The 55481-nt window shown below is 65.4% G+C and carries 55 protein-coding genes and 1 tRNA gene (2 of these 56 only partly in view); 27 read left to right on the plus strand and 29 right to left on the minus strand.

The features are described from left to right. The 8 genes from ACP153_RS01570 to ACP153_RS01605 form a co-directional block, all read right to left on the minus strand. Window positions 1-426 carry the start of a ribokinase gene (locus ACP153_RS01570; protein ID WP_424969215.1) on the minus strand. It extends 498 nt beyond the left edge of the window, so 426 of the gene's 924 nt are visible here — the first part of the coding sequence; it begins with the start codon at window positions 424-426; the stop codon falls past the left edge of the window. A gap of 128 nt (window positions 427-554) precedes the next feature. Next, the gene (locus tag ACP153_RS01575; RefSeq protein ID WP_424969216.1) at window positions 555-1826 is read right to left on the minus strand and encodes an ABC transporter substrate-binding protein; all 1272 of its coding nucleotides are present in this window, start codon (window positions 1824-1826) and stop codon (window positions 555-557) included. A 17-nt stretch (window positions 1827-1843) separates the two neighbouring features. Then, window positions 1844-2797, minus strand: coding sequence for a branched-chain amino acid ABC transporter permease (locus tag ACP153_RS01580; RefSeq protein WP_424969217.1), 954 nt, complete (start codon window positions 2795-2797; stop codon window positions 1844-1846). Further along, a complete protein-coding gene (locus tag ACP153_RS01585) occupies window positions 2794-3711 on the minus strand; it encodes a branched-chain amino acid ABC transporter permease (RefSeq protein ID WP_424969218.1) in 918 nt (305 codons plus the stop codon). Before ACP153_RS01585 ends, ACP153_RS01580 begins: the two co-directional genes overlap by 4 nt. Beyond that, window positions 3708-4436, minus strand: a complete 729-nt coding sequence (locus ACP153_RS01590; RefSeq protein WP_424969219.1) for an ABC transporter ATP-binding protein — start codon at window positions 4434-4436, stop codon at window positions 3708-3710. The genes ACP153_RS01585 and ACP153_RS01590 overlap by 4 nt, the downstream gene beginning before the upstream one ends. Then, window positions 4429-5202 (minus strand): ABC transporter ATP-binding protein, encoded by a 774-nt coding sequence (locus ACP153_RS01595; protein WP_424969220.1) that lies wholly within the window; start codon window positions 5200-5202, stop codon window positions 4429-4431. The genes ACP153_RS01590 and ACP153_RS01595 overlap by 8 nt, the downstream gene beginning before the upstream one ends. Further along, window positions 5199-6281: an aldo/keto reductase gene (locus ACP153_RS01600; protein ID WP_424969221.1), complete on the minus strand. Its 1083-nt coding sequence runs from the start codon at window positions 6279-6281 to the stop codon at window positions 5199-5201. Before ACP153_RS01600 ends, ACP153_RS01595 begins: the two co-directional genes overlap by 4 nt. Next, on the minus strand, window positions 6278-6658 hold the full coding sequence (locus ACP153_RS01605; protein ID WP_424969222.1) for a TIGR04076 family protein: 381 nt from the start codon (window positions 6656-6658) through the stop codon (window positions 6278-6280). The genes ACP153_RS01600 and ACP153_RS01605 overlap by 4 nt, the downstream gene beginning before the upstream one ends. Before the next feature lie 113 nt (window positions 6659-6771). On the opposite strand from ACP153_RS01605, the gene ACP153_RS01610 reads away from it, so the two are divergent. The 3 genes from ACP153_RS01610 (at window position 6772) to ACP153_RS01620 (ending at window position 11257) form a co-directional block, all read left to right on the plus strand. After that, window positions 6772-7422: a GntR family transcriptional regulator gene (locus ACP153_RS01610; RefSeq protein WP_424969224.1), complete on the plus strand. Its 651-nt coding sequence runs from the start codon at window positions 6772-6774 to the stop codon at window positions 7420-7422. Continuing rightward, window positions 7419-8867, plus strand: coding sequence for an aldo/keto reductase (locus ACP153_RS01615; protein ID WP_424969225.1), 1449 nt, complete (start codon window positions 7419-7421; stop codon window positions 8865-8867). Before ACP153_RS01610 ends, ACP153_RS01615 begins: the two co-directional genes overlap by 4 nt. Before the next feature lie 221 nt (window positions 8868-9088). Further along, a complete protein-coding gene (locus tag ACP153_RS01620) occupies window positions 9089-11257 on the plus strand; it encodes an NADP-dependent isocitrate dehydrogenase (RefSeq protein WP_424969227.1) in 2169 nt (722 codons plus the stop codon). A gap of 80 nt (window positions 11258-11337) precedes the next feature. Here the strand turns inward: ACP153_RS01620 and ACP153_RS01625 are convergent, their stop codons facing one another. Together ACP153_RS01625 and ACP153_RS01630 are read right to left on the minus strand one after the other, a co-directional pair. Then, window positions 11338-12018 carry a Crp/Fnr family transcriptional regulator gene (locus ACP153_RS01625; RefSeq protein WP_424969228.1) on the minus strand — a complete coding sequence of 227 codons (681 nt, stop codon included), beginning with the start codon at window positions 12016-12018 and terminating at the stop codon, window positions 11338-11340. Between the two features lie 67 nt (window positions 12019-12085). Then, complete coding sequence (locus ACP153_RS01630) at window positions 12086-12859, minus strand: response regulator transcription factor (protein ID WP_424969229.1); 774 nt, start codon at window positions 12857-12859, stop codon at window positions 12086-12088. 81 nt (window positions 12860-12940) lie between these two features. Here ACP153_RS01630 and ACP153_RS01635 point away from each other — a divergent pair, with 81 nt between their 5' ends. The 11 genes from ACP153_RS01635 (at window position 12941) to ACP153_RS01685 (ending at window position 27211) form a co-directional block, all read left to right on the plus strand. Continuing rightward, window positions 12941-15163 (plus strand): hybrid sensor histidine kinase/response regulator, encoded by a 2223-nt coding sequence (locus ACP153_RS01635; protein WP_424969230.1) that lies wholly within the window; start codon window positions 12941-12943, stop codon window positions 15161-15163. A gap of 464 nt (window positions 15164-15627) precedes the next feature. Then, window positions 15628-16704, plus strand: a complete 1077-nt coding sequence (locus ACP153_RS01640) for a cytochrome-c peroxidase (protein ID WP_424969231.1) — start codon at window positions 15628-15630, stop codon at window positions 16702-16704. An 11-nt stretch (window positions 16705-16715) separates the two neighbouring features. Next, the gene (locus ACP153_RS01645) at window positions 16716-17846 is read left to right on the plus strand and encodes a cytochrome-c peroxidase (RefSeq protein WP_424969232.1); all 1131 of its coding nucleotides are present in this window, start codon (window positions 16716-16718) and stop codon (window positions 17844-17846) included. Window positions 17847-17859: 13 nt separating this feature from the next. Beyond that, on the plus strand, window positions 17860-18447 hold the full coding sequence (locus ACP153_RS01650) for an arsenate reductase (azurin) small subunit (RefSeq protein WP_424969233.1): 588 nt from the start codon (window positions 17860-17862) through the stop codon (window positions 18445-18447). Between the two features lie 12 nt (window positions 18448-18459). Further along, window positions 18460-21135 carry an arsenate reductase (azurin) large subunit gene (locus ACP153_RS01655; RefSeq protein ID WP_424969234.1) on the plus strand — a complete coding sequence of 892 codons (2676 nt, stop codon included), beginning with the start codon at window positions 18460-18462 and terminating at the stop codon, window positions 21133-21135. A gap of 65 nt (window positions 21136-21200) precedes the next feature. Further along, window positions 21201-23333 carry a HEAT repeat domain-containing protein gene (locus ACP153_RS01660; protein ID WP_424969235.1) on the plus strand — a complete coding sequence of 711 codons (2133 nt, stop codon included), beginning with the start codon at window positions 21201-21203 and terminating at the stop codon, window positions 23331-23333. A gap of 16 nt (window positions 23334-23349) precedes the next feature. Continuing rightward, entirely contained in the window at window positions 23350-24618 is a 1269-nt protein-coding gene (gene glp / locus ACP153_RS01665) for a gephyrin-like molybdotransferase Glp (RefSeq protein WP_424969236.1), read from the plus strand. A 15-nt stretch (window positions 24619-24633) separates the two neighbouring features. Further along, window positions 24634-25176, plus strand: coding sequence for a DUF2478 domain-containing protein (locus tag ACP153_RS01670; protein WP_424969237.1), 543 nt, complete (start codon window positions 24634-24636; stop codon window positions 25174-25176). Between the two features lie 122 nt (window positions 25177-25298). Further along, window positions 25299-25754, plus strand: a complete 456-nt coding sequence (locus tag ACP153_RS01675; protein WP_424969238.1) for a hypothetical protein — start codon at window positions 25299-25301, stop codon at window positions 25752-25754. Then, window positions 25754-26986, plus strand: a complete 1233-nt coding sequence (locus tag ACP153_RS01680) for an HlyD family secretion protein (protein ID WP_424969239.1) — start codon at window positions 25754-25756, stop codon at window positions 26984-26986. The genes ACP153_RS01675 and ACP153_RS01680 overlap by 1 nt, the downstream gene beginning before the upstream one ends. A gap of 148 nt (window positions 26987-27134) precedes the next feature. Then, window positions 27135-27211 (plus strand) — tRNA-Arg (locus ACP153_RS01685). A 223-nt stretch (window positions 27212-27434) separates the two neighbouring features. Here the strand turns inward: ACP153_RS01685 and ACP153_RS01690 are convergent. Then, window positions 27435-27833, minus strand: coding sequence for a MerR family transcriptional regulator (locus ACP153_RS01690; protein ID WP_424969240.1), 399 nt, complete (start codon window positions 27831-27833; stop codon window positions 27435-27437). 76 nt (window positions 27834-27909) lie between these two features. Here ACP153_RS01690 and ACP153_RS01695 point away from each other — a divergent pair, with 76 nt between their 5' ends. Then, window positions 27910-29316, plus strand: coding sequence for an MFS transporter (locus tag ACP153_RS01695; protein ID WP_424969241.1), 1407 nt, complete (start codon window positions 27910-27912; stop codon window positions 29314-29316). Between the two features lie 123 nt (window positions 29317-29439). On the opposite strand, the gene ACP153_RS01700 is transcribed toward ACP153_RS01695, so the two are convergent. Together ACP153_RS01700 and ACP153_RS01705 are read right to left on the minus strand one after the other, a co-directional pair. Further along, complete coding sequence (locus ACP153_RS01700; RefSeq protein WP_424969242.1) at window positions 29440-30597, minus strand: VPLPA-CTERM sorting domain-containing protein; 1158 nt, start codon at window positions 30595-30597, stop codon at window positions 29440-29442. A gap of 161 nt (window positions 30598-30758) precedes the next feature. After that, window positions 30759-31790 carry a LacI family DNA-binding transcriptional regulator gene (locus tag ACP153_RS01705; RefSeq protein ID WP_424969243.1) on the minus strand — a complete coding sequence of 344 codons (1032 nt, stop codon included), beginning with the start codon at window positions 31788-31790 and terminating at the stop codon, window positions 30759-30761. A 362-nt stretch (window positions 31791-32152) separates the two neighbouring features. On the opposite strand from ACP153_RS01705, the gene ACP153_RS01710 reads away from it, so the two are divergent. From ACP153_RS01710 to ACP153_RS01735, 6 genes are all read left to right on the plus strand, one after another. Continuing rightward, window positions 32153-33418 (plus strand): ABC transporter substrate-binding protein, encoded by a 1266-nt coding sequence (locus ACP153_RS01710; RefSeq protein WP_424969244.1) that lies wholly within the window; start codon window positions 32153-32155, stop codon window positions 33416-33418. A gap of 121 nt (window positions 33419-33539) precedes the next feature. Next, entirely contained in the window at window positions 33540-34385 is an 846-nt protein-coding gene (locus ACP153_RS01715; RefSeq protein ID WP_424969245.1) for a carbohydrate ABC transporter permease, read from the plus strand. Continuing rightward, window positions 34382-35227, plus strand: a complete 846-nt coding sequence (locus tag ACP153_RS01720) for a carbohydrate ABC transporter permease (protein ID WP_424964780.1) — start codon at window positions 34382-34384, stop codon at window positions 35225-35227. Before ACP153_RS01715 ends, ACP153_RS01720 begins: the two co-directional genes overlap by 4 nt. Window positions 35228-35259: 32 nt before the next feature. Beyond that, on the plus strand, window positions 35260-36303 hold the full coding sequence (locus tag ACP153_RS01725) for an ABC transporter ATP-binding protein (protein ID WP_424969246.1): 1044 nt from the start codon (window positions 35260-35262) through the stop codon (window positions 36301-36303). A gap of 20 nt (window positions 36304-36323) precedes the next feature. Further along, window positions 36324-37604, plus strand: a complete 1281-nt coding sequence (locus ACP153_RS01730; RefSeq protein WP_424969247.1) for an amylo-alpha-1,6-glucosidase — start codon at window positions 36324-36326, stop codon at window positions 37602-37604. Beyond that, the gene (locus ACP153_RS01735; RefSeq protein ID WP_424969248.1) at window positions 37601-38284 is read left to right on the plus strand and encodes a D-lyxose/D-mannose family sugar isomerase; all 684 of its coding nucleotides are present in this window, start codon (window positions 37601-37603) and stop codon (window positions 38282-38284) included. Before ACP153_RS01730 ends, ACP153_RS01735 begins: the two co-directional genes overlap by 4 nt. On the opposite strand, the gene ACP153_RS01740 is transcribed toward ACP153_RS01735, so the two are convergent. Further along, the gene (locus tag ACP153_RS01740) at window positions 38263-39171 is read right to left on the minus strand and encodes a LysR substrate-binding domain-containing protein (protein WP_424969249.1); all 909 of its coding nucleotides are present in this window, start codon (window positions 39169-39171) and stop codon (window positions 38263-38265) included. The two genes, ACP153_RS01735 and ACP153_RS01740, sit on opposite strands and share 22 nt — an antisense overlap. 153 nt (window positions 39172-39324) lie before the next feature. On the opposite strand from ACP153_RS01740, the gene ACP153_RS01745 reads away from it, so the two are divergent. The 4 genes from ACP153_RS01745 to ACP153_RS01760 all read left to right on the plus strand — a co-directional run bounded on the left by ACP153_RS01745 (window position 39325) and on the right by ACP153_RS01760 (window position 42400). Beyond that, entirely contained in the window at window positions 39325-40218 is an 894-nt protein-coding gene (locus tag ACP153_RS01745) for an MBL fold metallo-hydrolase (RefSeq protein ID WP_424969250.1), read from the plus strand. A gap of 69 nt (window positions 40219-40287) precedes the next feature. After that, window positions 40288-40782 (plus strand): nuclear transport factor 2 family protein, encoded by a 495-nt coding sequence (locus ACP153_RS01750; RefSeq protein ID WP_424969251.1) that lies wholly within the window; start codon window positions 40288-40290, stop codon window positions 40780-40782. A 12-nt stretch (window positions 40783-40794) separates the two neighbouring features. Then, entirely contained in the window at window positions 40795-41562 is a 768-nt protein-coding gene (locus tag ACP153_RS01755; protein WP_424969252.1) for a nuclear transport factor 2 family protein, read from the plus strand. Window positions 41563-41593: 31 nt separating this feature from the next. Continuing rightward, on the plus strand, window positions 41594-42400 hold the full coding sequence (locus tag ACP153_RS01760) for a siderophore-interacting protein (protein ID WP_424969253.1): 807 nt from the start codon (window positions 41594-41596) through the stop codon (window positions 42398-42400). A gap of 9 nt (window positions 42401-42409) precedes the next feature. Here ACP153_RS01760 and ACP153_RS01765 read toward each other — a convergent pair whose 3' ends face one another. Then, window positions 42410-42916: a GNAT family N-acetyltransferase gene (locus ACP153_RS01765; RefSeq protein WP_424969254.1), complete on the minus strand. Its 507-nt coding sequence runs from the start codon at window positions 42914-42916 to the stop codon at window positions 42410-42412. Window positions 42917-42928: 12 nt separating this feature from the next. After that, window positions 42929-44071 (minus strand): alpha-D-ribose 1-methylphosphonate 5-triphosphate diphosphatase, encoded by a 1143-nt coding sequence (locus ACP153_RS01770; protein ID WP_424969255.1) that lies wholly within the window; start codon window positions 44069-44071, stop codon window positions 42929-42931. Here ACP153_RS01770 and ACP153_RS01775 point away from each other — a divergent pair. Continuing rightward, entirely contained in the window at window positions 44070-44792 is a 723-nt protein-coding gene (locus ACP153_RS01775; RefSeq protein WP_424969256.1) for a DUF1045 domain-containing protein, read from the plus strand. The genes ACP153_RS01770 and ACP153_RS01775 overlap by 2 nt on opposite strands. Here the strand turns inward: ACP153_RS01775 and phnN are convergent. The 8 genes from phnN to phnG are packed head-to-tail and all read right to left on the minus strand — an operon-like array spanning window position 44774 to window position 50350. After that, the gene (phnN, locus tag ACP153_RS01780) at window positions 44774-45319 is read right to left on the minus strand and encodes a phosphonate metabolism protein/1,5-bisphosphokinase (PRPP-forming) PhnN (RefSeq protein WP_424969257.1); all 546 of its coding nucleotides are present in this window, start codon (window positions 45317-45319) and stop codon (window positions 44774-44776) included. The genes ACP153_RS01775 and phnN overlap by 19 nt on opposite strands. Continuing rightward, window positions 45316-45999: a phosphonate C-P lyase system protein PhnL gene (phnL, locus tag ACP153_RS01785; protein ID WP_424969258.1), complete on the minus strand. Its 684-nt coding sequence runs from the start codon at window positions 45997-45999 to the stop codon at window positions 45316-45318. The genes phnN and phnL overlap by 4 nt, the downstream gene beginning before the upstream one ends. Window positions 46000-46008: 9 nt before the next feature. Further along, window positions 46009-46785: a phosphonate C-P lyase system protein PhnK gene (gene phnK / locus ACP153_RS01790; protein ID WP_424969259.1), complete on the minus strand. Its 777-nt coding sequence runs from the start codon at window positions 46783-46785 to the stop codon at window positions 46009-46011. Continuing rightward, the gene (locus ACP153_RS01795; protein WP_424969260.1) at window positions 46782-47636 is read right to left on the minus strand and encodes an alpha-D-ribose 1-methylphosphonate 5-phosphate C-P-lyase PhnJ; all 855 of its coding nucleotides are present in this window, start codon (window positions 47634-47636) and stop codon (window positions 46782-46784) included. Before ACP153_RS01795 ends, phnK begins: the two co-directional genes overlap by 4 nt. Further along, a complete protein-coding gene (locus ACP153_RS01800; protein WP_424969261.1) occupies window positions 47636-48238 on the minus strand; it encodes an HAD family hydrolase in 603 nt (200 codons plus the stop codon). Before ACP153_RS01800 ends, ACP153_RS01795 begins: the two co-directional genes overlap by 1 nt. Beyond that, window positions 48235-49332, minus strand: a complete 1098-nt coding sequence (locus ACP153_RS01805; protein WP_424969262.1) for a carbon-phosphorus lyase complex subunit PhnI — start codon at window positions 49330-49332, stop codon at window positions 48235-48237. The genes ACP153_RS01800 and ACP153_RS01805 overlap by 4 nt, the downstream gene beginning before the upstream one ends. Then, window positions 49332-49895, minus strand: a complete 564-nt coding sequence (gene phnH / locus ACP153_RS01810; protein ID WP_424969263.1) for a phosphonate C-P lyase system protein PhnH — start codon at window positions 49893-49895, stop codon at window positions 49332-49334. The genes ACP153_RS01805 and phnH overlap by 1 nt, the downstream gene beginning before the upstream one ends. After that, on the minus strand, window positions 49895-50350 hold the full coding sequence (gene phnG, locus ACP153_RS01815) for a phosphonate C-P lyase system protein PhnG (RefSeq protein ID WP_424969264.1): 456 nt from the start codon (window positions 50348-50350) through the stop codon (window positions 49895-49897). The genes phnH and phnG overlap by 1 nt, the downstream gene beginning before the upstream one ends. Before the next feature lie 81 nt (window positions 50351-50431). Here phnG and phnF point away from each other — a divergent pair, with 81 nt between their 5' ends. Next, the gene (gene phnF / locus ACP153_RS01820; RefSeq protein ID WP_424969265.1) at window positions 50432-51160 is read left to right on the plus strand and encodes a phosphonate metabolism transcriptional regulator PhnF; all 729 of its coding nucleotides are present in this window, start codon (window positions 50432-50434) and stop codon (window positions 51158-51160) included. On the opposite strand, the gene ACP153_RS01825 is transcribed toward phnF, so the two are convergent. The 5 genes from ACP153_RS01825 to phnD form a co-directional block, all read right to left on the minus strand. Then, on the minus strand, window positions 51157-51774 hold the full coding sequence (locus ACP153_RS01825; protein ID WP_424969266.1) for a chloramphenicol acetyltransferase: 618 nt from the start codon (window positions 51772-51774) through the stop codon (window positions 51157-51159). The genes phnF and ACP153_RS01825 overlap by 4 nt on opposite strands. 2 nt (window positions 51775-51776) lie before the next feature. After that, entirely contained in the window at window positions 51777-52424 is a 648-nt protein-coding gene (locus ACP153_RS01830; protein ID WP_424969267.1) for an SDR family NAD(P)-dependent oxidoreductase, read from the minus strand. Between the two features lie 4 nt (window positions 52425-52428). Next, the gene (gene phnE, locus ACP153_RS01835; protein WP_424969268.1) at window positions 52429-53742 is read right to left on the minus strand and encodes a phosphonate ABC transporter, permease protein PhnE; all 1314 of its coding nucleotides are present in this window, start codon (window positions 53740-53742) and stop codon (window positions 52429-52431) included. Continuing rightward, the gene (gene phnE / locus ACP153_RS01840; protein ID WP_424969269.1) at window positions 53739-54611 is read right to left on the minus strand and encodes a phosphonate ABC transporter, permease protein PhnE; all 873 of its coding nucleotides are present in this window, start codon (window positions 54609-54611) and stop codon (window positions 53739-53741) included. Before phnE (ACP153_RS01840) ends, phnE (ACP153_RS01835) begins: the two co-directional genes overlap by 4 nt. Window positions 54612-54677: 66 nt before the next feature. Then, window positions 54678-55481, minus strand: the 3' portion of a protein-coding gene (phnD, locus tag ACP153_RS01845) for a phosphonate ABC transporter substrate-binding protein (RefSeq protein ID WP_424969270.1). It continues 111 nt past the right edge of the window; the window shows 804 of its 915 coding nt (coding positions 112-915); the start codon falls outside the window, past its right edge; its stop codon occupies window positions 54678-54680.

The following is a 55481-nucleotide window of genomic DNA, read 5'->3' on the forward strand; positions in this document are numbered from 1 at the left end:
CTGCTCGAGCTGGGTCATGAAGACCCCTGCCCCCTCGATCAACGACGCCTCCGCCTCCAGATCGCTGCCATCCATATGGCCTGCCGCGCCCGGGGCCACGATGATCGCATTGTCGCCCGTGGCCTCCTCGATGAAGATATGGGCCGCGCCCGTATAGCTCTCAGGCATGGGATGGACATGGGGGGTGACGCCCGCCTCCTGCCAGATCCCGTCCGCCATTTCGGCAAAGGCATCCGCCCCGAGCCGTGTGATCATATGCGCATCACCCCCGGCCCGCGCGCAGGCGATCGCCTGGTTCGAGCCCTTGCCCCCGGGGTTCAGCGCGAAGCTGTTGCCAAGTAGGGTCTCGCCCATCTTCGGCATCCGTCCGGCGCGAAACGTGCAATCGGCGACGAAGATGCCCAGAATGACAATCGGTTTTCCCATGATGCAGTGCCCTCCCCGGCTTGGCGATCACTCTAGCGCAGCGCGGGCCGGGTTCAATCATTCCGGCACCGCGCAACGCAAAGGGCCGCCCGGCACGGACGGCCCCTCGAACACGCGTGCGCGCTGGCTCAGTTCAGCCCGGCCATGAAGGCGTTCACATCGTCGAGGGAGACATACTCCTCTTCGGTGATGCCCGCCTCCGAGAAGCTCCAGATCACCGCCGGGGCGGAGACATCGCCATTGGCGTCGAATTGCACATTGCCCGTAGCGCCCTGGTAAAAGACGTCGCCGCCCCCGGCCAGAACCTCGACCGCTTTGGTAAAGCCCGCGCCATCGGCGGTGATCGGCATGCCCTCGGGGTTGGTCACGCGCCCGATCTGGGCCGCGATCTCGGCCCCGGACGCGCCTTCGCCCGCCGCCTGCATCGCGAGAAGCGCGATCATCGCCGCATCATAGCTGTTGGCGAGGCCGGGCCCTGTGGGCGCGCTGCCGAACTTCTCGGTGTAGCTCGCCACGAAGGCATCCGCCGAGGCGGCGCGGGGCGAGGCCGTGTCCGTGCCCAGCGTGTTGCCGAGGAATTGCAGGCCGACATTCTCGACGAACTCTTCGGATTTCAGAGAGTTCGCGACAATCATGTTCTGGGTCCCGCCGAGCGAGATCCACTCGCGCACCGCCGCGATCCCTTCCTTGGGGTAAAGCGCGAGATAGATCGCCTCGGGCTTGCCGCGCAGGGCCTCGGTCACTTCGGCGCGATACGACGGCTGGCCGTCATTCAGCGCGACGGAGCCGGTCACCTCGATCCCCAGCGACGCAAGATCCGCGGCCACGAGCTTGCCGATATCCTGGCCCCAATCGTCGTTCTTGTAGAGCACGGCCACGGATTTATAGCCCTGATCGGCGGCCACCTTGGCCCCCATGGCCGCCTGCACGCCCGAAGTGGCGAAGGTCCGGAACCAGAGGCCCTCGGTCTTGCCCTCTTCGGCGAGCCCGGTGAACACGGTCGAGGACGAACAGCACGACATCTGCATCACGCCCGAGGGCACCGTGACCGAGGTAAGGATCGGCATGGACACCCCGGAGGAGACCGCGCCCAGCAGCACATCGATCCCGTCGAGATCCACCAGCGCCTTGGCCGCGTCCACACCGACCTTGGGGTCGACCTGACTGTCGCGCAGTACCATCTCGATCTGGCAGCCATTCACGCCGCCCGCCTCATTCACTTGATCCACGGCGAACTGCGCCGTAGCCGCGATGGGCTTGCCCCAATCAACCGAGGTCGGCAGCACCGCCCCGATCTTGGTGGTGCAGGATTGCGCAGCCGCCGCCCCGCCGAGGCTCGCGGCCACGAAGGTCACGCCGAGCATCAGGCCTGCGCGCGAGAAAGTCTTGGATCTGGTCATGAAAGTCTCCCTGGTTTTTATCTGTCGGGTTGTCCCGATTGTGACACGACAAGCCGCTCTGGGAAGAGGCCCTGAGGCCTCCAGAGCAGCATGCCAACGATGACGAGGCCGATCAGCACGAACTGGATCGACCCGGTATAAAGCTGCACATCCACGGGGGCGAAGCGCGACAGGGCCCAGCCGCTCGCGGTCCAGGCGCCCCAGATCAGGAAGGCGCCCGCGATGGCCCCGCGATTGTTGCCGGCCCCGCCCACGATGAGCATCGCCCAGATCTGAAAGGTCAGGATCGGCAGGACATCCTGAGGGCTGATGAAGGCGTAGAACGTCGCATAGAGCCCTCCGGCCAGCCCCATGATCACCGAACCTGCGATGAACGCGACGAGACGCACGCGCTCCGGCGTCTTGCCCAGCGCGCGGGCTGCGGTTTCATCCTCTCGGATCGCCCGGAGGAGCCGCCCGAAGGGACCACGGATCAACCGCTCCAGCCCGAGATAGGTCAGGATCAGCGCCGTCAGCACGAAGGCGAGAAAGGCGATGTTGTAGCTGAGCCCAGCACCGAGCAGGTCGCTCAGGGGTCGCTCAAACCCGCGCACGCCCGAGGCGCCTCCGGCAAGGGCTTCGGCATTGCGCATGAGGTTCTCGAAGGCGACGGCAACGCCGAAGGTCGCAATGGCGAGGTAGTCGTGGCGTAGGCGCAGGGTGAGCAACCCGACACCCCAGGCCAACAGCCCCGCGATGAACAGCGCGCCCGCCAGGGCGATCCCGTAGGGCAAGTCAAACCCACCGAGATGGGCCGCTTGCGGCGTGCCCCCAAGGATCAGCGTCGCGTAGCCGCCCGCGCCGAAAAACGCGACCACGCCTCCATTGAAGAGCCCCGTATTCCCCCATTGCAGGTTCAGCCCCAGCACCGCAATAGCGAGAATGCCCGCCAGCGTGCTGAAGAACACGAGATAGGAGAGCAGACCGATCATGCCTCCCGCGCCTCCCCAAACAGGCCATGGGGCCGCAGGACCAGCACCAGCACAAGGATGAGGAAGGGCACCGACGGGCTGTAGCCCGAGGGCAGGATCACCAGCGCGAGATTGGCGGCGACCCCGACAAGGAACCCGCCCAGCACCGCGCCATAAATCGAGCCGATCCCCCCGACGATGGTCGCCGCAAAGATCGGCAGGACCAGATCCCGCCCGATCACCGGCGTGATCTGATTGGTCAGCCCGTAGAAGATCCCCGCCACGGCCGCGAGGCTACCCCCGATGATCCAGATCAGCGCCACCATGCGCTGCAGATTGATGCCCGAGACCTGCGCGAGGCTCGGGTTCTCAGCCACCGCACGCAGGGAAAACCCGAAGGTTGTGCGCGACAGCACCAGATGGAGCACGAACATCAACACCAGCGCCGCAATCAGCGCGAAGACCTGATCGGGTTTCACCAGCACCAGCGGCTCATAGCTCAACACCTGCGCGAAGACGATTTCGTCCGAATAGAGCTGCGTGTTCAGCCCGAAGCCGAGGCCCAGCAGGTTGCGGATGACCATCGCCACCCCGAAGGAGGCAAAGACCATCGACAGCTCCCCGCCCTTCTCGCGCACCCGGCGAAAGACCAGCCGGTCGATGGCAATTGCCGATAGACCCGTGAGCCCCATGCTCAGCACCGTGGCAAGGCTCAGTGTCCAGGTCAGGCTCAGCATGGGCAGCGCCGCGTCCAGCTGCGGCAGCAGGACCGCGAAGAGCCCGTCAAAAACCAGCGCCGCATAGGCGCCGATGGACAGAAGCTCCGCATGGGCGAAATTGGCAAAGCGCAGCATATGCATGGTCATGGTCAGACCGATCGCGCCGAGGGACAGGATCGCGCCCACGAGGATGCCATCGAGCAGATGCTGGATCATGAGGCCGCCACCCGCTTGCCACCGAGATAGATCTGGCCAACCACCGGATCGGTCAGCAGATCCGCCGCCGCCCCGTCGAGCTGATTGCGGCCATCGGCGAGGATGTAGCAGTGATCCGAGAGGCGCAGCGCCTGTTTCACATTCTGCTCCACCAGCAGGATCGTCACCCCATGCTCGGTCAAGCTGCGCGCATGCTCCAGCACCTCTTGCGCCGCCTTGGGCGCGAGACCCGCCGAGGGCTCGTCCATCAAGACCAGCCGCGGCTCCGTGGCCAGCGCCATGGCCACGGCGAGGAATTGCCGCTGCCCGCCCGAGAGCGCTCCGGCCTTGTCCGTCAGCTTGTCCGACAGCACCGGGAATTGCCGCAAGAGTGCCGCGCGCCGGTCGCCCGCATCGCGGCCCGCATGGCGCAGCACCAGATCGAGGTTTTCGCGCACGGTGAGCGTGCGAAAGATATTGTCCGATTGCGGCACATAGGCGACCCCGTGGCGCGCCAGAAGATCCGGGCGCAGATTTGTGATCTCCTCAGCCTCGGTGGTGATGGTCCCGTTTGAGACCGGCACGAGCCCCGCCACCGCCTTGATCAGCGTGGATTTGCCCGCCCCATTGGGCCCGATGATCACGGTCACCTTGCCCGCCGCCGCGCGCAGGTCGACCCCATGCAGGATCGGCAGATGGGGGCGATACCCCGCCACCAGCCCGGAGATCCGCAGCGCGTCAGCCATCCGCCTGCGCCCCGAGATAGGCATCGAGCAGTACCGGGTCCGCCAGCGCATCCTCTGGCGTGCCCTCGAAGATAACCCGCCCCTGCCCCAAGGCGATGATCGGCGTGCAATGGCGCATGACGAAATCCATGTCATGCTCGATAATCACAAAAGTCTTGCCCGTCCGGTTCAGGGTCTCGATCTTGTCGATCAGCACCTCGGTCAGCACCGGGTTCACCCCGGCGGCAGGTTCATCAAGCAGGATGACCGACGGATCGCCCATCAAGACCCGCGCGAGCTCCAAGAGCTTCATCTGCCCGCCCGAGATCTGCCCCGCAGCCTGATCGGCGAGCTTGGCGAGGGTCACGAACTCCAGCACTTCCATGGCGCGGGCGCGGATCTCCTCCTCCTGCCGTCGCATGGCCTTGGCGCTCAGGAACGCCCCCCAGAGCCGCTCGCCCACCTGCCCCATGGGCGCGAGCATAACGTTCTCCAGCACGCTCATCTTCGCGAATGGGCGCGGGATCTGAAAACTCCGCGCGAGCCCGGCACGGAAGAGTGCGTCAGGCGATTGCCCGGTGACTTCCGCCCCTTCCAGCAGGACCTGCCCCGCGCTGGGGCGCAGGGCCCCGGTCAGTACGTTGAACAGGGTTGATTTGCCCGCGCCATTCGGCCCGATCAGCCCGGTCATGCTGCCCGGCGCGATCTCGAGCGAGACATCGGTCAATGCCTGAAACGGGCCAAAGAAATGGGACAGCCCTTTGGTGGCGAGGATCGGCGCGCTCACGTGCCCGCCCCCAGCACCGCGTCATCGGGCTTGGTGTTGAGGTTGTATTTCATGATCCGCCCATGGCGTCCGCCGCGATCCCGCTCGAGGCCGTAAACCGGCCCCTTGGGTCCCTTGGCCTGAGACAGAAGCCCGTCCAAAGCAGCCCGATCCTCCTCGTCCAGGGTCCAGCCGAAAACCTCCAGCGTGCGGGGCAGATGTCTGGCATAGCGCGCACCGACGATCGCCGCGGCCACCTGCGGCTGGTCGAGCACATAGCGCGTGGCCACCGCGCTCAGCCCGACGCCATGCTTGGTCCCGATCTCGCGCAGCAGCCGCAGCAGATCCTGAAACCGCGCCCAGGGGCCAAACTCGTCAATGATCAGCCGATACTTGACCAGCGACCGGTTCTCAAACGCAAAGCCCGGATCCGGGGCGCCCAGCCAATCCTCGGTCAGGAACCCGCCCGCAAGAGAGCCATAGCAGAGGAGCTGGATGTCTTGCCCGGCGGCCCAATCGGTCAGCCCGTTGCGCGGGCGCGGGTCGAGCACGGAGTATTGCACCTGGGTCGAGATCACATCGAACCCGGCCTCCACGAATTGCGCGGTCTCGGCGATATCCCAATTGGTGACGCCCAGATGGCCGATCTTGCCCTTGGCCTGCTCGTCTTTCAGGAAAGACAACGCCTCGGTCGGCGCGCCCTGGGTCATGTCCCACCAGAAGAACTGCACCAGATCGAGCCGCTCCACCTGCAGCCGGGCAAGGGACCGATCCACGATCGCAACGACTTCCTCAGGACGCAGTTCCGCGAGCCGTCCGAGATCGGGCACGAGCTTGGTATGGACCTTGACGCGCGCGGCGACCGAGGCCCCACGGCGGTGGCGCAGATCGGCGATGAACTGTCCGATCATTTCTTCGACGCCCACATAGATATCCGCGCAATCGAAGGTGGTGATCCCGGCGTCGAGAAAAGCCTCCATGTCGCGGATCGCCGTGGCGCGGTCCACCGCCCCATGGTCTCCGGCGAGCTGCCAGCCGCCCTTGATCACGCGCGAGATCTCATGATCCGGGCGCAGGGCCGTGATTTCCGCCGCGCTCATGAGCCGTCCTTTGCCCAATAGGGGGTGCCGCGCGCCTCGGGCAGCCCGGTGGTCTCCGCATGGGCGAACCAGCGTTTGGCCTCTCGGGTGATGCGGAACCGCCCCCCACAATGGGGATCGGGGCAGGCCACCTCGGCATCCGTCGACATCCAGTCGCCGGGTGCTGTCTCGCGCTGCTTGGCGGGCAAGAGGGGCAGCAGCGCGGCCAGCGCATACATCGAAACCCGCTGCCCGGCTTCAAAGACCAGCGCCTCACCCTCCACGCGGAAGCTCTCTCCGGCCACATGACGACAGACCGGGGGGCGGTCCGGATCGAGCACGGTCTCTACGCGCAGATCGTAGAGCCAGACGCCCTCTTCGGTCTTGTGATCCTGCATCCAACTCTGCCCGTCACCAACTGTGATATGTTATCGTAGATAGGTTATTCTTGACCTGTCAATCGCCCTATGCTCCACCTGAAAGCCCGCCCCGAGCCCGAGAGGTTTCGCCCATGTGCGCGCTCAACATCGCCCGGATCGACCCGACCAGCCTGCGCGACACCGTCTATCAGGAGCTGCGCGGCGCCTTCACGCGCGGCGAGTTCGGCCCCGGAGATCAGGTGAGCCTGCGCACCCTGGCCGATATGCTGGGCACCTCCATGACGCCCGTGCGGGAGGCTGTCCGGCGCCTCGTGGCCGAGGGCGCGCTGGTGGATATGCCGAACCGCTCGCTGATGGTGCCGCCCCTCGATACAGCGCGGATCCGCGAGCTCAAGAGCGCCCGCGAGACGCTGGAGGCGCTGGCCCTCGATCTCAGCATGGACCGGATGGAGCCCGCGTTGATCGACCGGCTCGAGGCGATCCTAGCCGAGCCTCCGGGGCCGGAGCCCGATCTGCAACAAAACTACGACTTCCACCTGACGCTCTATCGCCATTCCGAGAGCACGGTGATCCTGCCCCTGATCGAGGCGCTCTGGCTGCAATACGGCGCCTGTCTGCATCTGGTGATGCAGCATGAGGATGCCCGCCAGATCGCCCAGCACACCCACCATGTGGAGATCATCTCCGCCCTGCGGGCCGGGGCGCGCGACGCCGCGCAAACGGCCTTGCGCCAGGACATCGCCCGCAGTTTCCGGGTGCTCCTACCAGAGGATGACGCATGACCCGTCCCGATGAGACCGATCTTGGCCAACTTCGGATCAGCCGCGCACTGACCGGCCTGTGGCAGGTGGCGGATATGGAGAAGGACGGCACGGTTCTCGACCCCGAGACCTCCGCCGACCATCTGGCGGCGTACCACGCAGCGGGGTTCACCAGTTTCGATATGGCCGACCATTATGGCAGCGCCGAGATCATCGCCGGTCGCCTGCTGGCGCGGCAGCCCGAGCCGCCGACCATGGTGGCCACGAAATGGTGCCCCAGCCCGGGGCCGATGACCGCCGAAATCGTCCGGGCCGGCGTCATGGAACGGCTGGAGCGGCTGGGCGTCGAGCAGGTCGACCTTTTACAGTTCCACTGGTGGAGTTTCGAGCATCCTGCGTGGCTCGACGCGCTGCACCAGCTCGCCGCCCTGCGCCGGGAGGGGCTGATCGCCGAGATTGGCGTGACGAATTTCGATGCGGCCCATCTGCGCGTGGCCGTGGCGGATGGCGTGCAGCTGGTGAGCAATCAGGTGTCCTTCTCGCTGCTGGACCGGCGCGCGGCGGGCCCCCTGGCCGAGACCTGCGCCGATCTGGGCGTGCGGCTTCTGGCCTATGGCACACTCTGCGGTGGGTTTCTGTCGGAGCGCTGGCTGGACCAGCCCGAGCCCGCAGAGATCACTGACTGGAGCAAGATGAAGTATCACCGCTTCATCGCGGCGGCCGGGGGTTGGGACGGGTTTCAGGGGATCCTGCGCGCCGCCAGGACCGTGGCCGACCGGCATGGCGTGTCGATCCCGAATGTCGCCACGCGCTGGGTGCTGGAACAGCCCCATGTGGCCGGGGTGATCATCGGCGCGCGGCTCGGCGAGCGCGCGCATATCGCGGACAATGCCCGCCTCTTTGACTTCACCCTCAGCGCCGCAGACCACGCCGTGCTCGAGGCTGCCTTTAAGGGCACAGAAATGGTGCCCGGAGATTGCGGGGATGAGTACCGGGTGCCGCCGTTTCTGACCGCGTCCGGGGATCTGAGCCATCACCTCTCGGAGATGCCGCGCGCCGTGCGCGCCTCGGACGGGCTGCGTGGCCCCCACGTGGTGACCGGCACGAAATGGGAGGATATCGCGGGCTATGCGCGGGCGCGGCGCGATGGCGGGATCGTCTCGATCTCGGGCACCACCGCCACCGCCGGAAGCGACCGGGTGGTCGCGCCCGAGGATGCAGGGGCGCAGACGACTTTCATCCTCGACCGCATTGCCGCGAGCCTCGCCGCCCTGGGCGGATCCATGGAGGATGTGATCCGCACGCGCATCTACATCACCGACCCGGCGGATGTGGACGCGATCTCCGAAGCCCATGGCCGGGTCTTCGGCGCGATCAAACCCGCGAACACGCTCGTGGTTGTGGCCGGGCTGATCGGCGGCTACCGGGTCGAGATCGACGCGGATGCACGGATCGCCCAAGACTAGGGCAGTTTACGGCCGAACAGCACCGGAATGCAGGGGCCCCGCCCGCGAATCCGCCCCCCGCGCGCGTTTGTCCGGTTGATCTCCCATCGGGGCTGATTTAGGCGGTCTGTGACGATCGTATACCGTTGTGTACGGAACGATTGCTGACTGCTCACATGCGCGTGCCCGGGGTGCAGGCCTCGGCGCGGACCTGATCCACTTTCGCCGGAAGGTAACTGACTATGGCCGATCAAACGAACCCGGATATCGTGTACACCACCGTTGACGAGGCGCCTGAACTGGCGAGCGCGTCGCTCCTGCCGATCATCCAGGCCTTTGCCGCGCCTGCGGGCGTGACCGTGGGCACCCGGGATATCAGCCTGGCCGGCCGCATCCTCGCCGCCGTGGCGGGCGCACAGGATCACCTGGCGGAACTGGGCGATCTGGTGAAAACCGCAGAGGCCAATGTCATCAAGCTGCCGAACATTTCGGCTTCCCAGCCGCAGCTCGACGCCGCAATCGCGGAACTGCAGGCCCAGGGTCACGACGTGCCCTCCTACCCGGCCAACCCCGCCTCCCCGGAGGAAGAGAAGATCAAGGCGGCCTATGACGCGGTCAAGGGCTCGGCGGTGAACCCGGTCCTGCGCGAAGGCAACTCGGATCGCCGCGCGGCACAGGCCGTCAAAAGCTATGCCCAGGCCAACCCGCACCGGATGGGCGAGTGGACTGCGGATAGCAAGACGACCGTCATGACCATGGGCGCGAAGGATTTCTGCTCCAACGAGACCTCGACCACCGTGACCGAGGCCCAGGCGGGCGGCGCCCGGATCGAGTTTGACGGTCCCGACGGGGTTTCGGTCCTGAAGGACGGCGTGCCGCTCGAAGCCGGGACCGTGGTCGACGCGACCTACATGTCCGTCGCCGCCCTGCGCAGCTTCCTCGCCGACACGATCGAGGCAACCCGGGAGGCAGGCGTCCTGTGGTCTCTGCACATGAAGGCCACGATGATGAAGGTCTCTGACCCGATCATCTTCGGCCACGCGGTGGAGGTCTTCTTCGCCGAGCTCTTTGAAAAGCACCCCGAACTCGCCGGCAGCCGTGGCGGCATGGGCACTGTGCTCGACGGCGCCTCCGAAGCGGTTCTGGCCGACTACGCCGCCGTGCTCGCCAAGCAGCCGCCCATGTATATGGTCAACTCCGACAAGGGCATCACCAACCTGCATGTGCCGTCCGATGTGATCATCGACGCCTCCATGCCCGCCGTGATCCGCGCGGGCGGCAAGGGCTGGGGCCCGGATGGGAACGAAGCCGACACGGTCTGCGTGATCCCGGACTCCAGCTACGCGCCGGTCTATGACGCGAGCATCGCCTTCTTCAAGGCGAACGGGAAACTCGACGTGACCACTGCGGGCACCGTGCAAAACCTGGGCCTGATGGCCCAGAAGGCCGAGGAATACGGCTCCCACCCGACCACGTTCGAAGCCCCTGCCGCAGGCACGATCCGGATGATCGCGGCCAATGGCGATGTGCTGCACAGCCACAGCGTCGAGGCGGGCGATATCTGGCGCTCCTGCACCGCGAAGAAGGCGCCGATCGAGGATTGGGTCAATGTCGCGATCCAGCGTCAGGCCCTGACCGGCTATCGCGCGATCTTCTGGCTGGATGCGGACCGCGCCCATGACGCGGAGCTGATCAAGCACGTGACCCCGATCCTCGAAGCCGCGGGCGTGGCCGACAAGTTCGAGATCATGTCGCCGGAGAAGGCCACCATCGCCAGCCTCGAGACGATCACCAAGGGCGACAGCACCATCGCAATCACCGGCAACGTGCTGCGCGACTACCTGACCGACCTCTTCCCGATCCTTGAGCTGGGCACCTCGGCCAAGATGCTCTCCATCGTGAAGCTGATGCAGGGCGGCGGGCTCTTTGAGACCGGCGCGGGCGGCTCGGCCCCCAAGCACGTGCAGCAGCTGATGGAAGAGAACCACCTGCGCTGGGACAGCCTCGGCGAGTTCTGCGCCCTGGGTGAGAGCTTCGCCTTCCTCGCCCAGTCCCGCGACAACGCCAAGGCCGCCGTGCTCGGCGCCGCGATCGAGGCCGCGACCCAGAAGGTGCTGGAATTCGACCGCTCCCCGGGCCGCAAGGTGGGTCAGCCGGACAACCGCGCGAGCCACTACTGGTTCGCTCGCTACTGGGCCGAGGCGCTGGCGGCGCAGTCCGAAGATGCAGATCTGGCCGCGCATTTCGCGCCCATGGCCGAGAAGCTCGCCTCGGGTGAAGAGGCCATTCTGGCAGAGCTCGCCGCCGGTGCCGGCAGCCCCGCGGATCTGGGCGGCTACTACCATGGCGATCCGGCCAAGGTTGCCGCCGTGATGCGCCCGAGCGCCACGCTGAACGCGATCATCGGCTAAGCCCGACCGCTAGAAAACCGAAAAGCCGCCCTTCGCCGGGCGGCTTTTTCATGTGCGGGTTTGTGTACGGGGCATCGGGTTCAGCGCGCGCCGGAGGCTTCGCTCAAGCGGCGCAGGCCTTCGGGGCCCACCAGCTCCACCGCGCCACGCCGCTGGACGATCCACCCCCGGCGCTGGAACTCGGCCAGCGTCCGCGAGATCACCTCGCGCGCAGTCCCAAGCTCGGTGCTGAGCACCTGGTGGGTGGCATGGACCACCCCGTCCCCATCTGCGAGCTCCAGCAGACGCGCCGCCAGACGCACATCCATGCGCTGGAAGACAATGCTGTCGATCAGGGAAAAGAGATCCGTGATCCGCCGGGAGTAGGCCTTGAAGACAAACTGCCGGAACGTCTCCGAGCGCGCGGTCAGATCGTCGAAGGTCCCCCGGGGGATCGCGACGGCGCGCACCGGGGTCTCGGCCACACCGAAGGCCGCGTATTCCTCGAAGGCCAGCATACAAGCCGTTGTCAGAACGCAACTTTCCCCCGCATGGACCCGGTAGAGAAACACCTCTCGCCCGCTTTCGGAGATCTGCTGCACGCGGACCGATCCTTCAAGCAGCAAGAGCAGATGATCCGGGGACTGACCCGGCGCGAATACCTCCGTTCCCTCGGGCACAGAGAGGATCCGGCTGCCCGCAACAAGCGCGCGACGCAGATCCGTCGGCAAGGCGGCCAGCCCGGCAAACCGCTCGATCCAGCTCTCGGTGTCTTGGCTCACAGATGTCTCCCTCCGCTGCGGGGCCACCCTAGCAAAGCGCGCGCCGGGGACCAGCGCAACCCGCCGCTCAGGGGCGCGGTGCGGCGCTCGGCTCCATGCGCGGTGCCGGTTTCACCGGCGCCGGAAGCACCGCCGCCGCGAGCCGGTAGCCGGCCCCGTGCACGGTCACAATCAGGTCCGCGTCGGGCGAGGCCAGCGCCAGCTTGCGCCGCAGCCGCACGATATGGGCATCAATGGCCCGATCCGTGATCGTGGCCGCATTGCCATAGACCTGGTCGAGGATCTCGGCCCGCGAGACCACCTCCCCCTGCCCCGCGACAATCACCTTCAGCAGGGTCGCCTCGGTATTGGTCAGCTCAAGGTTCTGACCGTCCTCCGCCCGCGTTGCCCGGAGCGCCGCCAGATCGAACTCCACCGCCCCAAAACGGTAGCGCTGACTGTCAGCCATCCCCATCCCGCCCGGAGCCTGCCCCAGCCGGTGAACCCGGCGCAGAACCGAACGGACCCGGGCCAAAAGCTCCCGCGGCTCATAGGGTTTGGTGACATAGTCATCGGCCCCGACCTCCAGCCCGATGATCCGGTCATAGAGCTCATCGCGCGCCGAGAGCATGATGATCGGCACATCCCAATGCTGTTGCAGACGCCTTGCCACGTCGAGCCCGTCCTCATCGGGCAGGATCAGGTCCAGCACGACCAGATCCGCCGCCTGGTGCTCCAACGTCTCGAAGAGCTCGGCCGAGGTCGAGACACCGGTCGCGCGATAGCCATGCTTGGAAAAGAATCTCTTGAGGAATGACGTGACCTGCTGGTCGTCATCCACGATCACGATATGGTCCTTCATCGGCCTGCTGGCCCTCCCCGGTGACGCGGTTCGCCACTCTTCCCTTGCGTGGTGCGGTATCGGGGGGTCATGATTCGCGCCATGCGTGTCCCTGACCCCAGCTTCCGCCAGACACGACCCTTATGGATCGCTGCGGCGGCCCTCGCCTTGATCTCGGTCACGGTCGGTCTCGGGGTCACGCTGGGCCTCCAGACCCGCACGCAATTCCGCGAGATCTCGGCCAGTTGGGACAGCTACACGGTCAGCGCCGAGCGCAAGGGAACCCTGATCAGCGAGATCCGCGGCTATCTCGGCTATGGCGGGATCATCCACAACTTCAAGAACTACGTGCTGCGGCAGGAGGATGTCTATCTGCAGGCCACCACCGCGCAGATTGCCCAGTTTCGCGAGACGATTGCCGAGTATCGCACGCTTGCGCTCCAGCCCAGTGAAGAGACCGCGCTTTCGGCCATTGCCGACACGATCCGCACCTATGAGCAGACCCTGCCCCAGGCCCAGACCGCCGCGCGGTTCGGCTGGCCTCCGGCGCGCACGGATGCGCTGGTGCGCGTGGACGATTCCGAAGCGCTCGCCGCCCTCGCCCGGCTTGAGGAGGTCTGGCTGGACGCGCAGGAGGTCAGCACGCAGCGCATCCTCGCCTCCGTCACCGAAGGCAACCGGCTGATCTGGATCGGCTTTTGGTCCATCGCTGCTCTGGTTCTGGCCGCCTTGGCCATTGGCTGGCTCCTTTATCTCATGTTCCGGGATCTGAACGCGGCCAATGCACGGCTCGCCCGGGAGCTGGCGGAACGCAAGCTTCTGGAGCAGGCGCAAGCGCGGCTGACCACCATTGTCGAGCAAAGCCCGACAACCATCCTGATGACCGACACAAAGGGCCAGATCGAATACGCCAATGCGAAGTTCGAGGCGCTCACCGGTTGGTCCCGGGAGGAGATCCGGGGCAAGACCCCGGCCTTCCTGCAATCCGGCGATACCGAGGATCACGCCTATGCCGAGATCCGCGAGACGCTGGGCCGCGGCGAGATCTGGCGCGGGGTGTTCCGCAATCTGCGCAAGGACGGGTCGAGCTATTGGGCCGAGACGACCCTGCTGCCGCTCCTGGATGCCCAGGGCGCGGTGCAGAACTTCGCAGGTCTGGGCGAGGACATCACCGAGGCGCGCCGGGCCCGTGACCACGTGGTCCGCGCCCAGAAGCTGGAGGCCGTGGGTCAGCTCGCCGGGGGCGTGGCCCATGATTTCAACAACATCCTGACCACCATCGTCGGGGCAAGCCATCTGGCCGCGCTCGATGCGCCCGAAGGCAGCGATCTGGCGCAGGAGATCGACCAGATCGAGATCGCCGCCCGCCGCGCCCAGTCCCTCGTGCGCGAACTTCTGACCTTTGCCCGGCGCGAGCCTGGCAAGCGCCAGCCGGTGCTGCTGCACGAGATCGTCTCCGAGGTGCTGATGCTCCTGCGGGCCTCGATCCCGCCCATGGTGGAGCTGCGCTATACGCCCGATGACACCCCGCTCGCCGTGCTCGGGGACCCGACCCATCTGCACCAGATCATCATGAATCTCTGCCGCAACGGTGCCGAGGCCATGAACGGGGCCGCAGGCGTGGTGGAGGTCACGATCAGCGCGGACGCCCCGCCCGAGGACATGGCCCGCGACCGAGCCGAATGGGTGCGCCTGCAGGTTGCGGATAACGGTCCGGGCATGCAGCCCCAGACGCTCAAGCACCTCTTCGATCCGTTTTTCACGACAAAACCGCTCGGGAAGGGTTCCGGCCTTGGTCTCGCGGTGGTTTTTGGTCTGGTCGAGGACATGGAAGGCGTGATCACCGTGGATTCCGCCCCTGGCGCCGGTGCCCGGTTCGACATTTATCTGCCGCGCGCCAATGACGTGGCCGTCGCGCAGGCCGATGCCGAGCGCGACCTGCCCCGCGGGTCGGAGCGGGTGCTTCTGGTCGATGACGAGGCCGAGGTGGCTGGCACGTTGCGCCGGCTTCTGCAGCGGCTCGGCTACCGGGTCGATGCCTTCACGGCCCCGCGACAGGCCCTCTCGGCCTTCACCGCCGCGCAGGAGGCCTATGATCTGGTGATCTCGGACATGGTGATGCCGGATATGAGCGGGCTGGAGCTCGCCGCCGCGATTCGAGACCTGCGCCCCGGATTGCCTGTCATCTTTTGTAGCGGATACCCGCCGCGCCTGATCGATCTGCCCGGGGAGGCGCCCAAAATCCTCGCCAAACCGGTGGATCCGGTGCTCTTTGCGCGACAAGTGCGCACAGCTATCGATTATGGAAAGATCGAGACCCCCTGATTTTCTTGACTTGAATCGGGCCGCCGCAACATTTCGTCACAACTCGTCACATCCGGGCGCAGGCGCGAAACAACGCCACGAGCGCGGCGGGATACACTCAACTCAAGGTTAAGTCTCACCCATTTTCGACCTTTTGCCAGCCCGGCAGAAGCGCTGTTTTTTGCGGCGTGAGACCTCCTGTTTTGAGGGCCGTCATGACCGGATCGGATCACATCGAAAACAACCAAATGAGCGCAATTTCGCGTTTCAATTGTTTTTCTTCAGTCACTTACATGCTTTGCGTCCACCCGTTGATTCAAATCAATGAGGCGATCCAAGGGACGGTGCCAGCATCCGGCTGACCCCTTGCCAAGCGCGACTCCGACCCGGTCGGGATCCGCACCCCAGCAGAATTCACAAAAGCGCGGACCCCGCCGATCAGGGACAGGATCGGCCCCGCGTTTGCCAGGACAAGGAGCATATTCATGATACTCAGGATCCTACTGGCAGGAGCTGTGCTTGCCGGTGGCGCCGCCACCGCGCAGGAGGCGGCCACGCCCGAACCCCCGCTCGAGGTCAATGCGGCCCGGGCGGAGCTGGGCAAGAGGTTGTTCTATGACACGCGCCTGTCAGGCGACACCTCGCTCTCCTGCGCCTCGTGCCACCAGCCCGAGAAGGCCTTCACCGATGGGCTGCCGCTCTCGGCGGCCTATACGGGGGGCGCGCATTTCCGCAACACGCCGACGCTGGCCAATGTGGGCTTCCGCGATGCGTGGATGCATGACGGGCGGCTGGGGACGAACCTCAACGACGTCGCCCGCGAGATGATTACCGAAACCTACCTGATGAACATGGACATGCGCATCATGCAGGAGCGGCTGAAGCAGGATCCCGTCTATGTGGAGATGTTCGCTGCCGCCGGCATGTCCGAGCCCGGCAATGGCGGGGCCCGCAACGCGCTGATGGACTTCATGAAGACCATCCAGTCGCGCAATGCCCCCATTGATACGGGCGAGATGTCCGCCGCCGCCCAGCGCGGTCAAGCGATCTTTGAGGGCAAGGCCCAGTGCGTTGCCTGCCATTCCGGCGCGCGTTTCACCGATGACCAGCCGCACAATATCGGCGTGCCGAACAACCCCGACATCTGGAACGATCCGGAGCGGCACTCAGTCTATGTCACCTATGCCAAGTTCTTCGGCGTGCCGAATTACATGAACCTGCGTGAGGATATCGGCGCCTATATCCGCACCCATGAGGATGACACGCGGCGCTCCTTCCTGACCCCGTCCCTGCGCGAGCTGACCTGGACCGCGCCGTATATGCATAACGGCGTGTTCGAAACCCTCGAGGAGGTCGTCGACTTCTACGATGCCGGGGGCGGCGAGGATGCGCTCAAGGATCCGCGCCTCGAACCGCTGGGCCTCGTGCCCTCCGAGAAATCCGATCTGGTCGCCTTTCTCGAGGCGCTCTCGGGCGAGAGCTTCGACACCGACGCCTATGTCTGGCGCGAAGACGACTTCGATTACGCGCTGATCGAAGACTGGCGCAACGTGAACAATTGAGGGAGGCACAGATGTCTATCAGAACCACTTTCACCGCCCTCACCGCCCTGGCCGTGGCCAGCGGCGCCTGGGCCCAAGAGAACCCGCGCCCCGAAGGACTGGCCGCGCTCGGCCCACCCCCAATCCCGGCGGACAATCCGATGACGCCGGAAAAGGTCGCCCTTGGCGAGATGCTGTTCTTTGACCCGATCCTGTCGGGGAATTACGGCATGCCCTGCTCGGCCTGCCACCTGCCCGAAGCGGGCTGGGCCATTCAGGACCGGATCAGCTTTGGCTATCCGGGCACGACCCACTGGCGCAACAGCCAGACCGTGGTGAACTCCGCCTATTACGGCAAGCTCTTCTGGGCGGGCGCCTCGGGCTCGCTGGAGCATCAGGCCCGCTCGGCGGCCCGTGGCGGGGTCGCGGGCAATGGCGAGGATGACGGGATGGAGGCCCGGCTTGCCTTCGTGCCGGAATATGTGGAGGCCTTCAACGAGGTCTTCGGCGATGACTGGCCTAGCGTGCGTCACGCCTATATGGCCATCGCCGCCTATCAGCGGACCCTCGTGCAGACCGACACGCCCTTCGACAACTACATGAATGGCGACGACGAAGCCCTTGATGAGGCTCAGAAACGCGGGTTGGAGCTTTTTGCGGGCAAGGCCAACTGCATTGCCTGCCATTCCGGACCGCTTCTGTCGAACGAAGCCTATTACAACATCGGTGTCCCGCCCTATGCGGGCTGGGAAGACGATGAGCTGGCCCAGATCACCTTCCGGTTTGAGCTCTATGCCAAGGGCTCCACGGAGGAGATGTACCGGACCACCAAGGATGATCCGGGCCTCTACTTCCGCACCAAGCAGAAGGAGGACAAAGGCAAGTTCCGTGTGCCGTCCTTGCGGTACACGGCCTACACCTTCCCCTACATGCATAACGGGATGCTCGAGACGCTCGAGGATGTGGTCGAATTCTACGATCAGGGCGGTGGTGAGAACGAATTTGCCGCCAACAAATCCGAGCTGATCCAGCCGCTGGGACTGACCGCCGAGGAGAAAGCCGATCTGGTGGCCTTCCTCGGATCGCTTTCGGGCGACGAGATCCTGCCCGAGCCCCCTGAATTGCCCTCTATGCAGCCGCTGCCCGCGGTCGCGCAGAACTGAGGAGAGCACAGACATGACCAAGATTGATCCAAAGATCCGCGCGGCCATCAATGGCGCGAACGGCGAAGCGACCGAGGCGGGCACCAAGGCCTGCTTGCAGACCCGGCGGCAGTTTCTGCTTACGGGCGGGATCGCCACCACGGTGGTGATGGTCGGGATCCCCGGCCTGTCCGAGGCGCAAACGCCCGCGGCGATTTCGACCTATCCGCGCAAGTTCATCGCCAAGCTCAGCGAGCTTTCCGTCGATGAACCCTTCGATTTCGAATACCCCGATGAGGGGCAATACGCGGAATCGATCCTTGTGAAACTGGGGCAAGAGGCCGGTGGCGGGCTCGGCCCGGACAAGGATGTGGTGGCGTTCAACTACACCTGCACCCACCAGGGTGGCCCGCTTCAGGGCACTTATCAGGCCGCTGACAAGGCGCTGGGGCCCTGCCCCTTGCACCTGACCACGTTCGATCTGACGCGGCACGGGATCTTCATCTCAGGGCAGGCCTACCAGTCCTTGCCGCAAGTGCTTCTCGAGCTCGACGGCGACGATATCTACGCCGTGGGCATGTTCGGGCTGATCTATGGCCGTTTCGACAATCTGCAGGGCTGAGGAGGATCCAACATGTCCACACCGTATTACGTCCCCGAAGAATCCGTCCCCCTGCCGCCGCCCGACGCGGATGTGCTGAGCACGGCTTGCGACTATTGCATCGTGGCTTGCGGCTACAAGGTCTATCGCTGGCCCGTCCGGGGCGGTCGCAATGGCGGCCCGGCGGCCGATGACAACGCCTTTGGCGAGGACTTCCCGGTCGCGCCGCTCGGCCCATGGATCGCGCCCAACATGCACAATATCGTTTTGCATAACGGCGAGCCCCATCACATCGTGATCATCCCCGACAAGGATACGGAGTTCGTGAACTACTCCGGCAACTCCTCGATCCGGGGCGGCGCGCTGGCGCAGAAGGTCTATAACCCGCAAACGCCCACGCGCGACCGGCTGACCTCCCCCATGGTGCGGATGTTCGGCGTGCTGATGCCCGTGACCTGGGATTTCGCGCTCGATATCGCCGCCGAGGTGGGCAACCACGTGCTCGAGAAACACGGGACCAATGCCTACGGGGTCAAGACCTTCTCCTATGGCTATATGGAGAACACCTACGCGATCACGAAATACGCCCTGCGCCATGTGCGGACCGCGAATTTCACTTTCCACGATACGCCGTCGGATGTGACCTCCACCCCCGGGTTCCGGGATGCGGGCTTTGACAATTTCGGTCCCAGCTATGATGACTGGGCTGAGGCGGACACCCTGCTGATGTGCGGCACGGACCCCTACGAGTCCAAGACGATCCTCTTCACCGACTACATCATGCCCGCGATCCAGGGCGGTCAGAAGGCGATCTTCCTTTTGCCCCGTTCCACCGCCGGTGTGGCCTTTGCGGTCAAGAATGGCGGGCTGCTCTTGGACATCCAGCCGGGCACAGACCTTCCCGTGGTGCTCGCGATTGCCCGGGTGATCGTCGAGAATGGCTGGGAGGATGCCGAGTGGATCCAGAACTGGGTCAACAACAAATGGGAAAGCTCTTCCGGGTTCGGCCAAGGCACGCGGAACACCCCGTGGCAGTGGCGCACGACCTGGGGCAAGTTCCAGACGGCTGGCTTTGAGGATTGGAAAGAGTGGCTGCTGAGCCAGGAGTATTCCAAGCCAGAGGTGGCCGCCGAGATGGCGCAGATCGACGTTCAGAAGATCTATGCCGCCGCCGAATGGATGGCCAAACCCAAGGATGACGGCTCCCGTCCCAAGACCAGCGTGATGATCGAGAAAGGCTTCTACTGGTCGAACAACACCGGCAACACCCAGGCGATCTCGGCCCTCGGGATTGTCTGCGGCGCGGGCGGACGCCCGGGTCAGGTGATCGGCCGGGCCGGCGGGCACCAGCGGGGCGGTCTGCGCGGTGGAGGCTATCCCCGCAACAAATCGCCCGAGAAACTGCCCGGACGCCGTCGTCGTGCTATGGATACGGACCGCTACCTCATGAGCGGCCACACCCGTCTCGCCCATGTGATCGGCACCACCTGGGTGCAGGCCATGTGCGGCTCGCAATCTCTGCAAGCCAAGTTCGACGAGCTCACCACCCGCAACCCTCATCAGGTCATGTCCTTTGAAAAACAAGACATTATCGACACCCTGAAACGACGGGCCGATAGCGGCGGCATGGTCGTCTGGAACCAGGATATCTACCTCGTGGATCCGATTGGCGCGCGCTACGCGGATATCGTCTTTCCGGCCAGCGGCTGGGGTGAGGATACCTTCACCCGCGCCAATGGGGAGCGGCGTCTGCGGCTCTATCCGAAGTTCTACGACGCACCCGGGGATGCCAAACCCGATTGGTGGATCGTTGCGAACCTTGCCAAGAAAATGGGGTTCGAAGGCTTTGACTGGGCGGATTCCAACGAGGTTCTGGAGGAAGGCGCGCGCCATTCCCGCGGCAGCCGCAAGGACTTCAACATGGTGCTCGTCAAGGCCCGGCAAGAGGGCAAGACGCTCCATGAGAAGTTCGCAGAGTTCGGCACCAATGGCATCCAGGGCCCCGTTCTCATGGATGGCGAGGGCAACCTTGTGGAGACCAAGCGCCTCCATGATGTGAACCGCAAGCTGCCTGCCGAAGGGCCCGTGGGCGCGAACGTCTTCAACAAGAAGCTGACCCATTTCAACAGCCAGACCGGCAAATGCAATATCCAGAAGGCGCCCTGGGATCTGTTCTCCAGCTATTGGGAGTGGCTCAAGCCGCGCGAGGACGAGATCTGGATCAGTTCGGGTCGGATCAACGAGCGTTGGCAGTCCGGCTATGACGACCGCAGGCGGCCCTACATCGTGCAGCGCTGGCCTGAGAATTGGATCGAGATCCACCCGAACGTGGCCGAGGCCCGTGGCATCGAAAACGGTGACTACGTGCAGGTCTATTCCGACCGGATCCCGGTGCAGAAGGACACGATCGTGGGCGTCGAAGGGTCCGATTTCGACTTTGCCGAACTGCTCAAGAACGGCCATATCGAACTGACCCGCGCCTCGATCACGGCGGTGGCGATTGTCACCCCGGCGGTGAAGGAAAACCTTGGCTATATGGATTTCCTCCATACCGCGCAGCCCGCCAATGCGCTCTCGGGCCGGGTCGTCGATTGGATCAGCGGCAACTACAACTACAAGATGGGCGTCGGGAAACTGCGCAAGATGGGCGAGAGCCCCTACAAATCGCAGTTCCGCTCGATGTCCTTCGCCCGCCGCGACATCGCCTGAGCCCAAGGCATTCGCCCTCGGCGCGCCCTGCGCCGGGGGCCCTTCCCTGACAAATGAGAGATCCGATGCGTGACTTGCCCATGGCCCCCATGCCCGCCGAGACCGCAGCGACGCTGGCCACTCACATCCAAAGTGACAACGAGATCATCCGGAGCGCGGCGATCAAGGCCCTGGCCGGCCTTGGGGTCGCCCCTGCCCTGTCCCTGCCGCTTCTGACCGATGCGCTGATGGACCCCGACCCCGATGTGCGCACGGACGCGATGGACGCGCTGAGCCGCTGCGCCCTGCCCGAGCATACCGAGTTGCTTGTCTTTTCGCTCGAAGGCGACCCGGTGCGCGAAGTGAAACGCGCGGCCCTGTCCGGGCTGGCGCGGCTGCGCGCGACCTCGGCGCTCGATCTGATCCGCGCGCTCACCCTGTCGCGGAGCGAGGACCGCGTGGCCTGGGAAGACGAGAACAGCGATTGGGAGGATTGGCTCGACATTCAAATCGCCGCCATTGAGGCGCTCGGCGAGATGCGGGCCACCGAGGCCATCGAGGATCTGATGGCCGCGCGGGATGATGAGCTGGGTCAGACCCTCGACATTCCCGTCTTCGACGCATTGGCAAAGATAGGGCATGACGGGGTCGTTTGGCTCCTCGCCATTCTGGAGACCGAGGGCGGCCCGGCCCGTCGACGGGCGCTGACCAAGCTCTGCCAGTTGGATCCTGCTCTGCTGGTCGACCATCTCGACCGGCTGATCGCGAGCCCGGATGCCCAGCTGCGTGCCCATGTGGTCGGCCAGATGGATCCTGATGACACGCGGCTAGCCCAGCTTGCCGCCGAGGACCCTGCCGCCTCCGTGCGCATTGGGGCGCTGCAACGGGTCGCGACCGAACAGCCGGAGAAGGCCATCGCGGCCCTGCAGGACCCCGCGCCGGAGGTGCAGGCCGCGGCGCTCGATCTGATCCCCGCGCAGCTCGATCCAGAGCTTTCCACTAGCCTCGAAGACAACATGCTCGCCTGGCTGGCTCAGGGGCCGGCCGTCTTGGTGCGCGCCACCGCGCGTCACTTGCCCCGTCGCGCCCCAGAGCGGGCCGAGGCGCCCCTGCTGGCGCTGATCGCGGATCCGCAGCGCCCTCTGGATGCGCGCGTTTCTGCGGTCAAATCCTTGGCGACGATGGAGCCTGCGATCGAGACCACCCGCCTTGTGGATCTCCTTGGCAACCCCGCACAGCAGATCCGCACCACGGTGCTCGTTGCGCTGACGACACGGGCCCAGGCCGGAGATCTCGAGGCGGGTGATGCCATCCGCGCGGCCATACAGGGCACTCTCCTGAGTGACGATGTCTCTCAGGCGACCGCCGCGCCGCTCGCCGATGGCCCGGACATGACCGTTCCCAAGGAAGGGGAAAGCGGCCCGCGCCGCATTCGCATCTCGCCGGAAGGGGAAATCATCGAGGACACGCCCGAGGCTGTCGCCTCGACCTCCTCCCATTCGACCCTCACGGCAATCCTTGCCCCGATGGAGGCCGAGCCAGAGCTGGCCGAGGACACCCCTGAGGAAGCGCCCTCCAAGCGGCGTCGCCGCCGCGCGGTCGAGGGCGCGGATGGCGTCGCCGAAGCGCTTGTGACCGAGGCGATCAAGATCTGCGGCACGGCTCGAATGAACGGCATGACCGCAGCCCTGCTCGCCGCGCGTCCGGAGGCGCCAGACACCGCGCAGCAGGCGATCTGGACAGCTCTGGCACAGACCTCCCCGGATCCTGATTGCGCCGAGGCACTCCTGAGCGCCGCTCATAAGGCCCATGGGCATGAGGACCCGGTGATCCGGGCGGCGGCCTATGCGGTGCTTGCCAAGCTCGCCCCCGACAGCCCCTGCCTCGCCGCGGCCTTGGAGGATCCCGATGCGCTGATCCGCGCGGCGGCCATCCGGCGGCTCCCCCCGGAGGATGCACTGGCCTATCTCGGCGATGGGGCCATGGCCGTGCGTCACGGGGCGGTCGACGTGATCCTGACCGAGGGGAGCGATGCGGCCCAGCGCCAGATGGCCGAGCGGATTGCATCGGCAGAGCGCGCGGATACGCTGGCCTATGCGCTCGCCCAATCCGAACCTGCGCGCCGCTGGTTCTATGATCGGCTGAGCACGCCGGATCTCGGCGACCGCGCGGTGTTCATCCTGCTCGACGCCGCGGGCCAGATGGCGCCTGCGGCCTGATCCCGAGGAGCCCGCGATGAACCGCCCTTTGCGTGATCCCGTCTGCAGCTGCGACGCCCCGGCCCTGACCGAAGGGCTGATCTCGGTGGAGACCGCCTTTGCCCGGCTGGCCGAGACGGTGACCGCGCTGCCCGGAACCGACTGCGTGCCCCTGATGCAGGCGGCGGGCCGGGTTCTGGCGGCCCCCGTCGCGGCACGCGCGCCATTGCCGCCTTTCGACAATGCGGCGATGGATGGCTACGCCCTGCGCGCAGCGGACCTCACGGGTTCGGGGCCTTGGACGATGCCGGTCTGCGACCGGATCGCGGCGGGTGACGTGCCGCGCGGCCCCGCAAGCGGGGCTGTGCGGATCTTCACGGGCGCGCCGCTGCCCCCCGGCGCCGATACGGTGGTCATGCAGGAGGCCGTCACCCGCCACGGGGAGGTGATCACCCTGACGGAGCGCCCGCAGCGCGGCAGCCATGTGCGCCGGGCGGGCGAGATTGCGCGCGAAGGCGCGGAACTGGTCGCAACGGGCCAACGCCTCACCCCGAGGCGCATTGCGGCCATCGCCGCCGCTGGGCATGGACGGGTGACCGTCGCCCGACGCCCGCGCGTGGCCCTTGTGATCACAGGCGACGAGATTTGCGCGGCAGATGGCACGCGAGACGCTGCCGCCATCTGGGACGTAAACGGCCCGCTCTTTCATAGCGCCCTCCTGGAAACCGGGGCCGAGGTCACGCTGCACCATGCCCCGGATGACCGGGCGGCCACGCGCAGCCTGCTCGCCGATCTGGCCAAACGGGCCGATCTGATCGTGACAACTGGCGGGATCTCCGTCGGGGAGGAAGACCATGTCCGCCCCGCGATGGAGGCCTTGGGCACCCGGATGACTTTTGCCGGCGTCGCCGTCAAACCGGGCAAACCGGTCTGCGTCGGACGGCTCGGGCAGGCCCATTGGCTGGGCCTGCCGGGCAACCCGGTCTCGGCCTATGTCATCTGGCACCTCTTCGGGCGTTACCTTCTGAACACCCTGCAGGGCATTGATCAGACGTCAAAACCTGCCAGACGCGCGATTTGTGAAAGCCTGCTGCGCCATCGCAAGGGCCGCGCCGAGTACCGCCTCGCCCGGTTGGATCCAGCCGCCCCGAGGGACGCGCAGATCGTGCTCTGCCCGGATACGAAGGCCAGCGGCCACATCACATGGCTGGCACAAGCCGATGGTCTCATTTGTCTTCCGGCCCAATCTGGCGATATACCGGCTGGAACCGAACTTGCCTTTCTGCCTTTTGGCCAGCCAGACTGAGAAACGAGGTCGCCGATGAACATCGCATGCACCATGGCATCGACCCGCGGGGGAACGGACCTGCTGTTGTGGGAGGTTGCGGAACGCATGCAGAGGGCGGGCGTCAATCTCTGCGGCACGGTGCAGACCAACACCGAATGCGGCGACGACAAGCCCTGTGACATGGACGTCAAGATCCTGCCGGACGGGCCCGTGGTGCGGATTTCCCAAAGCCTTGGGGCCGGTTCGCGCGGCTGTCGTCTGGACCCGCAGGCGCTGGAGAGCGCGATCGGGATTTCGGAATCCTTCCTGCCCAGCGCGGATCTGCTGATCGTGAACAAATTCGGCAAGCAGGAAGCCAGCGGTCGCGGTTTCCGTCCGCTGATCGCGGAGGCGCTGTCGCGCGAGATCCCGGTACTGGTCGGGCTCAACAGCCTCAACAAAGAAGCGTTCGAGACCTTCACCGGCGGCGTGGCAGAACTGATCGAGCCCACGCCCGAAGCGGTGGAGCACTGGCTGCGTGGCGTGCTGCCCAAGCTGGCCGAGCCGACCGGGGATGCGCGCCTGCAAAGCGCCTGAGCGGCGCGCCCCCGCGCAACCGCTTACATTCACCTTTCCCTCCCAGAACCCTCAAAACGCCCCGGTTTTTCGCAGAAGCGGCTGGCCAAGCCCCTGCGGCAAGCGTAGCCTGCGCAGCGATTATGCAAGCTCTGACCGATGGAGGCGTGACCCGCATGACCCCTGAGATCCACCCGATGGCGCCCGAGCACTTGCCGCGCTTCGTCGCCGCCGCCGATGGCAGTGACTATCTCATGACCTTTATGATTTTCTTTGTTGTGTTCGTCATTCTGGGTTTGGGCGTCGCCTATTTCACCCTCCATGCGATGCCGGAGAAGATGGCGCATCATTCCAACAGCACCCAGCTGCAGCTCATCAGCGTGCTCGCGATGCTGGCGCTGTTTACCCACAACAATCTCTTCTGGGTGGGGGCTCTGGTGCTCGCCGCCTTCCGGCCACCCGATCTGATCACGCCGCTGAACTCGATCGCGGAGTCGCTCCGGGCGTTGACGACCCGCAGCCCGGAGCCCGCCGCGACGGCCCCTGCAGCGGCGGCCCCCGCGACCGCCGCGCCCGTGACGAAAGGCGAGCCTGACTGATGCTGGAACTGACGATCTGCTCACTGATCACCATCCTGCCCGACTATCTCTTTCGGAGCCGGGTCCAGGGCCGCAAATGGGGCGCCGAGATCAACTTTTTCACCATGTGGTACGAGCTGCGCTGGGGCATCACCATGTGCGCCATGCTCACCATCAGCCTGATCACTGTTGTCTTTTACTTCCATCCGTCGACCAGCAATGTCACCTCGTTTTTCCGCACCCTGACCATTGTCTCGACCACCGCCGGTCGCGTCGAAGAAGTCTTTGTGCGCAACAATCAGTTTGTGGAGGCGGGCGCCCCGCTCTTCCGGATGGATAGCTCGAGCGAGGATGCCGCCGCCGAAACCGCTCAGCGTCAAATCGAGGAAATCGATGCGCAGTTGCAGCTTGCCCAGTCGGAGCGGGCCGCGGCAACGGGCGCTCTGGAGCAGGCCATGGCGGCCCTGACCCAGACCGAGGATGATCTGAACCGGCGCGAGACCTTGATTGCCGAAGGCTCTTCGGCAGTGACCCAGCGCGAGGTGGACACCCTGCGCAACCAGCGCGACCAGAACCAAGGGGCGGTGGATGCTGCCGAGGCGGATCTGGAAGCTGTGGACACCAAGATCGACGTGCTTCTCCCCGCCCAGCGTGCGACGGCGGAGGCTGCATTGGCGCAGGCCCAGGCCACCATCGAGAAGCTGACAATTTATGCCGGGGTCGATGGAACTGTCGAGCAATTCACCCTGCGCCCGGGCGATGTGGTCAACCCGATCCTGCGGCCCGCAGGGATCCTCGTGCCCAGCGATGCCGGACGTGGTCGGTTCCAAGCCGGGTTTGATCAGGTTGCTACGCAAGTGGTTCAGCCCGGAACAGTTGCCGAGATGACCTGTATCGGCAAGCCCTTCACGATCATCCCGATGGTGATCACCGAAGTGCAGGACGTCATCGCCGCCGGGCAAATCCGCCCGACAGACGAGCTGATCGATACGTCGCGGCGGCGTGCGCCCGGAACGGTGACCGTCTTCATGGAACCGATCTACAAGGGCACAACGGACCTCCTGCCACCGGGCAGTCGCTGCCTGGCCACGGCCTATACCAACAACCACGACCGGCTCGAGACCGAGGAGTTGAGTACGCTCAAGTTCATTGGGTTGCATGTGGTGGATACGGTCGGCGTGGTCCACGCTGCAGGCCTGCGCCTACGGGCGCTTCTGATGCCCTTCAACCTGCTGGTCTTTACCGGTCACTGACAGGACTGAGGGGGCGCTGTCGCCCCCTCGCCCAGCGCGTAACGAGCCCAGCCACAGGGCCCGCAATGCCATGTGAACCATGGCCCGATCCCCTCTCCGGATAACAGCCTTTACAAAGCGCTTTCCTGTGCCATACCTGAGTATGGAGGGTCCCTTAGCTCAGCTGGATAGAGCAATCGCCTTCTAAGCGATCGGTCGAGGGTTCGAATCCTTCAGGGACCGCCACCTCCACTCCAGCACACTCTCTTTCCTGCTGCGAAGGCGCAGACAGTCCAAGCCATGAACCGGCGGCTCGGGTGCATTTACCCATGCGAAAGCGCTATCTGCGGACGCGGGGTTACCACTCTGCGCGACCGACGGAAGGACGTTCGGGTCGGCTAGAAAGAAGGTGGGCTGCGCGAGGTTACACTGCGGGACCACACGCACGTACCGTCAGGAGCTTGAAACCTCACCCCCCGTTGCGCCGCGCCCGGGTTGAGGCGCGCAACAAGGTGCGAAACCGGGGACATTCCATGTGATCGTCCTCGGGACAGCGCACCACATGGTGCATAAGCCGCGCCAGATCCTTGAGCCGCACAATCTCCGCCTCCAGGGCCGCAGCTTTGGCCGCGATCTCGTCCCGCGGAAGCTCCAGCGTCGGGTTCAGCCGGAACATCGCGGCAATCTCGTCGAGGGCAAAGCCCGCCGCCTTGCCCATGGAGATCAGTGCCAGCCGATGCAGCACCTCAGGGTCGTATTGCCGCCGCAACCCGTTCCGCCCCGTGGCTGAGATCAGCCCGAGTTTCTCGTAGTAGCGCAGCCCCGAAGGCGCGATGCCGCTCCGCTCAGACACCTCGGATATATCCATGCTCAAAAGCCCTTGTCTTGAAGTTGACTTCAAGTTGTAGGCTGTCGGCCCTCGCTCATCAAGAAGGCACGATCCCATGCCCCACGCGCCAAGTTCCACCACCTCCACGACGCGCCTCCCCGTCTGGCTCCCTCTCATCGGGCCCGGGCTGGCGCTGATCTCCGCCGCCTCGGCCATGAGCCTGACGGCTGTCACCCTGCCCGCGATCGCCGTCGCGTTTCCCGGCCCCGTGCTCGACCCCAACCTGGTGGTGACGGTTTTCCTCCTCGCGATCACGGCGCTGCTGGTCCCCATGGGCCGGGCGGGCGACATCTTTGGCGCGCGGCCCGTGCTGGCAACCGGGCTGGCCCTCTTTGCGCTGGGGGCGCTCTGGGCCTCCAGCGCCGGGAGCCTGCCCGCTTTGATCACCGCCCGGGCGCTGCAAGGGATCGGGGCGTCGGCCATGATCGGCCTGCCTCTGGCGCTCGTCCGCGCCACGGTGCCAGAGGCGCAGATCGGGCGCTGGGTTGGCGCCATGGGGACGATGTCGGCCATCGGAACCGCCTCCGGGCCTGCGCTTGGCGGGCTGCTGGCGGGCAGCTTTGGATGGCAAGCCGTGTTCCTGATCCAGATCCCGATGCCCGTTCTGGCCCTCGCGACAACGTTGCTGTTCCTGCCGCGCCCCACCAAGCCGCGACAGCGGATCGGGCTGGACCTGGCCGGTGCAGGATTGCTGGCGCTTGTGCTGACCGGAGGGGTGCTGCTGGTCTCAGACCTGCCCGGCGGGTTGGCCCCGTGGCACCTGCCCGGGGCGCTTGGGGTCGGACTGGGGCTCGCGTTATTGCTGCGCCACGAGACACGCGCGCAGGCGCCGCTGATTGACCTCAGGCTGATCCGGGAACGGCTCCTCGCGCTCAGCCTGATCTGCAACGGCGTGGTCGCGGTGATCATGATGGGGATTCTCGTCGTAGGGCCGTTTTTTCTGATACTGGGGCTAGGGCTCTCCCCCAGCGCCATGGGGCTGTGCATGGCCGTGGGGCCGGTCACCTCGGCGCTGAGCGGCGCACCCGCCGGAGCACTGACGGAGCGCCTCGGCCCAGCCCGGGCGCTCATTTGGGGCGCCTGTGGTCTCTGCCTCGGCACATTGGCCATGGCGGGCCTGCCCATGGTGCTCGGTGTCGCGGGCTTTGCGCTGGCCTTTGTCTCGCTCGCGATCGGGTATCAGATCGTGCAGGCCGCCCTCGCCACGGGGGTCATGACCGCCGCCCGTGCAGAGCATCAGGGAGTAACAGCTGGAGTTTTTACCCTGTCGCGCAATATCGGGTTTGTGCTGGGGGCAAGCGGAATGTCAGCGCTCTTTGCTGCCACATCTGATCGATTTGCAACGCAGCTGGACTACAGTGGCGCGGCGCACGCGGCCATGGCGATGAGCTTTTCAATTGCCACCATGCTCGCGCTGTTTGTTCTGCTGATGGCCTGGCGCTTGCGAAAGCCCGTCCATTAAGACCCGCGCCCTAAAGGGAGGGGCCCGCAACATCGCACCGGAGATGAGACACCTCCGGCAAGCCTCTGAAAACCAAGGCTCCACACCCCAAGGCGGAATGTGGAGATGTCTTCGCCGACGACGTCACTGTTTCCGGCGGCGTGATGCCCCCAGCAGACCCAGCCCGCCCAGAAGGAGCAGCGCAGAGGCCGGCAGCGGCACCGGCGCGACGCTGCTGTAGAACAGCACGGAACGCGGACGCTGCGGGAGACTTCCCTGCGCGCTGGCCAGAAGGAAGGACTGCGTCTCGCCCGCATCGAGGAAATCCCCGTCCCCGTTCAGATCCGTCAGCAACAGGATCTCGTCATCATCGTTGAAGTCATTGCTCGGCACCAAGGCGCGTTTACCGTCGACTGCAAAGTCAAAGATCGCGCCATCCACGAAGCCGAGCGGATCCCAAAGCTCGAACGCCTCGGTGCTCACGTCGATCACCCCGTCCTTGTCGAGATCGGTGTAGCGGATCAGCCCATCGGTGAAGAGGTCCTGGGCAAAGAGATCCCCGTCCTCAGCCGCCACGGCCAGCGCGAAAGGCGCGTCGCCCGGCGCCACATATTCCACGACTTCCGCCCCGGCGACCAAGCCATCCCCGTTGGTATCCTCTGCGCGGTAGATCCGCGGGATGCCCCCGGCCGTGTCGGTGATGAAGGCCGCGTCCCCGTCAAAGGCGATCTCGAAGGGCGATGAAGATGCGTCCAGCGCGCCGAGATCGAGCCAGACCGAGCTCTCCCCCGCGTCATTGGCATCGCCATCGCCGTTCAGGTCCTCGGTCCGGTAGACCACATCGCCCGCCGGGTTACCCACGGTATCGGCCTCGACGATATAGACCGCGCCATCGCCTCCCACGGCGACCCCATTGGCCGTTTGCAGGGCGAACCCATTCGCATTGTCCGCGGAAAACCAGACCGAGGCCTCGCCCGCATCCTGGGCCGTGTCGTTCCCGTTCAGATCGCGCAGGCGGTAAACCGTGTCCGTGGCGCCATCGCCCACATAGACATCGCCCGCCTCAGACTGGGTGAGCTGAAACACATTGCCCGTGGGCGATGCGAGACCGCTGGCGTTGTTGGCGTCGAAAAAGACTTTGGTTTCGCCCGCGTCATTGGCGTCCCCATCGCCATTCAGATCAGCGGCATAGACCACCTGATCCGTGGTCTGGTCGGAAAAGAGAGCCTGGGTGGTGGCCGCGGCGGCCGGTGCCGTCAGCGCAGTCGTGGCGAAGAAGATCGCAAAGAGGGAACGTCCCATCAGAGAGCCTCCGTTGAGTGTGAACATGTCGATTTTTCGGGAGGCTGGCTGCTGCTAGCGCGGCAGGGTTAACCCTGCTTCAGGGGTCGCGTCAACGGGGGATGCGATGGGTTTTGGCTCTGCGGCGTTGCGTCCCAAGACCTTGGGCCCGTGCCCTTGCGTCAGCCCTGCTCGGGGTCGGAGGCCGTGCGCGGGGGCACGGTCGTGCCGCGCACCACCAGCCGCGCGGGCACAAGCGACATGGCGGCGGGCATGTCCGGTTCCTTGATGCGATCGACGACCACCCGCGCCAGCTTGCGGCCCAGATCATAGGGCGAGATCGCCATGGTCGTCAGGGGCGGCGTCGCAATCGCCGCGTCCTGAATGTCATCGAAGCCCACGATCGAGACATCCTTGCCGGGCTCCAGACCCATGCGGATCAGCGCCAGCGACGCGCCAATCGCCACCATGTCCCCGTTGCAGACAATCGCGGTGATCTCCGGATGAGCGGCACGCAGGTCGATCATCGCCTGCATGCCCGAAGGTTTGTCATCCTCGGAATCCCAGACGATCGGCGCCCCCAGCCCACGCTCGGCCAGCACCCGCGTATACCCCTCGATCCGCTCGTTGCGCACTTCGACCCGGGCCGTACCTCCGAGAAAGGCGATATGGCGATGGCCGATATCGGCCAGATGCTCGGTCGCCGTGGCGGTGGCGGCGGCGTTCTGGATCCCCACATGGTCGATGCTGTCCACATGGGCGCGACGCAGGAACGTCACCGTCGGCAGGGAATGGGTCGCCAGCAGCTCATAGGTCGTGCGGGGCGTGTCCTGCGCGGGCACCCAGAGGAGCCCGGCGCGGGAGCTGCGGATGAACGCTTCGAGCTGCTGTCGCTGACGCACCGCGTCGTCGCGCGCATCCAGCACCGAGAGCAGATAGCCCTCACTCTCCAACAGATCACTGGCGCCGCTGATCACCTCTGCATTGAACGGGTTGGCGATCTGATGGATGGCAAAGCCGATCTCGCGGCTCTCGCCCGAGCGCATGGAGGCCGCCCGCCCGTCCGGCACGTAATTCAACCGTTTGGCGGTTTGCAGCACCCGCTTGCGGGTCTTCTCCGAGATCCGCCCGGTGCCGCGCATCACCTGGCTTGCGGTCGCAACGGAGACGCCCGCCTCCTTCGCCACGGTTTCAAGCTTCGGCTTCACAGACATGATCGCGGATCTTCCTCCCTTCGGATCGCCAACTGCGCACAGAAGTATAGGCGCATCCGTTCATCGCATATATCAGATACATCGTTTTATCACATCTCATTTGTGAATTTCTTGTTTTATGCAGCTATAACAGCGGCAAATGAAACCTTTCATGAAGCCTTCGCATCTTGCACAGATTTTTTCTTGACGTGAGGTATAACGTTATACCAACCTAAGGCAGGATTCTGTACCAGCCCTTTCCCAAGGATCGGGACGGTTCGGAAACGACAAAGGTATCGCGTCGGGATGCAGACTTGCCCGACGAGATGCCGGAGAGAGGCGGCATGTGCCGTCGCTCGGAGGGTTCAACTTGGGAGGAGACTATGACCCTTAAGTTCCAATTCGCAGGCGCCGTCTCGGGCCTCGCGCTGCTTGTCGCCGCGACCGCGGCACAGGCAGAGGTTCTGTTTTGGTCCACGCAGGCCAAGCCGGTCGAAGAAGCGCAGGCCGTGCGCGAGCAGGTTCTGGATGGTGCGGGCGAGGTTGACTACCAGCCGAACGACGCAGGCCCCTGGCTGACCCGTCTGAACGCTGAGCTCAAGGCCGGGTCCGGCTCCATCGGCCTGCTCGGTGCGCTGCATGGCGATTTCTCGGCCATGAGCACCGATGATCTGGTGGATCTGGACGAGCTGGGCCTGGGCGCCCAGAGCGACACGTTCAACAACCTCGCGCAGCTTGGCACCGACGCCAAGCAATACATCCCGTGGATGCAGGCCAGCTACATCATGGCGGCCAATACCAAGGCGCTGGAGCACCTGCCCGAGGGTGCCGATATCAACACGCTGACCTATGACCAGCTCATCGCCTGGGCGACCAACGTCAAAGAGGCGACGGGCTCGGCCAAATTCGGCTTCCCGGCAGGTCCCAAAGGCCTGAAGCACCGCTTCTTCCAGGGTTACCTGTACCCGTCCTACACCGATGGTGTGGTGCGGACTTTCGCTTCGGACAAGGCCGTGACGGCCTGGGAAAAGATGAAAGAGCTCTGGGCCGTGACCAACCCGGGGTCCACCAACTTCTCCTTTCTGCAGGAGCAGCTCCTGAACGAAGATGTCTGGATCGCCTTCGACCACACCTCGCGTCTGGCCGCAGCCTTCAACGAGCGTCCGGATGACTTCGTGGCCTTCCCGGCCCCGGCAGGTCCCGAGGGCCGTGGCTTCATGCCTGTGATCGCCGGGATCGCCATTCCGCGCACCGCGCCGGACATGGAGGCGTCCAAGGCGCTGATCGCCCATCTGATGAACCCCGAGACGCAGGTGGCGACCCTGCGCGCGACCAACTTCTTCCCGGTCGTTGATGTGGCGCTGCCCGATGATCTGCCGCCTTCGGTGAAGGCCGCTGGCAACGCGGTTGCGATCATGAGCGCCTCGCCCGATGCGAACCCGGGCCTGCTGCCCGCCGGTCTCGGCAACAAGGGTGGCGACTTCAACCGGGTCTTCGTGGACACGTTTGAACGTATCGTGCTGGCCGGTCAGCCCATCGAGCGCGTGCTCGACGACCAGAAGAAGACCCTGGTCCGGATCATGAATGAAACCGGCGCGCCCTGCTGGGCCCCGGATGCGCCCTCCGAAGGCGCCTGCCCGGTCGAGTGATCCTCCCGCCTGGGCGCTGGCACGCCAGCGCCCTCGCACCGCAGTTCGGATCGCGCACCGGTCCGAACTGCCCAATGTCTTAATGAAATCGCACGCTTAGGCGTAAACCGGGGGGCGGCATATGAACCCGCGACTACTACCCTATTTCCTGATCTTGCCGGTCACGCTGTTTCTTTGTCTGTTCTTTATCTACCCGTTCGTGCTGGTGGCACAGCAGGCGTTCAGCAACGGGTCCGGCTTTACCATGGACAACTTCCGGGACGTGACCACGCACTGGAAATTCCCGATCTCGCTCAAAAACACCTTCCTGCTGGCCCTGGCCGTTGTGCCCGTGCAGTTGGCCCTGTCGCTTCTGATGGCGACCATGGTCACGAAGATGAAGAAGGGGCGGGACCTGATCCTTTATATCTGGACGATCCCGCTGGGGATCTCGGATCTCGCCGCCGGCATCATCTGGCTCGCGATCTTCGAGCAGTCCGGCTTCCTCAACTCGATGATGGGCGGGCTCGGCCTGATCGACAGCCCGACGAACTTCCTGAGCTACACCAGCCCGGTCATGGTCTTTGTGGCCATCATGCTCGCCGAGATCTGGCGCGCGACGGCCATCATGCTCGTGATCCTCGTGGCAGGCATCGGCCTGATCCCCAAGGAATACTACGAGGCTGGAGAGGTCTTTGGCGCCACGCCCTGGCAGCGCTTCCTGAAGATCACCCTGCCCATGCTGCGGCCCTCGCTGCAGACGGCGCTGGTCCTGCGCGTGATCCTCGCCTTTGAGGTCTTCGCGGTTGTCCAGGCCCTTGGCGGGACACTCTTCCCCGTGCTCATGGGCGAGACCTATGCCTATCAGTTCGAGCTGCTCAATGGCGGCGCGGCGGCGGCCATCGCGTTGATCATCCTCGTGATCTCCATCGCCTTCACCCTCATCATCATGCGTGCGCTGCGCGTTCCGAAAGGAGCCACGATATGACCGCTGCAACCACAGATGTCGTCGAAAAGGCGGCAGATTCCAGGAAAGCGGGACGCTATGTCTATATCACGGCTGTGGTCCTGCTCTGCGCCTGGGTGCTTGTTCCGCTCTATTTCCTGCTGATCAACACCCTGAGTTCACCGGAAGCGGTGAACTCCTACCCGAAGGCCTTCGTGCCCGAGTTCGACCTGAGCAGCCTGACCTTCTTTGCCAATTTCGAAGGCATCCTGACGGCGCTCAAGAACTCGATCCTGGTGGCGGCCATGACCATGGTCATGTCCATCGTCATCGGGGCACCGGCGGGCTACGCGCTCTCGCGGTTCGAGTTTCGCGGCAAGGAGCTCTTTCGGCTCCTGATCCTGCTGACCCGGGCCTTTCCCCTGCCCCTTTTGGCCCTGCCCCTTGCGGTGATGTTCATCCGCACTGGGATTGACGACACGGTATTCGGGCTCGCGCTCGTGCATACCACGCTCGCCATTCCCTTTGCGGTCCTGATCACCTTCTCGCTCTTCTCGGGGATCCCGATCGAGCTGGAAGAGGCCGCATGGACCCTGGGGTGCAACCGCTTGACGGCCTTCCAGAAGGTCATCCTGCCCCTGGTTCTGCCGGGTATCACGGCCTCGGCGATCTTCGCCTTCGTGATCTCCTGGAACGAGGTCTTCGCCGCCGCGGTGCTGACCATCGAGAACCGAACGCTCACCGCGTTCCTTCTGCAGAACCTCGACACCTCGCCTCTGCACCTGAAATTCGCAGGCGGCTTCATTCTCGTCGTGCCGGCGCTGATCTTCATCTTCGCCGTGCGGAAATACCTCTTCGCGATGTGGGGCATCGCCAACCGCTAAGGCGCGGTTGTCAGATCAAGGAGCCTAGAGACATGGCTGTTATCGAAATCAAGAACGTCGCGAAACGCTTTGGGGATTACCAGGCGCTGCACGACATCAACCTCACCATCGAAGACCAGGAGTTCATGGTCCTGCTCGGAGCCTCGGGCTGCGGCAAGTCCACCCTCCTGCGGATCATCTGCGGGCTGGAGACGGCTTCGGAAGGGGAGATCTGGATCGGAGGGCGCCGGGTCGATCACCTGGCGCCGAAGGATCGCGGGATCTCCATGGTGTTCCAGAACTACGCGGTCTTCCCGCACCTGACCGTGTTCGAAAATATCGGCTTCGGTCTGCGGATGCAGAAGATGGACGATGCGGAAGTCACCCGCCGGGTGGAACGTACCGCCGGTCTGATGCATATCGACCAGCTGCTCAGCCGCTATTCCGGCGAGCTGTCCGGCGGTCAGCGCCAGCGTGTGGCGGTGGCCCGCGCTCTGGCAATGGAGCCGGATGTGATCCTGATGGATGAGCCGCTCTCGAACCTCGATGCGCTGTTGCGGATGGAGATGCGGGCCGAGCTCAAAGGCGTGCTCGCCGAGAGCAACACGACCGCGATCTACGTGACCCACGACCAGGTCGAAGCCATGTCCATGGCCGACCGGATCAGCGTCATGCATCAGGGGCGGATCGTGCAGGCGGCCTCGCCCATCGAGGTCTATCGCAACCCGGCGGCGGAGTTTGTCGCGGGCTTCATCGGCAACCCGCCCATGAACTTCCTCGCGGCGACGCCGCAGGGGGGCGGCAAGTTCTCGGTGGCCGGGCATTCCTTCGATGGGCCCACGGCGGCGAATGCAAACCTGCAATTCGCGATCCGTCCCGAGGACATGAAGTTGTCGGAGGATGGTCTGGCTGCGGTCGCCAAGGTGGTGGAGCCCTTGGGCGCGCATCTGCTGGTGACCTGCGATCTGGACGGGAACCTTTTCCGCGCGATCCTCGATAGCGAGATGAAGGTCAAGCCGGGCGAGACCCTGAAGCTTGCGCCCATGCCCGACCGCATCCGCTGGTTCGATCCTGAAACCACCCTGGCCGTGGCCTGAAAAGACGAACCATGAACAGCATGAACCACGCAGACATGATCCAGCACGCGCGGCAGGTGCTGAGCGACAACGACCGGGGCACCTATACGGTGCCCACCCATGGGCTCTACCCGTTCCAGTGGAACTGGGATTCCGCCCTCAGCGCCCTGGGGTTCGCCCATTACGACGAGCCCCGGGCCTGGAGCGAGATCGAGACGCTCATGGCCCATCAATGGGAGGATGGCATGGTGCCCCATATCATCTTCCACCAGCCCGATGACGGCTATTTCCCCGGGCCCGAGGTCTGGGGCACAGGACGGGAGGTGCCCACCACGGGCATCACCCAACCCCCGGTGAGCGGCTTTGCCGTGCGGCGGATCTATGACCGGGCGCGCGACAAGGATCTGGCCGAGGCAAAGGCCCGCGCGCTTCTGCCGAAGATCCACGCCTGGCATGAGTGGTTCTACCGGGACCGGGATCCGGAGGGGACAGGGCTGATCGCGCTCCTCCATCCATGGGAATCCGGGCGGGACAATTCGGTGGATTGGGATGACGCGTTTGAGCGCGTCCCGACCGAGGGCGTCGGCCCCTTCACGCGCCGCGACACGACCCATGCCAACCCGGCCCACCGGCCCACAGATGAGCAATACAAACGCTACATCTGGCTCGTGAAGAAGTTCCGCAGCCTCGGCTGGGACAATTCGAAACTGCACGCGGCCTCTCCGTTCAAGATCGTGGATCCTGGGTTCAACGCGATCCTGATCCGCTCCTGCGAGGATGTGGCCGACCTGGCGGCACGGCTTGGCATGGACGAGATCGCCACCGCCTCCCGCGCCATGGTCGACAAGGGCGTCGCCGCGATGGAGACCCTCTGGAGCGCTGAGATGAGCCAATATCTCTGCTATGACCGCTGCAAGGGGGAGCTGGTCCAGAGCCCCTCGATCGGTGGCATCCTCGCGGCCTTTGCCCCGATCCCGAAGGCGCGCGCCGCAGCGCTCGTCCGCCGGATCGAAACCCTGGCCGGGAGCTGCAACTACCTGATCCCCAGCCATGATCCGACCCACCCGGAATTCGACGGGCTGCGCTACTGGCGCGGACCGGTCTGGCTGATCGTGAATTACATGGTCGCCGATGGCTTCGCCCGGGCGGGCGAGACCGAGATCATCCCGCGCATCATCAATGACTGCCTGCGGCTGATCGAGACCAGCGGTTTTGCCGAATACCACGACCCGATCACCGCCGAACCCTGTGGCGGGCCCCATTTCACATGGACCGCCGCCATGGTGATCGAAATCCTCAACACCTACGAGCTTGCTGCATGAAACGATCCCGCATCAACGAGGTTCTGACCGAGGGCGCAGCCTTCATGGCCCGTCACGGCGTCGTCCTGCCGCCTTTTGCCGATTGGGAGCCAGAAGTGTTCCGCACCCGAACGGATCTCCACCGGATCACCGGCGCCCGGCTCGGCTGGGACATCACCGATTACGGCGCGGGCCGGTTCGACGAGATGGGGCTGTTCCTCTTCACCCTGCGCAATGGGGAGCTTGCCAATCTCGAGCGCGGGCGCGGCATGGTCTATGCCGAGAAGCTTCTGATCTCGCAGGCGGATCAGCTTTCACCCATGCACACCCATATCGTGAAAACCGAAGACATCATCAATCGCGGCGGCGCAACGCTGGCGATCGAGCTTTATGGTTCGGATGATGAGGGCAATTTTGCCGAGGATCGCGGCGGCGAGGTGATCTGCGACGGGATCGCCCGCAGCTTTGCCCCGGGTGAGGTCCTGAAACTGGCCCCGGGCGAGAGCATCACCCTGCAGCCGGGCGATTGGCATGCGTTCTGGGGGGATGGCGGGCCGGTCCTGATCGGCGAGGTCTCGACGGTGAATGACGATCTGACCGACAACATCTTTCGCGAGCCCATCGGACGTTTTGCCGAGGTGATCGAAGACGAGCCGCCGATCCGCCTGCTGGTCTCGGATTACGACGGTTTGGCTAACTGATCCACACAGGCCCCATGCTCCGCGAGGAACCGCACGAACAGCATCGTGAGGTTCTCGCGGCGCGACTGGTCCGGCCAGACCGCATAGATGCCGAGGGATTTCAGGGACCAATCCGGCAGGATATGGACCAGATCTCCCCGCTCGAACCCGCGACAGGCCAGATGTTCGGGGATCGCCGTCACGCCGAGCCCCCGCGCCGAGAACTCATAAAGCGCATCGGCAGAGCTCACCGTGACATGGGACTGTCCGGTCACGGCGACCGTGCTGCCATCCGGGCCGGTCAGCTCGGTCTGGTCCGGGCGCACAGCGAAGCGGACCCAGTCCCAGCTCTCCAGGTCTCGCGGATGATCGGGCGTCGGGCGCGCCGCCGCATAGTCCGGGCTCGCCACAAGCAGCCGGTCCGCATCGCCGATCTTGCGGGTCAGATGCTCACTGTCGGACAGCCACCCGGCCCGGATCGCCACGTCGAAATGATCCTTGATCAGATCATGCTGCTGGTCGGTGAAATAGAGCTCCAGCGCCACCTTGGGATAGGTCCGGCCAAACGCGGCCAGATCATCCATCAGCGCCGTCTGGGTGATGAAGGCCGGAGCCGACACCCGCAGCGCCCCGGAGGGCTCCGTCGAGAGCGGGTTGATCGCATCGAGCCCGGTCTCGGCTGCCGCCAGCATCTCCTGTGCCTTGGCGTGGAGGATCTCGCCCTCCCGGGTCAGCGAAAGCTGCCGGGTCGAGCGATAGAGCAGCGTCACCCCGAGGTCCTTCTCCAGATCCGAGACCACCGAACTGACCCGCGACGGGGCGAGCCCCAGATGCAGGGCGGCCCCGCGAAAGGTCCCCTGATGCACCACGGTGGAGAAAATCGCGATGCTGCGCAGCTTGTCGATCATTGTTCGCCTCAGCGGAATAGTTCGGTCCGCAATCACTGTCTAATCCGGAACGATCGCCGTCAATAGATTGCCCCCGAGGCGCCAGAGCCCGAGGCCCGCCGCGCCGCTGTTTCGACCTGTGACCCAGAACCGAACAAGATCGGAGTATCCGCGATGACACAGACTTCCTCCCCCGCATTGTCCCGCCGGGACCTGCTGAAAGGCACGGCCCTCACCCTCGGGGCGGCAACGCTCCTGCGCAGTGCGCTCGTGCCCTCGACCGCCCGGGCCCAGGGCGCGCTGCCTCCGGGCACGGTGCATAGCTTTGCCACGGGCGGGGTGACCTTCCACACCTATGTGTCGCCGCCGCAAGCGGTGCATGTCACCTCCCATGTGGTGGAATTCGCGGACCAGCTTCTCGTGGTGGATGGCACCATGCTGCCCCCCACGGCGATGGAGGTCTCGGCCCTGATCCAGTCCACGGGCAAGCCCATTGCCATGGCCGTGCTCAGCCATGAGCATCCGGACCATTGGGGCGGCTCGCCGCTGATCGAGGGGGCCAGCTTTGCCACCCTGCCCCAGATCCGCGAGGCCGTGGCCGCCGAGGCCGCAGGCGGTCAGTTCGGCACGCCAACCAGCGTGCTGGAGGGCCCCGATCTCGAAATCGGGATGACCGAGATCTCTGGCGTGCCCGTGGAATTCCGCCATTACGAGAACAACGAAGCGCCGCATATGGTCGTCACCGTCCTGCCGGAGCAGAAAGTCGCGATCGTGCAGGATCTCGTCTATAACGGCGTGTTCTTCGCGCCCGGCATCGACCGCAAGAACTGGATCGCGACGCTGGAAAGCCTGCGCGATGATCCGGCCTTCGACACACTCCTCGTGGGTCATGGCCTGCCCACGACGCGCGGTGATCTCGACACGGCCATCGCCTATGTCACCAAGATGGATGAGGTGATCACCGCCGCCGCCACCCCGGACGAGGCCATCGCGGGCATGAAGGCCGCCTTCCCGAGCTATGCGGGCGAGTTCCTGCTCTCGCTCATGCCCGAGTACTGGACGAAGTAACCCCGGCCCCCTTGACCCACCCGGGCCAGAGGGTCTGGCCCGGACCACCCCTCACATGCGGAGATCCCCATGCATCGAAGAACCCTCATCAAGACCACCCTTGGCGCCGCGCTCGCCATGAGCCTCGCCTCCCAGGCCAGCGCGCAGGCGATGGACGCCGCATCCCAGGCCAGCTTTGACACGGTCATGGCCTTCATGGGCGCCATGGGCAGCGGCGATATGGAGGCGATGTCCGCCCTCATGGCCGATGACATGGTTTGGCACAATGAAGGCGATACCAGCCTGCCCTGGATCGGTGAAACCGTTGGCAAGGCAGCGATTTTCGAGTTCCTCGGCGTGTTCTCGGCCAATCTGCAGGTGACGAAATGGGAAAATCAGGATGCGTTCGCCTCGGGCGATACCGTGGCCGTCTTTGGCCGCATGAACGGCATCACGACCCATTCCGGCAAGGAAACCGGTGAGTTCACCTTTGCCCTGCGCGCCAAGGTGCGCGACGGTCAGGTGGTGCTTTGGAACTGGTTCGAGGACAGCTTCGCGCTCAGCCAAGCCTATCACGGCAAGTAAGGAGAGCAGGACATGGGCAAAGGGCTTGAGAACGTGCATCGGATCTATCTCGAGGGGATCGCGGGCGGCAATGCGCGCGCCGCGGTCGAGGCCTATACCGGGCACCGCTACACCCAGCATTCCACCGGCGTGGGCGATGGGGTCGAGGGGTTTCTGGCGTTCTTCGAGCCCTTTGTCGCCCGCAACCCCAAGCGCGACATCGAAATCATCCGCAGCTTCGAGGACGGGCCATGGGTGTTCTGCCACGCTTATCAGTCCCTCAATGACGGAGCGGCGCGCTGGGTGACGATGGACATGTTCTACACCGATCCCGAGGGCCTGATCCTTGAGCATTGGGATACGATCGCAGCCTATGAGCCGGAGATCGCCTCGGGCGAGGATATGGTGCAAGGCGCGCGCGCGGTCGACCTGGATGCGGACGCGGCCGCGAACAAGGCGCTGGTGCTCGAATACACCAAGCAGGTCCGACAGGAGCGTCGCTTTGACAAGATCGGCAGATTTGTCGCCGACAGCCTGATCCAGCACGCGCCGGGCATCGGGGCGGGGCGCGACGCGCTCGCAGGCTGGCTCGCCTCCGACGCCGCCGGACATTACGAGATGCTGTTCCAGATCCTCGGTCAGGGCGACTTCGTCATGACCTATGGCAAGCGTCACGCTTCGGGCAAGGATATCGCGGTGTTCGATCTCTACCGCGTGGCCGAGGGCAAGATCGTCGAGCATTGGATGAACGCCGAAGAGATCAGCCCGCGCGAAGCCTGGGGCAATTCCGGCAAATTCTGAGAGCAGTGAGGGGACAGGACAGATGGGTCTCATGAGTGGATTGAAACAGGTGGTGCAGCAGGTGGCGAAACGGCACGGCCCTCGGGTCCTGACGGTGCAGAGCGCGGGCCGCTTGACCCCGAACATGATCCGCGTGGTCTTCGCAGGGCCGGAGCTCGACGGGTTCCCCGAGGGACGCGCGGGCGGGAACTGCAAGCTCCTGATCCCCGAGCCGGGCGAGGACCGGGATCGCTTCGTTGCGCGGCTGGCCGAAGGACCCGCCCCGGTGAAGCGGACCTATACGGTGCGCGCCTATGACCCCGTGCAGGAGGCGCTGACCATTGATTTCGTCGCCCATGGGGAGGAAGGCCCCGCCTCACGCTGGGCAAGCCATGCCAAACCCGGCGACTTCCTCGGTTTCGCAGGTCCCAGCACACCCAAAATCGCCCATTTCGAGGCGGATTGGTATTTGGTGGCCGCCGACCTCTCGGCCCTGCCGGTTGCCGCCGCCGCGCTGGAGGCCATGCCGCGCGATGCCAAGGGCGTGGCGATTTTCGAGATCACCTCCCCCGAGGACCGGCAGCAAATCGAGATGCCCGAAGGGATCGAGACCCATTGGCTCATCCATCCAGACCCTCACAGCGCCTCAACCGCGCAGGAGGAACTGATCCGGCGTCTCAAATGGCCCGACGGGCGCGTGCAGACCTGCATTGCCGGGGAAAGCGGCGTGATCCGCCCCCTGCGCGCCTTCGTCACCCAGGAAAAATCCGTGCCACGCAAGGACGCCTATATCTCCGGCTATTGGAAGATCGGGTTGGTTGAGGATGAGCACCAGAAGGTAAAACGCGCCGAAGGCTGACCGCCCTGCTCAGCCGGAGCCCGTCATGATCTCAAAACTGCGCGCATGGGGCATCCAGGCGGGTGGCGGATCGGGCAGCGGTCGCGCGCCCAGCCGTGCCGCCAGCCGGAGGGAGGCGTGATTGTCCCGATCCAACCGGATCAGCATGCGCGTCAAGCCCAGCTGGGGCGCGATCCGCGCGAGAAAGGCCCGAGCGGCCTCGGTCGCATAGCCCTGCCCCTCGCTCTCCGCACGCCACAGGGTCCAGGTCATCTCAGGCGGTTCCGCCGCGTCAAGCTGCAACGCCCCCACATGACCAAGCTGGGCGCCGGTCGCGGTCTCGTGAAAAACCAGCCGCCCGAACCCGCGCAGGGTCCAATGCCCTGCCATGGCGGAGAGCTTTTCGAACGCCTGAACCGTGCTGAAGGGCCCGCCCACAAAGCGGGCCCGCGGAGACCTGCAATAGGCGGTATAAGGCGCGAGATCCCGCACCTCCGGCAGCCGAAGGGTCAGCCGCTCGGTCGTAATCGGGGTCACAGCGGCCTGCCCTCAGCCGACGCGCGCCCCGCGTGACCAAACCCCACGGATCAGCGGTGTGCCCTCGGGCGCGCGCACCCGCAGCACATCGCCCCGCAGGCCCAGCTCCAGCGCGCCGCGATCGCTGAGCTTGGCCGCCAGCGCCGCATTGCGCGACACGCAGGCCACCGCACGGGGCAGATCCTGCCAAAGCTCGGCCAGACGGAAGGTCGAGAGCAGGAGCGCCGAAGGCACGTAATCGGACGAAACGATATCGAGAAGGCCAGCCTCCGCCAGTTCCAAGGCCGAGACATTCCCGGAATGGGACCCGCCCCGGATGATGTTTGGCGCGCCCATCATCACGGCGATCCCCTCCGCCCGGCAAGCCTCTGCGGCCTCCACGGTCGTCGGAAACTCCGCGAACTGCACCCCATTGGCCTTGGAGGTCGCCACATGATCCGCCGTGGTGTCGTCATGGCTGGCCAGGGCCGCACCCAGACGGGCGGCCTCGACCACCGCACCGGCCTCATGCTTGGCGCCATAGAGCTGCTGCAGCTCAATGAGATTGGCCATGTGCTCGACGAACTCCGCCTCGGTCATGCCCCGCTTTTTCGAGACATAGGTCCGCAGGGCCGAGACATCGCGGAATTGCCGCTGCCCAGGCGTGTGATCCATCAGGCTGACAATGCCGATCCGGTCATCTGCGCCGAACGCGGCCAGCTCCTCCAGCAGCGTCTCGGAGCAGACCTCCGCCCGCAGGTGGATGAAATGGCTGATCTTGAACATGCCATCGGCCCGGGCCCGCAAGAGCTCATCCGCGAGCCTGCGCGCATAGGGCTTGTAGCCGGACTTGGAATTGTGGATCGAGCCGACACGCAGCGCATCGAACACCGTGGTGATGCCGGTCGAGGCGAGCTCCGCGTCATGGGCGATCAGCGCAGGCAGATGGGGCCAACCCACCTCCGGGCGCGGCTCGATATGCCGCTCCAGATTGTCCGTATGGAGCTCAACCAGACCGGGCAGCACATAGTCGCCTCCGCAATCCACGGCCCCCGGCGGCACCGCATCGCCCTCGGCCAGGGCGGTGATCACCCCTTGGGTGATTTCGACCGCACCACGCTGGACGCGATCGGGCAGGACAAGCTGCGCGTTGGCAAGGCAAACGGAGTCTGCCATGGACATGTCATATCCGTCAGTCACAAGGCTGGGCACGAAAGGGGAGTTCATGGGGCATTCTCGATTTGCAGTCTATTACATAGCCCCCGAGGGGGAGCTGGCGAGGTTCGGCGCGCAATGGCTGGGCTGGGATGTGATCGCCGGGGCGGCAGCGGATCCCCTGCCCATCGCAGGTCGGGATGACGTGACCATGACACCGCGGAAATACGGCTTCCATGGCACGCTGAAACCGCCCTTTCGGCTGGCCGAGGGCACCGATCCGGACGGGTTGAAAGCCGCCGTTTCGGGTTTGGCCGCGCGTCTGCCTGCGGCCCGCTGCGACGGGCTTGGATTGACGCGGCTCGGGCGGTTTCTCGCCCTGACGCCGCTGGGGGAGACCGAGGCCCTGTCGCATCTGGCGGCGTCTTGCGTGACCGACCTCGACGACTTTCGCGCGCCTGCAAGCCCGGAGGAGCTGGCCAAGCGCCGCGGCGCGGGGCTGAGCCCGGCGCAGGAGGCGAACCTTGTGGCCTGGGGCTATCCATATGTGCGCGATCAGTTCCGGTTTCACCTGACCCTGACCGGGCGGCTCCCGAAACCGGACCTGCCCCATTGGGAGGCTGTGTTGCAGGCCGCCCTGCCACCGCTGCCCGCGCCCTTCGTGATCAACAGCCTTGGCCTTGTGGGCGAGCGGCCCGATGGCAGGTTCGAGCTGATCCACCGCTACGCCCTCACCGGTTGAAGCGCAGCGTGGGCGCGCGCCACGGTCTCGGTCAGCGCGCCATCATTGCCGATCGTGACCACGTCGAGCCCCGGTGGCAGCGCCTTGCCCGCCTGCGCCAGACGCGCAGCGATGACCTCTGGCGTCTCACGTCCCCGGGCCGCCAGACGTGCGGCCAGCGTCTCGGGCGTCGCCATCAGGTTCAGAACCGTCAGCGCCGGAAAGACCTGCGCCGCCTCGTGGAGCGCGCCGCGCGAGAAATTGGCGAGGCAGACATGGCCCGCGCGGACCTGATCCAGCGCATCCACCGGGATGCCATAGCGCAGGGTATGGGCGCCCCAATGGACGCAGAACGCCCCTTCGGCCACCATCTGGTCAAAGCGGGCCGGTGTGACCGCCTCATAGTCCTCGCCGCCGAGATCCGGCGCGCGGGTGATCACCCGGCGCTGCAGCCTCAGCGCGGGCCAGGCCGCAACGAGCCCGGCCATGACGCTGTCCTTGCCCACCCCGGACGGGCCAACCACCGCGATGAGGCGCCCCGCACTCATGCGGCGCAAGCCGGGGAGAAGCCGGTCACGTCGATCTCGCGGTCGCAGACCTGTGCGCGCGCGGCCTCGTCATGGAAAATCCCGATGATCGCAGTCCCCCGCGCCTTGGCCTCGGCGATCAGCTCCAGCACCACGGCGCGGTTCACCGCATCCAAGCTCGCCGTCGGCTCATCGAGCAGGAGCGCGGGGAAGCCATGGGCGAAGCCACGCGCGATGTTCACACGCTGCTGCTCGCCCCCGGAAAAGGTCGTCGGCGAGAGCGCCCAGAGCGGCTCGGGAATGTTGAGCCGCCGCAGCAGGGCCGCCGCCCGCGCGCGCGCCTCGGGTGCAGGCACGCCAAGGGCAAGCAGCGGCTCGGCCACGACCTCCAGCGTTGGGACCCGGGGCACCACGCGCAGGAACTGGCTGACATAGCCCAGCACCTCGCGGCGGAGCCGGATGATCTCGCGCGGGGCAGCGGTCACCAGATCCACACCATCCACGGCGACAACCCCGCTCTGGGCGCGGTAATTGCCGTAGATCATCCGCATCAGGGTCGATTTGCCCGCCCCCGAAGCGCCGGTCAGCGCCACGCATTCCCCGCGCGCCACGGTGAACCCGGCGCCGTCGAAGACCGGGATCACCGTGCTGCCTTGATTGTGCAGGGTGAAGCTTTTGGAGACGTCCTTGAGTTCAAACATCGGCAGGCCTCAGACTTGCAGGATCGAGCTGACGAGCAGCTGGGTATAGGCGTGTTGCGGGTCATCCAGCACCTGATCGGTCAGCCCGCTCTCGACCACATGGCCGGATTTCATGACCATAAGCCGATCCGCCAACAGCCGCACCACCGCCAGATCATGGGTGACGATGATCGCCGAGAGGCGCATATCCCGCACCAGCGACCGCAAGAGATCCAGCAGCCGCGCCTGCACGCTCACATCAAGCCCGCCCGTGGGCTCATCCATGAAGACCAGCCGCGGCCCGGTCACCAGATTGCGCGCGATCTGCAGCCGCTGCTGCATACCGCCGGAGAAGGTCGAGGGGCGGTCATCAATGCGATCCGTGTCGATCTCGACCCGGCCCAGCCAATCCGCAGCCGAGGCGCGGATCTCGCCGTAATTCCGCGCGCCGACGGCCATGAGCCGCTCGCCCACATTGCCCCCGGCGCTCACCCCCATGCGCAGCCCGTCGCGGGCATGCTGATGGACAAAGGCCCAATCGGTGCGCGCGAGCATGCGCCGCTCGGGTTCGGACATCTGCAGCGTATCGCGCGGCCCGTCCACGGCAGTGTCGAAGATCACCTGCCCCGCATCGGGCGCCACATGCCCCGCCATGCAATTGAGCAGGGTGGACTTGCCGGAGCCGGACTCGCCCACAATCCCCATGACCTCGCCCGGGAAGAGATCGAAAGAAACCTCCGCGCAGCCGATATGGGCGCCGTAGCGCTTGGTGATCCCGCGCACCGAGAGGAGTGCCTGATCGCTCATGCTGCGTCCTTTCCCGCATGGCCCGCGGCCTGTCGCCGGGCGCAGAAATCCGTGTCCGAGCAGACGAAGATCCGCCCGCCCGCATCATCCACGATCACCTCGTCGAGATAGCTGTCCTCCGCCCCGCACAGCGCGCAGGCGTGATCAGCCTTGGACGCCTCGAACGGGTGGTCCTCAAAATCGAGGCTCACGACCTGCGTATAGGGCGGCAGGGCATAGATCCGCTGCTCCCGCCCGGCCCCAAAGAGCTGGATCGCCGGACAATCGCCCAGTTTCGGGTTGTCAAATTTCGGGATCGGCGACGGGTCCATGACATAGCGCCCCTCCACCGACACCGGGTAGGCATAGGCGGTCGAGATATGGCCGTGGCGGCTGATATCCTCGTAGAGCTTCACATGCATGAGCCCGTATTCCTCGAGACTGTGCATCTTCCGCGTCTCGCTCTCGCGTGGTTCGAGAAAGCGCAGGGGCTCCGGAATCGGCACCTGATAGACAAGGATCTGCCCCTCGCGCAGGGGATCCTCCGGGATCCGGTGGCGGGTCTGGATGATCGTGGCCTCATCGGTATGGGTCGTCGTGGCCACCCCCGCCGTGCGTTCGAAGAAACTGCGGATCGAAACCGCGTTGGTGGTGTCATCCGCGCCCTGATCGGTGACCTTGAGGCAGTCTTCGGCGGTCATCACGGCTGCCGAGACCTGCACCCCGCCCGTGCCCCAGCCATAGGGCATCGGCATCTCGCGGCTCGCGAAAGGCACCTGATATCCGGGCACCGCGAGCCCCTTGAGGATGGCGCGCCGGATCATCCGCTTGGTCTGTTCATCCAGATAGGCGAAGTTGTAATCCCCGGACATCAGAGCAGCCCCCGCGCCACCAGATCGGCTTCGAGCGCGTCTGGTGAAGTGAATTGCACCGCATCCATGCCCACGGCCTTGGCCCCGGCGACGTTCTTGGAGCTGTCATCGATGAAAAGGCAATCGGCCGGGGCGATCCCAGCCCGGGCACAGAGCAGCTCGAAGATCTCCGGCTGGGGTTTGAGCATATGCTCGCGCCCCGAGACGACCAGGGTGCTGAAAACCTCGCCGAGACGCGGATGCACCTTCAGCCCTTCGGGCCAGGTCTCCGCCGACCAATTGGTGATCGCATGGATGCCGTGTCCCTTGTCGGCGAGCCGGTCGAGCAGGTCCCAGCTCCCCGCGATGGGCGTGGGCACGGTCCGGGCGTAACGCGCCACATAGCCCGCCAGCAGGGCGCGGTCCGTGGGGTCCTCGATCTCGGCGGCCAGATCCGCGAACGCGGCCCCGCCATCAGCCCGCGTGTTCCGCGCCATGAAATCCGTCCGGGCGATGAAGGCCGCGACGGCCTCCCGCGAGCCCAGATCCTCGATCCAGGCCAGATGGGGATCCCATTGCACCAGCACCCCGCCGATATCAAAGACGATCTGTGTCGGGCTCATTCCGCTGCCTCCTGAACCTGATCCACGCCGGCCGTGCGACGCATTTTGCGGACAAGCTCCAATTCCGATTGAAAATCAACGTAGTGCGGCAGCTTGATATGCTCCAGAAACCCGGTGGCATGGATGTTGTCGCAATGGTGCAGCACAAATTCGGTGTCCTGAGCCGGGGCTCCGACGAAGTCCTCGCCCAGCTCTTCCCAACGCATGGCCCGGTCCACCAGCGCCATGGAGATCGCCTTGCGCTCGGTCTGGCCAAAGACCAACCCATAGCCACGGGTGAACTGCGCGGGCTCGGTTTTGGAGCCTGTGAACTGGTTCACGGTCTCGCATTCCGTGACCGTGATCTCGCCAATCTCGACAGCGAACCCCAGCTCCGGGACCTCCAGCTCGACAGGCACCGCGCCGATCCGCAGCTCGCCCACAAAGGCGTGGTTGCGGGCATAGCCGCGCTGGGTCGAATAGGCGAGCGAGAGGATGAAGCCCTCATCCGCCCGGGCCAGAGCCTGCAGCCGTAAGGGGCGGCTCGCAGGCATGGCCAGGGGCGCGCGGGTGAGGTCCGGGATGTCGGCCTCCGCATCATCCTGCGCCGCCTCGATCAGGCCCTCGGCATTGAGGAACCCGGCCACATGGGGCACCGGACCGGGCGTCGGCGCCCGGGTGGGCACGGGCGTCTCCGGCCCCTCCCCCTCGGCGGCCAGTTTGAAGTCCAGCAGGCGGTGCGTGTAGTCAAAGGTCGGCCCGAGGATCTGCCCCCCAGGGACATCCTTGAACGTGGCCGAGATCCGGCGATCGCAGGTCATCTCCGCCGTCTCGATCGGGACGCTCGCTCCGAAGCGCGGCAGCGTGGTGCGATAGGCGCGGATCAGGAAGATCGCCTCGATCAGATCCCCGCGCGCCTGCTTGATTGCGAGCGCCGCAAGGTCGGGATCATAGAGCGAGCCTTCGGCCATGACCCGGTTCACCGCCAGCGCCATCTGCTCGCGGATCTGCGCAACCGAGAGCTCGGGCACGGCGAGATCCCCGCGCCGCTCTTCTGCGAGCCAGGCATGGGCATTCTCGATGGCCCGCTCGCCCCCTTTGACGGCCACATACATCAGCGCACCTCCGTGGAGCGGGGCAGCGCAGCGATCCGGTCGCCCGCCGTCAGGATGAAGTCGAGGCCCAGGGGAAAGCGGGCGCGATTGGTCTGGAACGGCGCGATCTCCGGCAGCGACAGGAGCGCCCTGTCCTTGATGCCGGGGCCGCGCAGCTCGGCTCCGCTGGCCTCCAGCTCCGGCATCTCGAGGATCAGCGTGGCCGAACGGTCCGGGTATTCCGGCGTGCCCATGGGATAATCCTCCAGCGGCATGAGCGCCTCGAAGCTGCCCAACGCGAAGGCGCAATCCGCGCGGCTCGCCCAGGGCGCGCCCGTATGGAAGGCGATCCAGCCGCGGATCTCGGGCGTGTCATGCTCACCGGCCAGATGGATCGGCGTGTCCCCATCGCACAAGGTCAGCAGCACCGCGCCCGCCGCGGGCGAGAGCGGCGCAGGCGGCACCGCCCCGGTGATCGACTGGATCGTGCCGGGACGGGCCATCGCCTCCATCACGCTGCGAAAGGCAGCGGCAGCCTGCATCGGCGGGTCCGCGAACCCGCCTTCGAGGGTTTGCGCCTGCATCAATCCTCCCCCCGGACCAGTGTGAAGAAATCAACCTTGGTGGCCGCCGCCTTGGCCGCGCGCGTGCCGCGCTTGGCCTGCGCCTCCTCGCGCAGCGGGGTCAGCACCGCCGCTTCGATCTCATCGGCGCGGTCGGTCTGCATCATCGCATCGACCAGCGCCGCAGCCTCCGCTTCGGTTTTGTTGCGCCCCTGGATATAGGCATGCCCGACCGTCCCGCAGGGCAGTCGCAAGGCGCATCGGGTCACCGTCATCTCGCCCAGATTAAAGGGCGCGCCCGTGGCCCCGGCCCGCGCCCGGACCATGGCCGTGCCGATCTCGGGCGGCCGCAGCCAGACCGCCTGAGGCCGCGCCTTCACCGTTTTGAGCAGCGCCGTCACCCGCCCCGCCGGGGCCTTGGCCAGAAGGCCCATCCAGCTTTTGCGCGCCGCATTCGTGTCGATGTGGTCTTTCATCTCGACAACTTCCGCAGTTACTATACAACTAGACATATCTTACCATGCCCGACCCGAAGGCCCAATGGGGAAGTGTGAAAATTGCGTGAAACTTTGTCCCGCTCCGGCAAGACACCGATTTGGAAAGCCATCGCCGCCGCCCTGCGCGCGGATATCGCCGAGGGGCGCTACGCCACCGGTGACAAGCTGCCGACCGAGGCCGCGCTGGCCGACCGGTTCGGGGTCAACCGGCACACGGTGCGCCACGCGCTTTCAGCTCTGGTCGAGGACGGGCTCGTGCGGACCCGGCGTGGCGCCGGGGCCTTTGTCGCCGCGCGGCCCACGGACTACCCGATTGGCAGCCGTGTGCGGTTCCACGAAAACCTGCTGGCCGCAGGGCGCCGCCCGGAAAAGCGCATCCTCCATATCGAGGAGCGCGCCGCCACGGCCGGCGAGGCACAAGCGCTGCGGGTGACCGAGGGCGCGCAGATCTGCGCCTATTTCGGGCTCTCCCTCGCCGATGGCCAACCCATCGCGGTGTTCGAGAGCCTCTTTCCCGCCGAACGCCTGCCCGGCATTCAGGCGGCCCTGCTGGCGGAACGCGGGGTGACGGACGCCTTGCGGGTTGCGGGGGTGCGTGACTACACCCGCGCCTCGACGCGGCTGACGGCGGTTCTGGCCGAGGCGACCCATGCCCTGCATCTGCAATTGCGCGAGGGGGATCCCTTGCTGAAATCCACCGGGCTCAATGTGGATCCGGAGGGCTGGCCGGTGGAATTCGGGCGGACCTTCTTTGCCGGGGACCGGGTCACCCTGACCCTGGAGCCCTAGCCCTCGTATTTCTCGAGAAACGCCTCGGCGGGCAGGCTGCGAAACTCCGGCAGCGCGCGGCGCAGACGCTCATGGGACCAGTCCCACCAGCCCAGCGCGATCAGCCGATCCGCAATCGCGCGCGGCTGGCGCAGGCGCAGGGTCTTGGCGGGCGTGCCCGCGACAATGGTGTAGGGCTCCACATCCTTGGTCACCACAGCACCGGCGGCAACCACGGCGCCATGGCCCAGCGTGACCTCGGGTTTGACCATGGCCCCGGCCCCGATCCACGTATCGCAGCCGATCTCCGCCCGCCGGGAGTGGCGATGAGCGAAGAATTCCGCGTCATCCTCCGCATCATCCCAGTAGTCCGCCGAGCGATAGAGGAAGTGATGACAGGCCGCGGTCTCCAGCGGGTGGTCGGTCGCACCAATCCGGCTGAAGGCGGCGATATTGGCAAACTTCCCGATGCGGGCATTGGCGATATCCGCATAGCGGTCGCAATAGGCGTAGTCGTCAAAGCTGCTATGGGCGATCCGGCTGCCCGCCCCCACCTCGGTATAGGCGCCGAACTCGGACGCGGTGATTGTGCAACCGGGGTGGATGACCGCGCCGTCGGCCTTCAAACGCGCCACGGTCAGAACGCCCGCTCTTCGCCGGAGAAGCGAAAGAACTTGCCTGTCTCCGCGAGAGTTGTGCGTTCGGCCAGGGTGATGATCCCGGCGGCGACGTCGGCAGCCTCCTCCTCGGCTTCGGCGCCGCCCATATCCGTGCGTACCCAGCCCGGGTCGACAAGGATGCTCGCGATGCCTTCGGGGGCGAGATCCGTCGCGAGCCCCTGCATCACCTTGTTCACCGCGGATTTCGACGCGCGATAGGCGATCCGGTCGGACTTCGCATAGCCCATATAGGCCATCTGCGAGGACACCGTCAGGATCCGTGCGCCCGGCGCCTGCCGCAGGGCGGGCAGGCAGGCCTGCGCCACCGCGAGCGGGGCCATGGTGTTCACGGCGAGGGTCTGGGCAAACCCGGCCCAGTCCATATCCGTGGTCGCCTGGCGTTCCGGCCCGATCACGCCTGCATTGTTGATCAGGATATCGAGCGGGCCGGGCACCTGCCCGGTCAATTGCCCGGCGATGCTATCCGGGTCATCGAGGGTCAGGGCCAGCGTGCCCCCTGCCCCGTCCCGCGTGGTGCCGAGCACCTCATGCCCCCGGGCGCGGGCCTCTGCGGCCAAGGCCGCGCCAATCCCGCGATTGACGCCCGTGATCAAGATCCGTGCCATAGTCCTAGTCCTTGCGTCCGATGAGCCGCCCGCGCAGCCAGCCCGAGACCCAATCCATGAACATGACCATGAGCACAATCAAGGTGATGTAATAGGCGACCTCTTCCCAGTCGCGCTGGGTCTGGATCGCCTGGGTCAGCATGAGGCCGATCCCGCCCCCGGTAATCGCTCCGATGATCGTCGCCGACCGGGTGTTCGACTCCAGAAAGTAGAGGATCTGCGACAGCAGCACCGGCGCCAGTTGCGGGATCACCCCGAAGCGCGCGCGCTGCAGCGGGTTGGCCCCGGTCGAGCGCACACCGTCGATCTGCTTGTCATCCACATTCTCCAGCGCTTCGGAGAAGGTTTTGCCAAAGGTGCCCGTATCGGTGATCAGGATCGCGAGCGCCCCGGTCAGTGGGCCGGGCCCGAAGGCGCGGGCCAGCACCACGGTCCAGATCAACGCGTCCACCCCGCGCACGAAGTCAAAGAGCCGCCGGGTCGCCGCCCGCAGCAGCATATAGGGCGAGAACCGTTTCGCCGCCGCAAAGGCCAGAGGCAGCGCCACCATGGCCGCCCCAAAGGTACCGAGAAACGCCATGAGGATCGTCTCGCCAATGGCCCAGGCAATCTCGTTATGGCGCCAGATCGGGTTGTACCACCAATCCTGCAGCGCTCCGACGAGGTTGCCGCGCTCCGGGTCGATCTGCGGCCCGAACAGGATCTCGGAGAGCCCGTGGCCGTGATACGGGCTGTCAAAGGTGAACCAGAAGAGCTCCCATCCCGGGAAATAATTGAACACCTCGGTCTTGGCGCCGGTGATCGTCACCCGCCCCTCTGGTGTCTTGATCGCCACCCGGCGGTTCGAGACGCTGGCCCAATCGGGATAGGGCTCGGCAAGGTTCGTGGTGACCTGTCGGCCCTCCACGTCGGCGGTGACAAGACCGTAGCCGGGGATGTCGATTTCCGTGGCCGTGCCAGGCAGGAAGCGCACGATCTTGCCGCCGCCCAGGTCGACGGTGACGATCTCCTCCCCGCTGACCCAATCCGGCCGGGTGCCCTCGGGATAGGTGCCGCGACGCTCGCCCTCGATGGCGTAGAGGATCTCGCCGGTGCGGTTGCTGCGCGTGACATGGGTCTTGTAGGACCAGCTGTCCGAGGCCAACACGACCGCGTTGTTCCAGTTGGCCCGCTGCAGGAGCCCGGTCACATCGAAAGCGAAGAGAATATAGACGAAATAGGCTAGCACCACGCCGGGCACCGCAAAGGCGAAGGCCCGCTTGCGCGTGAAACGACGGGTTGCGTCGGCCTTGGCGAGGCTGAGATCCGCAATGCTCATGGCGCGCTCCCTTCGGTGACTCGGTTGCGCAGACGGCTGGAGAGCTGGTCGAAAAACACGATGCTGCTGAACAGCAGGACGAAGATCGCCGCTGCCTCATCGAACCGCCCCGGGCCCCAGGCCATGGAGTTGCGCAGCTCATAGCCCAGCCCTCCGGCCCCGACAAAGCCGAGGATCGCCGAGGCGCGAATATTGATCTCGAAGCGCAGGAGCGCATAGCTCAGGTAATTCGGCGCGACCTGGGGCAGCACGCCCAGCCACATGGATTGCGTCCAGTTCGCCCCGGTGGAGCGCAGGCCCTCGACTGGTTTCAGGTCGGCATTCTCGGCCACCTCCGAGAACATCTTGCCCAGCGCGCCCGCCGTATGCAGGGCGATGGCGATCATCGCAGGCACCGGCCCGCCGCCAAGCACGAAGATCAGCATCAGCGCGATCACGATCTCGGGGATGGCGCGCAGCACATCCATGGAGCGACGAAAGACCGGGATCAGACGCGGCCAGCGCGCCAACCCGCGCGTGGAGAGCAGCGACAGGGTCAGCCCCGCACAGGCCCCAAGAAGGGTCGAGACCGCCGCGATGTTCAGAGTCTCGATCAGCGCGGGGACGTATTTCGCGAGAAGCCCGGGCAGATCTGCCCGCTTCTCCCAAGCCTCTGAGAGCACATCGCTCGGATAGTCCCCGATCTGATGCAGCCCTTCCCAGAAGCCGCCCGCATTGCGGTCATCGGCGACCATGAAGCCCGACACCATGAGCAGGACGAAGACCAGAAGCGTCAGCCCGCTATAGAAGCGGCGGCGCTGCACCTGGGCGAGATAGCCCGTGCGTACCATCCGCACTTCCTGAGGCCCGGGGGCAGTTGTGTCAGTCATCTGGGATCCTGTGGGAAGACCGGCGCCCGCCAAGGGCCGCCGGTCATGTCAAATCAGGCAAAGGGCTCAGCCGCCGATCTTCGCCTTGCGCGCTTCGACGATGCTCTCATAGGTCGCGTGGGTCACCGGCTGGAAGCCCAGCGTGTCGCCCGAAGCCACGCCATAGGCGCAATCGGCGTCGCGCTCATAGAGCCCGTCCATCAGGGCGGTCATCTTGACCTTCACATCCTCCGGCAGCGCCTTGCGCAGCACGATCGGACCCTCGGGGATCACCTTGGATTTCCAGATCTGCACCATCTCGTTCATGTCCACGAGACCGGCATCCACGGCCTTGCGCAGGGAGCCGGAGTTGTAGCCGTCTTCCCAGTTGCCCTGACCATCAGCCCAGCTCACGCCGCCGTCGATATCACCGTTATAGACCGCGACAATGGTCTGCTCGTGACCGCCGGTGAACTTCACCTCGCCGAAATAGTCGCCGGACTCCATGGTCGCACCGATTTCTTCGGGGATCTCGATGGAGGGGATCAGATAGCCGGAGGTCGAGTTCGGATCGCCAAAGCCAAAGACCTTGCCCTGCATGTCCTCGAGCGAGGTGATGCCGCTGTCGACACGGGCAAATCCGATGGAATGATAGCCGATCGAGCCGTCCAGATTGACCTTGATCAGCACAGGTTCCACAGCCTCGGCGTCCTGCAGATAGGTCGCGGCATAGGCCGAGGCACCGAGCCAGGCCATGTCGATGGTCCCGCCCAGCAGGCCCTGGATCACGCCGTTGTAGTCGGCCGGGGCAAAAAGCTTGGTCTCCACCCCGAGTTCTTCGGCGGTGTAGTTCTGCAGGCAGGAAAAGGAGTTCATGCGATCCTGGGCGTT

This window comes from Dinoroseobacter sp. S76, from assembly GCF_049801095.1.
Lineage (GTDB): Bacteria > Pseudomonadota > Alphaproteobacteria > Rhodobacterales > Rhodobacteraceae > Dinoroseobacter.

Coding starts and splice junctions, on each gene's coding strand:
- ACP153_RS01590 (WP_424969219.1), bottom strand. CDS start 4,436: ATGGCTGACGCGCTGCGGATCTCCGGGCTGGTGGCGGGGTATCGCCCC.
- ACP153_RS01680 (WP_424969239.1), top strand. CDS start 25,754: ATGCTGGAACTGACGATCTGCTCACTGATCACCATCCTGCCCGACTAT.
- ACP153_RS01640 (WP_424969231.1), top strand. CDS start 15,628: ATGATACTCAGGATCCTACTGGCAGGAGCTGTGCTTGCCGGTGGCGCC.
- phnK (WP_424969259.1), bottom strand. CDS start 46,785: ATGAGCGATCAGGCACTCCTCTCGGTGCGCGGGATCACCAAGCGCTAC.
- ACP153_RS01730 (WP_424969247.1), top strand. CDS start 36,324: ATGAACCACGCAGACATGATCCAGCACGCGCGGCAGGTGCTGAGCGAC.
- ACP153_RS01605 (WP_424969222.1), bottom strand. CDS start 6,658: ATGCAGGATCACAAGACCGAAGAGGGCGTCTGGCTCTACGATCTGCGC.
- glp (WP_424969236.1), top strand. CDS start 23,350: ATGAACCGCCCTTTGCGTGATCCCGTCTGCAGCTGCGACGCCCCGGCC.
- ACP153_RS01620 (WP_424969227.1), top strand. CDS start 9,089: ATGGCCGATCAAACGAACCCGGATATCGTGTACACCACCGTTGACGAG.
- ACP153_RS01575 (WP_424969216.1), bottom strand. CDS start 1,826: ATGACCAGATCCAAGACTTTCTCGCGCGCAGGCCTGATGCTCGGCGTG.
- ACP153_RS01655 (WP_424969234.1), top strand. CDS start 18,460: ATGTCCACACCGTATTACGTCCCCGAAGAATCCGTCCCCCTGCCGCCG.
- ACP153_RS01760 (WP_424969253.1), top strand. CDS start 41,594: ATGAGTGGATTGAAACAGGTGGTGCAGCAGGTGGCGAAACGGCACGGC.
- ACP153_RS01830 (WP_424969267.1), bottom strand. CDS start 52,424: ATGGCACGGATCTTGATCACGGGCGTCAATCGCGGGATTGGCGCGGCC.
- ACP153_RS01670 (WP_424969237.1), top strand. CDS start 24,634: ATGAACATCGCATGCACCATGGCATCGACCCGCGGGGGAACGGACCTG.
- ACP153_RS01705 (WP_424969243.1), bottom strand. CDS start 31,790: ATGTCTGTGAAGCCGAAGCTTGAAACCGTGGCGAAGGAGGCGGGCGTC.
- ACP153_RS01615 (WP_424969225.1), top strand. CDS start 7,419: ATGACCCGTCCCGATGAGACCGATCTTGGCCAACTTCGGATCAGCCGC.
- ACP153_RS01800 (WP_424969261.1), bottom strand. CDS start 48,238: ATGAGCCCGACACAGATCGTCTTTGATATCGGCGGGGTGCTGGTGCAA.
- ACP153_RS01650 (WP_424969233.1), top strand. CDS start 17,860: ATGACCAAGATTGATCCAAAGATCCGCGCGGCCATCAATGGCGCGAAC.
- phnN (WP_424969257.1), bottom strand. CDS start 45,319: ATGAGTGCGGGGCGCCTCATCGCGGTGGTTGGCCCGTCCGGGGTGGGC.
- ACP153_RS01725 (WP_424969246.1), top strand. CDS start 35,260: ATGGCTGTTATCGAAATCAAGAACGTCGCGAAACGCTTTGGGGATTAC.
- ACP153_RS01630 (WP_424969229.1), bottom strand. CDS start 12,859: ATGAAGGACCATATCGTGATCGTGGATGACGACCAGCAGGTCACGTCA.
- ACP153_RS01610 (WP_424969224.1), top strand. CDS start 6,772: ATGTGCGCGCTCAACATCGCCCGGATCGACCCGACCAGCCTGCGCGAC.
- phnE (WP_424969268.1), bottom strand. CDS start 53,742: ATGAGCATTGCGGATCTCAGCCTCGCCAAGGCCGACGCAACCCGTCGT.
- ACP153_RS01740 (WP_424969249.1), bottom strand. CDS start 39,171: ATGATCGACAAGCTGCGCAGCATCGCGATTTTCTCCACCGTGGTGCAT.
- ACP153_RS01690 (WP_424969240.1), bottom strand. CDS start 27,833: ATGGATATATCCGAGGTGTCTGAGCGGAGCGGCATCGCGCCTTCGGGG.
- ACP153_RS01710 (WP_424969244.1), top strand. CDS start 32,153: ATGACCCTTAAGTTCCAATTCGCAGGCGCCGTCTCGGGCCTCGCGCTG.
- ACP153_RS01770 (WP_424969255.1), bottom strand. CDS start 44,071: ATGGCAGACTCCGTTTGCCTTGCCAACGCGCAGCTTGTCCTGCCCGAT.
- ACP153_RS01695 (WP_424969241.1), top strand. CDS start 27,910: ATGCCCCACGCGCCAAGTTCCACCACCTCCACGACGCGCCTCCCCGTC.
- ACP153_RS01645 (WP_424969232.1), top strand. CDS start 16,716: ATGTCTATCAGAACCACTTTCACCGCCCTCACCGCCCTGGCCGTGGCC.
- ACP153_RS01635 (WP_424969230.1), top strand. CDS start 12,941: ATGCGTGTCCCTGACCCCAGCTTCCGCCAGACACGACCCTTATGGATC.
- ACP153_RS01735 (WP_424969248.1), top strand. CDS start 37,601: ATGAAACGATCCCGCATCAACGAGGTTCTGACCGAGGGCGCAGCCTTC.
- ACP153_RS01715 (WP_424969245.1), top strand. CDS start 33,540: ATGAACCCGCGACTACTACCCTATTTCCTGATCTTGCCGGTCACGCTG.
- ACP153_RS01675 (WP_424969238.1), top strand. CDS start 25,299: ATGCAAGCTCTGACCGATGGAGGCGTGACCCGCATGACCCCTGAGATC.
- ACP153_RS01600 (WP_424969221.1), bottom strand. CDS start 6,281: ATGAGCGCGGCGGAAATCACGGCCCTGCGCCCGGATCATGAGATCTCG.
- ACP153_RS01755 (WP_424969252.1), top strand. CDS start 40,795: ATGGGCAAAGGGCTTGAGAACGTGCATCGGATCTATCTCGAGGGGATC.
- ACP153_RS01580 (WP_424969217.1), bottom strand. CDS start 2,797: ATGATCGGTCTGCTCTCCTATCTCGTGTTCTTCAGCACGCTGGCGGGC.
- phnE (WP_424969269.1), bottom strand. CDS start 54,611: ATGACTGACACAACTGCCCCCGGGCCTCAGGAAGTGCGGATGGTACGC.
- ACP153_RS01775 (WP_424969256.1), top strand. CDS start 44,070: ATGGACATGTCATATCCGTCAGTCACAAGGCTGGGCACGAAAGGGGAG.
- ACP153_RS01795 (WP_424969260.1), bottom strand. CDS start 47,636: ATGTCCGGGGATTACAACTTCGCCTATCTGGATGAACAGACCAAGCGG.
- ACP153_RS01700 (WP_424969242.1), bottom strand. CDS start 30,597: ATGGGACGTTCCCTCTTTGCGATCTTCTTCGCCACGACTGCGCTGACG.
- ACP153_RS01745 (WP_424969250.1), top strand. CDS start 39,325: ATGACACAGACTTCCTCCCCCGCATTGTCCCGCCGGGACCTGCTGAAA.
- ACP153_RS01720 (WP_424964780.1), top strand. CDS start 34,382: ATGACCGCTGCAACCACAGATGTCGTCGAAAAGGCGGCAGATTCCAGG.
- phnG (WP_424969264.1), bottom strand. CDS start 50,350: ATGAAAGACCACATCGACACGAATGCGGCGCGCAAAAGCTGGATGGGC.
- phnH (WP_424969263.1), bottom strand. CDS start 49,895: ATGCAGGCGCAAACCCTCGAAGGCGGGTTCGCGGACCCGCCGATGCAG.
- ACP153_RS01585 (WP_424969218.1), bottom strand. CDS start 3,711: ATGATCCAGCATCTGCTCGATGGCATCCTCGTGGGCGCGATCCTGTCC.
- ACP153_RS01805 (WP_424969262.1), bottom strand. CDS start 49,332: ATGTATGTGGCCGTCAAAGGGGGCGAGCGGGCCATCGAGAATGCCCAT.
- phnL (WP_424969258.1), bottom strand. CDS start 45,999: ATGTTTGAACTCAAGGACGTCTCCAAAAGCTTCACCCTGCACAATCAA.
- ACP153_RS01750 (WP_424969251.1), top strand. CDS start 40,288: ATGCATCGAAGAACCCTCATCAAGACCACCCTTGGCGCCGCGCTCGCC.
- ACP153_RS01660 (WP_424969235.1), top strand. CDS start 21,201: ATGCGTGACTTGCCCATGGCCCCCATGCCCGCCGAGACCGCAGCGACG.